Annotated in this window: 51 protein-coding genes and 3 pseudogenes (2 of these 54 running past the window's edge); 25 read left to right on the top strand and 29 right to left on the bottom strand. The window is 46.5% G+C overall.

Annotated features, from left to right (window positions below; genetic code table 11):
* The 18 genes in view from I2494_RS08625 to I2494_RS08540 are tightly spaced (at most 57 nt apart) and all read right to left on the bottom strand, a layout consistent with a single transcriptional unit that may run on beyond the window.
* Positions 1 to 676, bottom strand: the 5' portion of a protein-coding gene (locus tag I2494_RS08625; protein ID WP_218468296.1) for a hypothetical protein. 344 nt of this gene lie to the left of the window's left edge; 676 of the gene's 1,020 nt are visible here — the first part of the coding sequence; its start codon is at positions 674 to 676; the stop codon falls past the left edge of the window.
* 57 nt (positions 677 to 733) lie between these two features.
* The gene (locus tag I2494_RS08620; RefSeq protein ID WP_218468295.1) at positions 734 to 1,453 is read right to left on the bottom strand and encodes a 4'-phosphopantetheinyl transferase family protein; all 720 of its coding nucleotides are present in this window, start codon (positions 1,451 to 1,453) and stop codon (positions 734 to 736) included.
* Between the two features lie 7 nt (positions 1,454 to 1,460).
* Positions 1,461 to 2,687 carry a beta-ketoacyl-ACP synthase gene (locus I2494_RS08615; protein WP_218468294.1) on the bottom strand — a complete coding sequence of 409 codons (1,227 nt, stop codon included), beginning with the start codon at positions 2,685 to 2,687 and terminating at the stop codon, positions 1,461 to 1,463.
* Positions 2,684 to 3,415, bottom strand: a complete 732-nt coding sequence (locus I2494_RS08610; RefSeq protein WP_218468293.1) for a 3-ketoacyl-ACP reductase FabG2 — start codon at positions 3,413 to 3,415, stop codon at positions 2,684 to 2,686. The genes I2494_RS08615 and I2494_RS08610 overlap by 4 nt, the downstream gene beginning before the upstream one ends.
* The gene (locus I2494_RS08605) at positions 3,412 to 3,897 is read right to left on the bottom strand and encodes an ApeP family dehydratase (RefSeq protein ID WP_218468292.1); all 486 of its coding nucleotides are present in this window, start codon (positions 3,895 to 3,897) and stop codon (positions 3,412 to 3,414) included. The genes I2494_RS08610 and I2494_RS08605 overlap by 4 nt, the downstream gene beginning before the upstream one ends.
* Entirely contained in the window at positions 3,894 to 5,063 is a 1,170-nt protein-coding gene (locus I2494_RS08600) for a beta-ketoacyl-[acyl-carrier-protein] synthase family protein (RefSeq protein ID WP_218468291.1), read from the bottom strand. Before I2494_RS08600 ends, I2494_RS08605 begins: the two co-directional genes overlap by 4 nt.
* On the bottom strand, positions 5,060 to 5,638 hold the full coding sequence (locus I2494_RS08595; protein WP_218468290.1) for a DUF3261 domain-containing protein: 579 nt from the start codon (positions 5,636 to 5,638) through the stop codon (positions 5,060 to 5,062). The genes I2494_RS08600 and I2494_RS08595 overlap by 4 nt, the downstream gene beginning before the upstream one ends.
* Complete coding sequence (locus I2494_RS08590) at positions 5,635 to 7,959, bottom strand: MMPL family transporter (RefSeq protein WP_218468289.1); 2,325 nt, start codon at positions 7,957 to 7,959, stop codon at positions 5,635 to 5,637. The genes I2494_RS08595 and I2494_RS08590 overlap by 4 nt, the downstream gene beginning before the upstream one ends.
* On the bottom strand, positions 7,934 to 8,560 hold the full coding sequence (locus tag I2494_RS08585) for a LolA family protein (RefSeq protein WP_218468288.1): 627 nt from the start codon (positions 8,558 to 8,560) through the stop codon (positions 7,934 to 7,936). Before I2494_RS08585 ends, I2494_RS08590 begins: the two co-directional genes overlap by 26 nt.
* On the bottom strand, positions 8,557 to 8,985 hold the full coding sequence (locus tag I2494_RS08580; RefSeq protein ID WP_218468287.1) for an acyl-CoA thioesterase: 429 nt from the start codon (positions 8,983 to 8,985) through the stop codon (positions 8,557 to 8,559). The genes I2494_RS08585 and I2494_RS08580 overlap by 4 nt, the downstream gene beginning before the upstream one ends.
* A complete protein-coding gene (locus tag I2494_RS08575; RefSeq protein ID WP_218468286.1) occupies positions 8,975 to 10,705 on the bottom strand; it encodes a glycosyltransferase family 2 protein in 1,731 nt (576 codons plus the stop codon). Before I2494_RS08575 ends, I2494_RS08580 begins: the two co-directional genes overlap by 11 nt.
* On the bottom strand, positions 10,696 to 11,040 hold the full coding sequence (locus I2494_RS08570; RefSeq protein ID WP_218468285.1) for an ApeI family dehydratase: 345 nt from the start codon (positions 11,038 to 11,040) through the stop codon (positions 10,696 to 10,698). Before I2494_RS08570 ends, I2494_RS08575 begins: the two co-directional genes overlap by 10 nt.
* Positions 11,037 to 12,416 (bottom strand): AMP-binding protein, encoded by a 1,380-nt coding sequence (locus tag I2494_RS08565; RefSeq protein WP_218468284.1) that lies wholly within the window; start codon positions 12,414 to 12,416, stop codon positions 11,037 to 11,039. The genes I2494_RS08570 and I2494_RS08565 overlap by 4 nt, the downstream gene beginning before the upstream one ends.
* Positions 12,383 to 12,970, bottom strand: a complete 588-nt coding sequence (locus tag I2494_RS08560) for a COG4648 family protein (protein ID WP_218468283.1) — start codon at positions 12,968 to 12,970, stop codon at positions 12,383 to 12,385. The genes I2494_RS08565 and I2494_RS08560 overlap by 34 nt, the downstream gene beginning before the upstream one ends.
* Positions 12,971 to 12,988: 18 nt before the next feature.
* On the bottom strand, positions 12,989 to 13,237 hold the full coding sequence (locus tag I2494_RS08555; RefSeq protein WP_218468282.1) for an acyl carrier protein: 249 nt from the start codon (positions 13,235 to 13,237) through the stop codon (positions 12,989 to 12,991).
* Between the two features lie 16 nt (positions 13,238 to 13,253).
* Positions 13,254 to 13,514, bottom strand: a complete 261-nt coding sequence (locus tag I2494_RS08550; protein WP_130593504.1) for a phosphopantetheine-binding protein — start codon at positions 13,512 to 13,514, stop codon at positions 13,254 to 13,256.
* Positions 13,514 to 14,326: a lysophospholipid acyltransferase family protein gene (locus I2494_RS08545; protein ID WP_218468281.1), complete on the bottom strand. Its 813-nt coding sequence runs from the start codon at positions 14,324 to 14,326 to the stop codon at positions 13,514 to 13,516. The genes I2494_RS08550 and I2494_RS08545 overlap by 1 nt, the downstream gene beginning before the upstream one ends.
* A complete protein-coding gene (locus I2494_RS08540) occupies positions 14,314 to 15,039 on the bottom strand; it encodes a beta-ketoacyl synthase chain length factor (RefSeq protein ID WP_218468280.1) in 726 nt (241 codons plus the stop codon). The genes I2494_RS08545 and I2494_RS08540 overlap by 13 nt, the downstream gene beginning before the upstream one ends.
* Positions 15,040 to 15,374: 335 nt before the next feature.
* Here I2494_RS08540 and I2494_RS08535 point away from each other — a divergent pair, with 335 nt between their 5' ends.
* The 8 genes and pseudogenes from I2494_RS08535 to rfaY all read left to right on the top strand — a co-directional run bounded on the left by I2494_RS08535 (position 15,375) and on the right by rfaY (position 29,442).
* Positions 15,375 to 15,776, top strand: coding sequence for a hypothetical protein (locus I2494_RS08535; RefSeq protein ID WP_218468279.1), 402 nt, complete (start codon positions 15,375 to 15,377; stop codon positions 15,774 to 15,776).
* A 91-nt stretch (positions 15,777 to 15,867) separates the two neighbouring features.
* A pseudogene (locus I2494_RS08530) lies at positions 15,868 to 16,968 on the top strand (methyltransferase).
* A 341-nt stretch (positions 16,969 to 17,309) separates the two neighbouring features.
* Positions 17,310 to 19,160 (top strand): AAA family ATPase, encoded by a 1,851-nt coding sequence (locus I2494_RS08525; RefSeq protein WP_218468278.1) that lies wholly within the window; start codon positions 17,310 to 17,312, stop codon positions 19,158 to 19,160.
* On the top strand, positions 19,160 to 19,789 hold the full coding sequence (locus I2494_RS08520) for a 4Fe-4S single cluster domain-containing protein (protein WP_228350897.1): 630 nt from the start codon (positions 19,160 to 19,162) through the stop codon (positions 19,787 to 19,789). The genes I2494_RS08525 and I2494_RS08520 overlap by 1 nt, the downstream gene beginning before the upstream one ends.
* A 21-nt stretch (positions 19,790 to 19,810) precedes the next feature.
* Complete coding sequence (locus I2494_RS08515) at positions 19,811 to 26,140, top strand: protein kinase domain-containing protein (RefSeq protein WP_218468277.1); 6,330 nt, start codon at positions 19,811 to 19,813, stop codon at positions 26,138 to 26,140.
* Positions 26,137 to 27,504 (top strand): hypothetical protein, encoded by a 1,368-nt coding sequence (locus I2494_RS08510; RefSeq protein WP_218468276.1) that lies wholly within the window; start codon positions 26,137 to 26,139, stop codon positions 27,502 to 27,504. Before I2494_RS08515 ends, I2494_RS08510 begins: the two co-directional genes overlap by 4 nt.
* Before the next feature lie 348 nt (positions 27,505 to 27,852).
* Positions 27,853 to 28,419 carry a LemA family protein gene (locus I2494_RS08505; protein WP_218468275.1) on the top strand — a complete coding sequence of 189 codons (567 nt, stop codon included), beginning with the start codon at positions 27,853 to 27,855 and terminating at the stop codon, positions 28,417 to 28,419.
* A 294-nt stretch (positions 28,420 to 28,713) separates the two neighbouring features.
* The gene (gene rfaY, locus I2494_RS08500) at positions 28,714 to 29,442 is read left to right on the top strand and encodes a lipopolysaccharide core heptose(II) kinase RfaY (RefSeq protein WP_218468274.1); all 729 of its coding nucleotides are present in this window, start codon (positions 28,714 to 28,716) and stop codon (positions 29,440 to 29,442) included.
* Here the strand turns inward: rfaY and I2494_RS08495 are convergent, their stop codons facing one another.
* A complete protein-coding gene (locus I2494_RS08495) occupies positions 29,443 to 30,186 on the bottom strand; it encodes a hypothetical protein (protein ID WP_218468273.1) in 744 nt (247 codons plus the stop codon).
* 114 nt (positions 30,187 to 30,300) lie between these two features.
* Between I2494_RS08495 and I2494_RS08490 the strand changes: the two genes are divergently transcribed.
* From I2494_RS08490 to I2494_RS08475, 4 genes are all read left to right on the top strand, one after another.
* Positions 30,301 to 31,221 (top strand): Gfo/Idh/MocA family protein, encoded by a 921-nt coding sequence (locus tag I2494_RS08490; protein WP_218468272.1) that lies wholly within the window; start codon positions 30,301 to 30,303, stop codon positions 31,219 to 31,221.
* A 64-nt stretch (positions 31,222 to 31,285) separates the two neighbouring features.
* Complete coding sequence (locus I2494_RS08485) at positions 31,286 to 32,446, top strand: serine hydrolase domain-containing protein (RefSeq protein ID WP_228350896.1); 1,161 nt, start codon at positions 31,286 to 31,288, stop codon at positions 32,444 to 32,446.
* 105 nt (positions 32,447 to 32,551) lie between these two features.
* Entirely contained in the window at positions 32,552 to 33,586 is a 1,035-nt protein-coding gene (locus I2494_RS08480; protein WP_218468271.1) for a hypothetical protein, read from the top strand.
* On the top strand, positions 33,586 to 34,158 hold the full coding sequence (locus I2494_RS08475) for a LemA family protein (protein WP_218468270.1): 573 nt from the start codon (positions 33,586 to 33,588) through the stop codon (positions 34,156 to 34,158). Before I2494_RS08480 ends, I2494_RS08475 begins: the two co-directional genes overlap by 1 nt.
* A gap of 798 nt (positions 34,159 to 34,956) precedes the next feature.
* Here I2494_RS08475 and ggt read toward each other — a convergent pair.
* Positions 34,957 to 36,615 (bottom strand): annotated as a pseudogene (gene ggt, locus I2494_RS08470) (gamma-glutamyltransferase); the annotation flags it as partial.
* A 342-nt stretch (positions 36,616 to 36,957) separates the two neighbouring features.
* Between ggt and I2494_RS08465 the strand changes: the two are divergent.
* From I2494_RS08465 to I2494_RS08450, 4 genes and pseudogenes are all read left to right on the top strand, one after another.
* Positions 36,958 to 37,377: pseudogene (locus I2494_RS08465) on the top strand (M20/M25/M40 family metallo-hydrolase); the annotation flags it as partial.
* A 75-nt stretch (positions 37,378 to 37,452) separates the two neighbouring features.
* On the top strand, positions 37,453 to 38,796 hold the full coding sequence (locus I2494_RS08460) for an MFS transporter (protein ID WP_218468269.1): 1,344 nt from the start codon (positions 37,453 to 37,455) through the stop codon (positions 38,794 to 38,796).
* 232 nt (positions 38,797 to 39,028) lie between these two features.
* Positions 39,029 to 39,874, top strand: coding sequence for an EamA family transporter (locus I2494_RS08455; protein ID WP_218468268.1), 846 nt, complete (start codon positions 39,029 to 39,031; stop codon positions 39,872 to 39,874).
* A 321-nt stretch (positions 39,875 to 40,195) separates the two neighbouring features.
* Positions 40,196 to 42,328, top strand: a complete 2,133-nt coding sequence (locus I2494_RS08450) for an OPT family oligopeptide transporter (RefSeq protein ID WP_218468267.1) — start codon at positions 40,196 to 40,198, stop codon at positions 42,326 to 42,328.
* A gap of 80 nt (positions 42,329 to 42,408) precedes the next feature.
* On the opposite strand, the gene I2494_RS08445 is transcribed toward I2494_RS08450, so the two are convergent.
* Both I2494_RS08445 and I2494_RS08440 read right to left on the bottom strand, forming a co-directional pair.
* A complete protein-coding gene (locus I2494_RS08445) occupies positions 42,409 to 42,807 on the bottom strand; it encodes a DUF2628 domain-containing protein (RefSeq protein ID WP_218468266.1) in 399 nt (132 codons plus the stop codon).
* 139 nt (positions 42,808 to 42,946) lie between these two features.
* On the bottom strand, positions 42,947 to 43,546 hold the full coding sequence (locus tag I2494_RS08440; protein WP_218468265.1) for a YdcF family protein: 600 nt from the start codon (positions 43,544 to 43,546) through the stop codon (positions 42,947 to 42,949).
* A gap of 248 nt (positions 43,547 to 43,794) precedes the next feature.
* Between I2494_RS08440 and I2494_RS08435 the strand changes: the two genes are divergently transcribed.
* Together I2494_RS08435 and I2494_RS08430 are read left to right on the top strand one after the other, a co-directional pair.
* Positions 43,795 to 44,067, top strand: coding sequence for a hypothetical protein (locus tag I2494_RS08435; RefSeq protein WP_218468264.1), 273 nt, complete (start codon positions 43,795 to 43,797; stop codon positions 44,065 to 44,067).
* Positions 44,068 to 44,078: 11 nt separating this feature from the next.
* Positions 44,079 to 44,414 carry a type II toxin-antitoxin system RelE/ParE family toxin gene (locus I2494_RS08430; RefSeq protein WP_218468263.1) on the top strand — a complete coding sequence of 112 codons (336 nt, stop codon included), beginning with the start codon at positions 44,079 to 44,081 and terminating at the stop codon, positions 44,412 to 44,414.
* A 96-nt stretch (positions 44,415 to 44,510) separates the two neighbouring features.
* Here the strand turns inward: I2494_RS08430 and I2494_RS08425 are convergent, their stop codons facing one another.
* From I2494_RS08425 to rpmH, 6 genes are all read right to left on the bottom strand, one after another.
* Positions 44,511 to 44,732, bottom strand: coding sequence for a type II toxin-antitoxin system RelE/ParE family toxin (locus I2494_RS08425; RefSeq protein WP_267081261.1), 222 nt, complete (start codon positions 44,730 to 44,732; stop codon positions 44,511 to 44,513).
* A 139-nt stretch (positions 44,733 to 44,871) separates the two neighbouring features.
* Positions 44,872 to 46,236 carry a tRNA uridine-5-carboxymethylaminomethyl(34) synthesis GTPase MnmE gene (gene mnmE / locus I2494_RS08420; protein WP_218468262.1) on the bottom strand — a complete coding sequence of 455 codons (1,365 nt, stop codon included), beginning with the start codon at positions 46,234 to 46,236 and terminating at the stop codon, positions 44,872 to 44,874.
* A 98-nt stretch (positions 46,237 to 46,334) separates the two neighbouring features.
* Positions 46,335 to 47,999 (bottom strand): membrane protein insertase YidC, encoded by a 1,665-nt coding sequence (gene yidC / locus I2494_RS08415; RefSeq protein WP_218468261.1) that lies wholly within the window; start codon positions 47,997 to 47,999, stop codon positions 46,335 to 46,337.
* 2 nt (positions 48,000 to 48,001) lie between these two features.
* Positions 48,002 to 48,262: a membrane protein insertion efficiency factor YidD gene (gene yidD / locus I2494_RS08410; RefSeq protein WP_140920591.1), complete on the bottom strand. Its 261-nt coding sequence runs from the start codon at positions 48,260 to 48,262 to the stop codon at positions 48,002 to 48,004.
* Positions 48,226 to 48,591 (bottom strand): ribonuclease P protein component, encoded by a 366-nt coding sequence (rnpA, locus tag I2494_RS08405; protein ID WP_140920590.1) that lies wholly within the window; start codon positions 48,589 to 48,591, stop codon positions 48,226 to 48,228. Before rnpA ends, yidD begins: the two co-directional genes overlap by 37 nt.
* A gap of 17 nt (positions 48,592 to 48,608) precedes the next feature.
* Positions 48,609 to 48,749 (bottom strand): 50S ribosomal protein L34, encoded by a 141-nt coding sequence (gene rpmH, locus I2494_RS08400; RefSeq protein WP_115458131.1) that lies wholly within the window; start codon positions 48,747 to 48,749, stop codon positions 48,609 to 48,611.
* Between the two features lie 825 nt (positions 48,750 to 49,574).
* Here rpmH and dnaA point away from each other — a divergent pair.
* Genes dnaA through gyrB form a run of 4 tightly spaced genes read left to right on the top strand, consistent with a single transcriptional unit; the run spans position 49,575 to position 55,616 of the window.
* The gene (gene dnaA, locus I2494_RS08395) at positions 49,575 to 50,963 is read left to right on the top strand and encodes a chromosomal replication initiator protein DnaA (RefSeq protein ID WP_218468260.1); all 1,389 of its coding nucleotides are present in this window, start codon (positions 49,575 to 49,577) and stop codon (positions 50,961 to 50,963) included.
* A gap of 5 nt (positions 50,964 to 50,968) precedes the next feature.
* A complete protein-coding gene (gene dnaN, locus I2494_RS08390) occupies positions 50,969 to 52,069 on the top strand; it encodes a DNA polymerase III subunit beta (RefSeq protein ID WP_130589932.1) in 1,101 nt (366 codons plus the stop codon).
* Between the two features lie 21 nt (positions 52,070 to 52,090).
* Complete coding sequence (gene recF, locus I2494_RS08385; protein WP_130589933.1) at positions 52,091 to 53,176, top strand: DNA replication/repair protein RecF; 1,086 nt, start codon at positions 52,091 to 52,093, stop codon at positions 53,174 to 53,176.
* A gap of 19 nt (positions 53,177 to 53,195) precedes the next feature.
* Positions 53,196 to 55,616: a DNA topoisomerase (ATP-hydrolyzing) subunit B gene (gyrB, locus tag I2494_RS08380; protein WP_218468259.1), complete on the top strand. Its 2,421-nt coding sequence runs from the start codon at positions 53,196 to 53,198 to the stop codon at positions 55,614 to 55,616.
* Positions 55,617 to 55,716: 100 nt separating this feature from the next.
* On the opposite strand, the gene I2494_RS08375 is transcribed toward gyrB, so the two are convergent.
* A complete protein-coding gene (locus I2494_RS08375; protein ID WP_218468258.1) occupies positions 55,717 to 55,929 on the bottom strand; it encodes a hypothetical protein in 213 nt (70 codons plus the stop codon).
* Positions 55,930 to 56,099: 170 nt separating this feature from the next.
* Here I2494_RS08375 and I2494_RS08370 point away from each other — a divergent pair, with 170 nt between their 5' ends.
* The 3 genes from I2494_RS08370 to I2494_RS08360 form a co-directional block, all read left to right on the top strand.
* Positions 56,100 to 56,519: a helix-turn-helix domain-containing protein gene (locus I2494_RS08370; protein ID WP_218468257.1), complete on the top strand. Its 420-nt coding sequence runs from the start codon at positions 56,100 to 56,102 to the stop codon at positions 56,517 to 56,519.
* Between the two features lie 181 nt (positions 56,520 to 56,700).
* Complete coding sequence (locus tag I2494_RS08365) at positions 56,701 to 57,432, top strand: hypothetical protein (RefSeq protein ID WP_218468256.1); 732 nt, start codon at positions 56,701 to 56,703, stop codon at positions 57,430 to 57,432.
* Positions 57,386 to 57,671, top strand: the beginning of a protein-coding gene (locus I2494_RS08360; RefSeq protein ID WP_218468255.1) for a Mu transposase C-terminal domain-containing protein. It continues 1,646 nt past the right edge of the window; only the first 286 of its 1,932 coding nucleotides appear in the window; its start codon is at positions 57,386 to 57,388; its stop codon lies off the right edge, out of view. The genes I2494_RS08365 and I2494_RS08360 overlap by 47 nt, the downstream gene beginning before the upstream one ends.

The following is a 57,671-nucleotide window of genomic DNA, read 5'->3' as shown; positions in this document are numbered from 1 at the left end:
CAGCGACTGGTAATGGAGCAACAGCTTCAGAACTCTGCGGTACAGAGGTAGAGTTACCCATGTGACTGCATTTATTTACCCAGCTAATAAATACGAAAAATATAATAAATGGCAGCAGCTTACTTTTTATAAATCCGCTCTTTTTCTTTGGCTGGTTGATTGATCCTGGCGGCGCCTGTTGAACCACTACGGGTTTATCGGCTTCTTGCTGAATGGAGCGCAGAGCTGCTGAATGGTCAGCTTGTTCTTGCGCGATCCCTTGTTCTACCAGCCATAAGAAAAGGTGGTAGGAGGTATTAAATTTGAGATTATTACGACTTAAAAGTAGTGCTCGTGCATCAACAAACTGTTGATCATTAATAAAATTGATATTGTGAAGCTGAGTCAATAAATCGACATGTTGCTGCTGCTGGGGACTAATACGATTTTCAGCTTGAGTAACTGTGGCTGATGAATTTGTCGGTGGGGGCGTTATTTCTGCGGGCTTCTCTTCCGGTGGCGTACCAATAATTTTATTATTTAATAGCCAGGTAATGGCACTGGATTCACTGTCAAAGCTGTTAGTGGTTCCGGACAACAGGCAGGCGATGGCTTTTCGTCTTTCCTGCTCGGTAATCACGTTTTGATTGGTGAGATCTGTCAGTAGCGCGATTTGTTCATCGGTGGAGAGTGCCATAATTAAGCTGAATATTCCCTGTCTGTTTTCCTGATAGTTCGTTATAGCATTTTTAACTTACTTTGGTGTAGTGAATCCCACTAACTCTGGCAATTCCATGGGGCTGAGGATGCATTTTTCACTGTCTGCCAGCCAGCTTTTAATAGGCTGAGTGGCTAAATTAGTGCTGATAGCCCAGGCAATATCCTGATGGCGACAGGTAACGCAAAACAGCTCGGGTTGGAAGTCGGCAAATAAGGTTTTTTGTTGCGGCTTAATCTGAATTTGCTTCATCTGCCACACGCCTTTGGCTGAAAGTTTTAATACCGATTCCCTCAGTGTCCAGAGTTGCCAAAAACTGTCGGTTTGTTCTGACTCCGGTAAATTTTTTAGCCACTGGTATTCATCATCACTGAAGCTATATTGCGCTAACTCCATCAGCTTTCTTCTGGGGCGAATATGCTCTACATCCAACCCGATCCGGCCACTTTGTGCCACTGCCACCATAATATATTCACCGCTATGGCTAATATTAAAATCAGGCAATTGAGTATCGGTAAAAACAGGGCGTCCATTATCAGACGTAACGATATCAGGGAGTTCCTGGCAGCTAAACTGATGAAACATCAATTCAGCCAACAGCCAGCGGCCAGAAATATACTGTTGGCGACGTTTAGGATTAAACCGTTCCCCTTGCCGCTGTATAGATAGCGGAAGCCGCGATTGCAGTGTCGGTAACCATTCCTCATTCGGCAGGCGCAGCGTGGCGACGGTAATGTGGGCAGGGGGTAGACTCATAATATCATCACCAGCGTTTGATAATCAGTGAGGTATTAATGCCACCGAACGCAAAGTTATTAGATTGAATATATTGAGCATTAATATATCGACCATCATCAACGATATAGTCCAATTTGCCACACTCCGGATCGGGGGTTTCCAGATTAATGGTAGGTGAAAACCATCCCTCCTGCATCATCTCAATAGATAACCAGGCCTCAAGAGCTCCACAGGCGCCCAGTGTATGACCAAAATAGCTTTTCAGCGAAGATATTGGTGTGCGATTGCCAAAAATGGCTTCTGTTGCCAGGCTTTCTGCCACATCGCCGCGCTCGGTTGCGGTACCATGCGCAGAAATATAATCGATATCTTCAGGTGATAAATTAGCGGATTTTAGCGCCTGTTCGATGCAAATTTGCATCGTTTCTTTGCGTGGTTGCGTAATATGTGATGCATCGCAGTTAGTGGCAAAACCGACAATTTCAGCATAAATTTTTGCTCCACGCGCCAGAGCGTGTTCCATCTCTTCTAAAATCAGAGTACCGGCCCCTTCGCCAATGACCAGACCGTCACGCTGCGTATCAAAAGGGCGTGGAGACATTTTTGGGCTGTCATTCATCTGGCTGGTTGCAAACAGGGTATCAAAAACCGCCGCTTCCGAAGGACAGAGCTCTTCTGCACCACCGGCTACCATAACGGTTTGATAACCATGACGAATAGCTTCATAAGCGTAACCAATAGCCTGACTGCCAGAAGTACAGGCGCTGGAGGTTGGGATCACCCGACCACGCAAGCCGAAAAACAGGCCAGTATTCACTGCCGCAGTATGAGGCATCATTTGTACGTAGGTGGTAGCGGTAATGCTATAAACGTTTTTATCATTTAGCATGGTGCCAAATTCACCAACCTGCTTGGTACTGCCGGTTGAAGAGCCATAAGCAATACCGGTATCACCATTGTTTAACACCTCATGGCCTAATAAACCGGACTGCTCTAATGCCAGCTCTGTTGCCCGGGTGGCTAAAAGGGAAACCCTTCCCATTGAGCGGATCTTTTTACGCGTATAGTGTTCAGGGAGTGTGAAGTCATTAACCGGTGCACCGAGCAGCGTGTTAAGCCCTTCGAACTCTTGCCATTCCGGCATAAACTGCACGGCATTTTTTTTCTGTTTCAAATGATGGGAGATAGTCTGCCAGTCATTGCCTAATGCGGTTACGCCACCCATACCTGTGATGACAACTCTGCGCGTCATACCATACCTCCATTTATTGATATCACCTGACGCGTAACATAAGCCGCAATGTCAGACATTAAATAACTGGCCAGTCCGGCCACTTCATCACTGTTTCCCATACGTTTGAGTGGGATCATACGCATGGCTTCATCGAGAGCCGCCGGTTCCATATCAAGAATACCGGTATCAATCAGCCCGGGCGCAATACAATTAACGGTGATTTTTCGTTTTGCTAATTCCAGTGCCAGCGCTTTGGTAGCACCAATAATACCCGCTTTGGCCGCGCTGTAGTTTACCTGACCGCGGTTTCCCGTAATGCCTGAAACGGAAGACAGAGTAATAATGCGTCCACCCTGACGTAAACCTATCATCGGCATAACGCAGGGATGAATCACGTTATAGAAGCTATCCAGATTGGTATGAATGACGCCATCCCAGTCGGTTTCTGTTAATGCGGGAAACGCACCATCCCGAATGATACCGGCATTATTCACCACACCATAATAGGCACCGTGCTGTTCAATATCTTGTTCAATTAATTGACGGCATTGTTCACGGTTGCTGATATCAAAACAGATTAAGCGACCACAACCACCCGCAGAAGTGATTTGCTGTAGCGTTTGCTCTGCTCCCGCTTTATCACTCAGGTAGTGAACCACAATAGTGAATCCGTCCTGCGCCAGACGGCAGGCAATGGCTTGCCCAATTCCTTTACTTGCGCCGGTGACTAAAACAGAACGCATCATGCGGTTGGTTCCTCTGAAGTGGGTGGTTGTATAAGTTGTGCTAATTCCCGATCGTCAGGTTGGTAGACATTCAGTCTGGCCTGAGTTATCCGTTCGCCATTTATTTCCAGATAGCAGTCAAAGCTGGCAAGTTTGTCATCCTGTAATTGTCGGGTGACGTATACGCGTAATACGCTGTCGTGTGGATATTCATGAAGCGTTGATTTGAGCCCGCGAGCGCCAAGTAACATACCTAAACGTGGCGTTTCGTTCTTTCTCATGCCGTGGCATCCGCGCCAAACGCCTATGGCTTGCGCCATCATTTCAATAGCAAACCAGGCGGGCAGAGCTTTATGTTCGTTCAGAAACGGAGAAAGTATACCTTCGGTGCTGACGTTTACTTCACAAATAGCATGGTCATTATCGACGGTACAAACCTTTTCCAGAAACACCATCGGTGATTCATGAGGTAAGTAATATGCTGCAGGTTGAAACTCCATCATCCAACATCTCCCAAAAGTACACAGGCGTTATTTCCGCCAAAAGCAAATGAGTTTGAAATAATTGTTCTATTAGTTATTTTTTGTGGCGAGGTAATCAAATTAATATCAGCAAGCGTGCTGTCTTTTGCTGATGTTGAAAAGTTCTGAATGGGTAAATTGAGATCTCTGGTCAAAATTAACCAACTGAGGATCGCCTCAGTAATGCCTGCTGCACCAAGGGTATGTCCGGTAAGATGCTTGGTCGAGCTACAGGGGGTAGCATGACCAAAAAGCCGGTTAACCGCTTTACTTTCTGCGGCATCATTCAGCGGTGTTGCGGTACCATGTAAGTTAATATATCCAATTTGTTCCGGGATCATTCCTGCCTGCTCCAGAGCCATTCTCATGGCCTTTTCTGCCCCTTCACCTTCAGGGTGAGGTGCGGACATATGCCAGGCATCTGACGATTCACCCATGCCTAAAAGCGCTATCCGGGCGGGATTGCGGGTTAGCAGAACTAATCCGGCGCTTTCGCCAATATTAATACCGTTTCGCCCTTCCGCGAACGGCTGGCAGAGTTGGCTGGATATCGATTCCAGGCTGTTAAAGCCGTTAATTGCCATACGACACAGGCTATCAGCCCCACCAACCAGCGCAGCATCAGCCAGTCCGGCTTTTATTAATCGATAGCCGCTGATAATGGCACGCACGCTGGAGGAACAAGCGGTTGAAATCGTATAGGCAGGGCCATTTAACGACAGTAAGGCCGCCAGAAACTGAGCCGGATCTCCCAGCTCTTGCTGCTGGTAGTAATAGCTATCGGGAAGTTTTCCGTGAGCAAGCTGATGGGCAATGGCCATCTCGCCTTCATGTATGCCGGAGGTACTGGTTCCCATCACCACGGCGATACGATCTGAGCCAAACTGGTTAATAGCGGTATTCAGCTCCGGGCGTATTTGTTCAAGTGCGGCCATCAACAGGCGGTTGTTTCTGGAGTTATGCGGAGCCAGCTCTGCAGGAACTTCCGGTAATGGTGCACAAACTTCACCAACCCAGGTAGGGTTCTGGTTCAATAACCAGTCAGTAGAAAACTTAAGCCCGGATGTCCCCTGAGCCAGATTCTCGCTGATTTGTTCCAGCGAATGGCCTAATGCGTTCACCATTCCGGCGGCAGAAAAATAGATCATAATGAGGTATCCACATTTTGAATGCTGATCTGATAGCCAAAATGGTGCTGAGTGATCAGGATGGGTTCACGCCGATTATTCTCAGACAGATACTGAATTTCGCTGATGACATTGCCTTTGTTATCCGTAAGTATTCGCTGGTTTTGCTGGTCATTTAACTGCCATCCTTCTGGCAAATGCGCTTGCCAGTCAGCTATTGGCCAATAGCTCAACATAATATCGGCTAATACCTGCTCTGCCGGAGGAAGCTGAGGAAGACTAATAGACTGCTCGGTATGAATACCGGTTGCATCATAAGTCAGTTTAAATAGCCGAATACCTACCGGGGACAGCGCCGCCAGAGTGATCTTTTCCTGGTCAGCATCCAGTAATACCAGCATAGACTGGGATTTTCCCTCAACCGTAGCGGTCAACAGTTGCTGATAGTGCAGAGGAGAAGTCAGCGTTGGTGCAGGTAACGTGACTTTGGTGCCGCGCTTTAGCCAGGCTTGAGGATGGCTCTGATCCTGACTCAGTGAACAGCCGCTTAGCAGCAGTATCAGGCAAGTGGTAATAATCCCTGTTGTTATTTTCATGATATTTTCCCGGGGTTAATACGTTCTGGCAACGCCAGCGGTGAAAGAATAAATGCGGCAAAGATCCCGCCACTGAGTACCAGGCCAAAACCAGAAATAGCTTGAGTACCACTGACAGCCAGCAGACCAAAACTTAGTTCGGTGGTTAACGCGGCCAGCAAAATAGAGAGCATGGAGGTGGATGCTGTTCCTGCCGGATTACTGAAAAACAGCGTGTAATCAATGCCGATACCCAGCACCAGAATTAAGGCTAATAAAGAAAACAGATTTAGCGATTGTCCACTCAGGCTGAGCACTGCTAAAGCAATGCCTAATGATAATATGGTTGGAATAATACAGCGTAAACCCTGCCTGAGACCAAAACGCCACACAAACAACACGCCAATGATTAACACTGAAATACCAAGTAATGTGGTCAAATGCTGGCGATAAACAGAAAATAGCGTAGAGAACTCGGTATGTTTATCTACCCAGTGCGTACCACTATGGCTGCTGGCGATTTGTTTTAACGCCGCAGGATTAGTAACACCTTCTACTGGAACCAGAACAGCAGATTGACTATTATCCAGACTAAGCCATAGTAATCGCCAGCCTTCACTGGCTACACTATTAAGCCAATCCTGAGGTTTAATCGTTGTTTGTTCAAACAAGGGCTGTGTGGTGTTGATACCCGCCTGTTGTAGTCGATGGATGATTTCTGGTGCCTGTTGTTTGATTAAGGCAATATTCTTTTTCTGCTGCTGTTCGGATGGAAAAGGAAGCAATCGATATCCATTGAGCCAGCCGGACTGTTTTGCGGAGTCCAGTGCACTTTCTAATGATTCCAGTCGTTGTAAAGTCTGCTCCGGCGATTCGCCATAAACCATAAACCACTTCTGATCGCTGTGTTGTCCGGTGAGTGCGGCAATCTGGCGTTCTTGCTGTTGGAACTCAGGAGGAAGGGTTTGCAGTTTACGAATGTCGTCATCGGTTTTTAGATGAACCAAGCCAGCCACGCTAATCAATAAAGCAATCAAAGGGATGCCAATACGGAAGGCCTTACCGTTTTGCCAGTAGAAAAGCCAACGGTGGATAAAACCAAGGCGCAGGTTTTTACGCACCGGAAGACGGCGGGAAAGCCACGGATACCAGCAGATAACGGTTAAAAATGCTCCGGTTAGTCCGGCGGCGGCAAATATAGCCAACTGCTGTAAACCAGGGAACGGTGCGATAAATAGCAAAAGATAAGCAATCGAGCTGGAAATGACCGCCAGTAATAGCGCCGGGAAAAGCTTCTTCATACTGATGAGTGCCGATTCATCTTCACCATGCACCATACGTTCGGTTAAGTAATGCAGCGCATAATCAATAGAAATTCCCACTACGCTGGTACTCATCACCAGCGTCATTACATGCACTTCACCAAACAGAATAAATACCGCAACGCTTCCACTAATAGCACCAATAGTGAGTGATAACAGCGTAAGCCACAGTGGTTTTAGCGAACGGAAAACCAGCAGAATAAGAATAATGATGCCTAAGCCAGAAACGCTACCAATGGTGGAAATATCCTGTTGCGCTTGTTGGCTGGCATAGTCGCTATAAAACAGAGTCCCTCGTTGTAATACTTGGGTGCCTGGCCATTTTTGCTCAATCTGCTGTTTTAGCTGGTTCAGCTTTTCAACGGTCTGGCGAGCGCTTTGAATATCATAAGACGAAGTGCTTAATTCTCCGTGTAACAAATACCAGACTCTGCCCTGTGGATCTTTGCTGGTCAGCCAGCCGTTATTTAATTGCAGTGTTCGGTTATTTTGCTGCTGGGTCATTTGGGTTGAACGCATGGTCAGCAGCGGATCGTTATTCAGCTCTTTGGCGCTAATGCCGGAAAATGGCGAGTAAACCTGGCTCAGAATCCAGTCGGATTGGGATGATGCATCTCCAGCCAGACGTTGTCGGGTTGCGCTATCCAGCAGGGAATAACGATTATCAAAAAAGAATTTTCCCCATTGTTGCTGATGGTCAGGACTCATCTGGCCTGATGTACTGCTAAAGGCCGCCATTTGTTTTAACTGTTGTTGCCACCAAAGCGCCGGAGCCTGATCGTCGGGTTGTGGAGGGCTGATTAACCAGACTAACTGGCGGTCTAAACGCTGGTTAAATCCCTCTTCCAGTGCAGGAGGAATATTTTCAATATGTTCTTTAGGCAGCAGAGCCATAACGCTGCTGTTCAGGCGGCTGTTGGGTAAAACCACTAGCAACGCGATCAGCAATGCAATGACGCCAATTACCCAGGCGTATGCAATGCGGCGATGTATCTCAGGACGAAAAATGGCGTTTTTCATCTGGCGTTAGTGCTGTGGGGGTTGTGGTTTGGTCAAAAAATTGAATATGAGTGCTGTCGCCTTGCATATCATTAATTTGGATTTCATTCAGAAACTCGGCGCCATTCAGGGTAATTTGGCGAAATAACTTGTCGAGCGGTGTTGTGGTCGGCTGCAAGACTAACTGCCAGCGGCCTTTACCAAGATCGCTAAACTGCAAGTTGAAGTTTTGCTCCAGCGCGTTACGGTCCGCATGGAAAAGGGCGGTCAGGATAGAGTTAAAGCGAAACATTTGTGGATTGTTATCAGCAGTAATCACTTGAGATGGTTGACCAGCCATACGCTGTTCCATTCTGGTTTCGTTCATCATCAGAACCAGAGGAAAAGGTTTGGCTTGATTCCAGATTAAACCATGGGTTTGTGCAATCAGAACATTACCGCTGGATTTCAATGGTTGAGACATACCACTAATGGTGCGCTGTTGTTCAAATTGGGCGCGCAGAACGGGTTGATGGCTGAAACGCTGCTGTAAATCATCAAGGGTTACGGCTGACGCCATCTGACTTAACAGCAGAAAGGTGCCGGTAATCAATGAAACGAGTAACCAGAAAAAACGGCTCATGGCTGAACACCTAATTTATCAAACAGAACGGAAGGGCTGACGAAACACATTTCGCCATTCTGTTGATTAACTGCAACCTGAATGGTGTAGCCCTTGGTTAATTTTTTATCGCTGGCGGCATCAAGAATGAGGTAGTCAATGCGCAGGCGATTTTCATATTCTGTCAGGCGGGCATTGACCCGGATTTTCTGTTCAAAACAGGCGGGAGCAATGTATTTCACTCGGGTGTCAATAACCGGCCAGGCATAGCCGGAATCGCGCATTTGTCGATAGCCGTAATCAAACTGTTTTAGTAAGGCTTCCCGCGCTACTTCAAAATAGCGAAAGTAATTACCGTGCCAGACTACATGCATGGAGTCCACATCATGGAATGGTATTGTCAGTTCAATATCGACGGATAAGCGGGGATCGGAATTAAGATTCATGATTATCGCCTGGATCTTTTTCTGGTGCGTTTAACTGCCAGAATTGATAAAAGTTAAACCAGTCTAATGGTGATGTCAGACTGTAGTGTTCCAGCCGTTTCGCATAGCGTTCAACGGTTTCCTGAATCGCTTGCTGGCGGTTTTCTCTTGGCAGAACTAACGGGTTCGCAAATTTTTCAAAATGGATAGAGAATTGTCCTTCAGGTTTTAAACCAAACATTAAATATACCGGGCAGCGCAGCACAGAGGCTAAAATAAAAGGCCCCTGAGGAAAGGGAGCTGGCTTACCTAAAAAATCAGCCCAGACAATACGCTGTTCATTTTCCCGATGATATTGGCTGATGGGGGTTCGATCTCCTACGATAGCGACCCATTCTCCGGCATCCAGCTTTTGTTTTAGTAAAATAGCAACCTCTGGCCCCCAATGGCTAACCTGAATCAGATTGATATTGGACGCGGGATTAATCTCTTGCATCACCTGGTTAAAACGCTCTGCGTGCTGAGTGAACACCAGCGCATTAATTTTTAAATCAAAAGAGAGTTCTCCCAGGGCTCGGCAAACTTCTAAATCGCCCAAGTGTGAACCAAGGATCAGGGTGCCCTGTTGGGCAGCCATTTGGGTCATGCACTCATTTTTGTCCGGGAAATCGACCAGATCCAGCTTAATGTCACCTAACCAACAGGCCAGTTTGTCCAACATGGCTTCACCAAAACGCATAAAGTGGCGGTAGCTGTTGAGGTTAGGCGACAGAGGATGATTCTGTTGTGCTGCATATTTTTTTAGCTGGTGCAGATAATCTTCTGAAGCTTTGCGCTGTTGATTTCCTGTCAGCCAGTAAAAACCAATAACCGGATACAGCAGAAAATTAAATGCCCGCCGACCAAACAGGCGATAGGTTTTTACCATCAGACGAATACCCCACAAGCCTTTACGCTCGCTGGTGCGTGACCAGTGTGTTTCTGCTGTGAAATGTCGCATTATCAGTGACGGCATTCTGGGTAACATAGAAAGAAACAGCCGGGTGTGCATCCACGAAATTCGCAGGTTGTCGCGCCAGACATCAAAGTGAGACAGGCCATCCTCAGGATAAATGACTTTGGTTGGAATAAAACGGGATTGAGTGCCTTGCCAGTAAAGCCGCACCATGATTTCGGTATCAAAATCCATCCGCTGCCCAAGGGTGACTTTATCCGCCAACGTCAGAACAACATCCACCGGGTAGGCACGAAAGCCGCACATGCTATCGCGAATAGACAGCGAGAGTGTTTCAATCCACACCCAAACGTGAGTAATGTAGCGGGAGTAAAGTCGGGACTTAGGTACGCTGTCATCGTAAACAGGCTGGCCGGAAATCAGTTGGTCAGGATACTGTTGTGCTTCAGATAGCAATCGGGGAATGTCTTCCAGATGATGTTGTCCATCAGCATCGATTTGTATGCCGTGGCTGTATCCCTGACGCTGTGCTTCTCTTAACGCGCTGAGTACGGCACCGCCTTTTCCTTTGTTGTGTGAGTGTCGAACCAGCGTGACCCAATCATGTTGTTGGCTGAGCCTGTCCAACTCATCGGCGGTTTCTTTTTGGCTGCCATCGTCAACAACAATGCAGTGCAGCTGAAAAGGTTCAAGCTGCTGTAAGGTAGCCGCCATGGTTTTGCCATGGTTATAGCAAGGAATGATCAGGCAAGGGGTGAACGTTTTCCCTGATGGCGTTACTGACATAAATTAATCCTGCCGCTGCTGGCAACCGTTTCACCACAGCAATATTGGAAATTAAGCCGGGATTTTGTTTCATCCCAGCTAAGAGTCAGGGTAATGTTTTCACCGGGAAAGAGCGGGCGCTGAAACTTCACCACATCAATAGCGCTAAATACCGGAGAAAATGGGAAAACCTCAGCGCCGTAATGTATCGCCCAGTGAATTTGAGTCACACCAGGTAATATTGATTGTTCAGGGAAGTGTCCTTTGAACCAGAATAGTTCTGGCTGGAGTTTCAAATGGAGCGTAACACTTCCGTCATCAGCGATTTGACGGGCGTTTTCCTGTGGCAACTTCATAAAAACAGTTCCTGTAATTCACTGTAGGCGCGCTTGCCCTGAGTATTCAGTGGAATAGTTTTCACTATTCGCCAGCGTTTGGGTAGCGCAACCGGTTCAAGCCATTCTCTTAATTGTTGACGCAAATGGCGGGTCAGGACGATCTCACCCTGCTGATAATATTGTTCACCTGCTTCCGTTAGTACAATAATGGCTGCCAGAATCGTTCGGCTCCCCTGAGTCAGTGGAATAATGGCGACATCACTGATTTCATTTAGCGAAAGCAGGCGCTGTTCCACGCCGGTAAGGGAAAGACGCTTCTCTTCAATCTTAATGATTTTATCTTTACGCCCTAACAGGTGAAATCCATGGTCATCAATGCGGATGATATCGTAAATAGTGCTACCGGAATCATCTTCAAACAGCGGTGATGTAACTTGAATGGTATCGTCCTGAAGTTGGCCAATATCGATACCATCAAAAGCTTGCCATGGCTGCTCGGCATGTCGTTGAGTGCGATGGGCAATGATACCGGTTTCACTGGTGCCGTAAATCTCCACTGGTAAAACCCCCAGACACTGCTGTACGCGCAGAGCTTCTTCCTGATTTAGCGGCCCTCCGGCGGAGAATACCATGGAGCAGTTTAACGGCAACAGACTGCAATCCAGCCGTTTCAGGTAGGCAGGGCTGGCGACTAACGTAAGTGGTGTGGCCGTGAGCGGCTGTAGTTGCTCGTGATACTCTATTGCCTGCGCGTTAAAGGGTAATCCTAACGCAAGAGGCAAAAGAATACGGAAAGTTAAACCATAAAGGTGCTGATGGGAAACCGTTGCTGCTACCTGAGTATTGGTCAGTTGTTTTGCGCAGTAGCGTGCCAGAATTTCACTCTCTTCCTCCAGAAGCCTGACCGGTTTAGACACGGCTTTCGGCTGCCCGGTTGAGCCAGAGGTAAACAGAATGATTTCGGCTTGCGTTGGCCAGTCAGGAAGATTGGAATCGGGTGAGTTTTTTTCTGATGCTGCTGTTGATATCTGAATTGTTGGGCAAGCTATCTGTAGCGGCAGATCGGTCAGTAATGCATCAAAAGCGCCTTGTTGCTGCTGTTCCTGCAACTGGGCTTGACGCAAATGTCCTGGCACGACAGGGGTTTTATTACTGTAGATTAAAGCGATCAAGGCGGCAGAAAAGAGATAGCTATCATTAAAACAGATGGCCCAGCGTTTTTCTGGCAAGGATTGCAACTGTTGAATTAGTGAGGTAACCCGATGGCGAAAGTCAGATAACGTGAGCGGCAGATCGCCGCGCCAGGCTATCAGCGTATTATCGGGACGTTGAGTGCTTAAGGTGTCTCGCAGGCGTAATGTTATGCGTGACGCAGCATTTTTCTGATTATCCATTCTGCACTCATTAACAATCCCATTAAAACATAACTGATAGCGCCATTGTACAGGGTCCATAACTTGATATCGCCGTACAAACAGGTAAAGAGCGCTATGCTTCCGTTCAAGATGAAAAACAGACACCAAACCTGAGTCACTTTTCGCGTATAGCGTACACCCTCAGGAGGGAGGTCAGGTTCGGTTAACCTTGCCAGTCGTTCAACGATGGTCGGTGGACTGAACAGCGAATGACCAAACAAAGCCAGTAACAGAATGCTAACTACCACCGGGTAGTAAAGTAACCAATGATTTTGCTTCAACAGCCAGCTGGCAAGGGCTAATGCTATGCCCAGTAACGCAAATGCCTTCATTAGCCAGGAGAGCTGTCGAATTTTCCCTCGAGCTAAGATTAAACGGCTGGCAAAAAGGATTATCAAAGCGGGAGCCAATACTGATGACCCCCAATAAGTTAAACCAAAATAGACAGCAAACGGATAACCGATAACGGCCAGCGCGGTTATTCCCTGAATAATTATTGAGGGGGAAAACCGGGATGGCTTGTCGCTATTCATCAACAATGACGATAATTGTTACTGGGCTTTCAGCAACTGGTCAATGGCATTGACCACATCTTCAACGGTGCGAACTGATTTAAAAACTTCAGGGTTAATCTTTTTCCCCGTCATTTTTTGCAGATGCACCACCAAATCGACCGCGTCGATACTGTCCAACTCTAAGTCTTCATATAGTTTGGCATCGAGCTTGATATCATCAGCATCTAACTCAAAAAGCTTGACCATAATGGTTTGAATTTCATTAAGAATCTGTTGTTTATCCATTATTGTTTACCTTTAATTATTTGCCACGTTGTGAGGCAATCAGCGCTGAAAGAGAGGCGACGGAATAAAAATGTTTGCGGGTATCTTCACTCTCAGCCGAAAGGACAACGCCGTAGCGATTTTTAATGGCTAAACCTAGCTCTAATGCATCAATTGAATCCAAACCTAAACCATCACCAAACAGAGGTGCATCCGTATCAATATCTTCCGGAGTCATTCCCTCTAGATTCAGTGATTCAATAATAAGCAGTTTAATATCTTGATTTAATACATCCATTATTTTTTCTCATTCGTTTTTATCGGCTCAGGGATGAGCTTCTGACTTAAAATTCGCGTCAAACGGCGAGCGGCAATAGCTGGCGAAGCATCGCCCTCAGCAGCATAATCCTTTGCGCTAATTTTTTCTTTTACTACGATTTGAAACAAGGGTTTCATTTTCGGGATATTATACCACTTTCCCTGTTTCGTCAGCATGGGCTGGTCACAATGAATAGTGACCAGTCGAATATCGACATCGCATCGCACGGCTATATTTGCAGCACCTCGTTGTAAAAGCATCTCTTCACCGGGAGTGGTTCTTGTTCCTTCCGGAAATATTAAAATCATCCCGTGGTTATTTAGTATTTCCTGACATTGCGGTAATAAAATTTCCGACTCGGAATTAGCAATATATCCAGCCGCTTTAATCACCCCACGAACAAAAATATTACTTAATAATGATTGTTTAACAATGCAGTCACAGCGTGGCATACAAGAGGCTAAAAAAACGTAGTCCAACAGACTGGGATGGTTGGCAACAACAATGCAGCCTGTATCTTGCTTTAGTTTTTCGACGTCATAAAACTGGTAATCCAATACGCGAACAAAGCGCATCAGCCAGATAAAAAGCTTAAAGCTATAGCGGATGCTATGTTGTGTTAGCCGGGTACAACGCTGCCTGTCTTTAACTAACAGGCGCAATGCAGGGAACCAAAAGGTAGAGAGCAGCAACCCACCAATTCCAAACAGGGTAAAGCAAAATCCGGTAGCTGCAATACGCCAGATGCGATTTACCATGGAAGCGCGCTGAGCATTTACTATTGATGCCATTGCCAGTCAGACCTCATTCCCTGGAGTGTGAATTGAGGATCTTTTGCCAGCCAGTGCTGCATAAACGTTACGCTTTGTGGTAATGCGGGAACCGTTGTTTCGAGAGGTAGCCGGGAGACGTTTTTATCTATTTGCTGACAGCATAAGTTCCCACCTTCTGCGATCAAAAGCCCAATAGCATAAGCCGGTATCCGGTGTACTATCCGGGTCTGATAGGCATCAGGAACTGCGCCGTCAAAATCAACCAATAGCACTTTTTCAGCGCCATCAGCCAGCATCGCTTGTGCTTCCAGCATTCCTTGTTGAAAACCATCAATGCCAGCGGCAATAGACGTTATGGGCAAAGGTTGTTTTCCGGTAATGGTTAATAATCCGGAGGCGGTGTTATGAACGGACATAGCGAAATCAGTTGGTGAGATATCTTGCTGCTGGCAAAGCCCTTCAATAATTTTGCAGGTTCGCTCAAGTTCACCGTGTCGGCTGATAAAAATCGCAGCGTCTGGCTGTTGGTTTAGCAAGGTCAAACCGACTTCGACGCTGAGTCGGCTGGCGGTGCTCATGCGGCGGGCGGTCATCATTGGGATATGTTGAGTTTTGGGTAAGGTTCCACTCCAGTCTGTTTCCGGATGCGTTGACCAGTCTTGCCACTGTTCGATGCTGCATAATCCCGGAGCCAGTGCACACCAATCCAGAATGTTAAATGAATATGTCATTGATGATTAATGCTTTTTAAGCGGTCCCTTGTTATGCACTAACATGCTAATTGATATCTGAATCAGAAATTCTGAATAACATAATATATAAATGAAAATGTTTTTGCTGCTGCAATAGCTGTTTTTATCAGAATGAATTAAATTTCATATTGTTAATCAGGATATTTTCCTGTTTCTCTATATAGAATGTTTAGTTTATTTACCAATTGTACTTTTTTATTCATCTGTAGATAAATCGTTATGTCTTAGGTTATTATCTGGCCTGAAAAATAAACAACAATACCGAATGATGGCTATTACAGCAGATTTGAAGATATTAATGGAGAGTTGATCGAATGAAAATAAATCGTTTAAAAGGATTAATTGTTGGCGTTATTGCCCTTATCTTTATTGCTGGCTGTAGTGGAAATCGTGCGGCTCGTGATATTACTTCTGATATTAATGGTAGCTTTACATCACAACAAATTGAAAAAGCCATTATTGATTCAGGTAAAGCTCGCGGTTGGGCCATGAAGAAGATGCGTGATGGTTTAATCACCGGCAAGATTGTTACCCGTGGTTACTCTACAGAAATCAGAATTCCTTATACTTCATCACAATATTCTATCGAGTATGTTGGTAGCCAGAACTTGACGCCTGACACGGAAAAAGTGCCTAACAATTATAATCGCTGGGCAACCAAGTTAGATCAGGATATTAAAACTAAGTTACTGGAACAACAGAGCCTGTATAACTAAGTACTTTAGTTTTTTATTTAGTTTCTAAACAAAAGCATACGATCTATCTCGTATGCTTTTATGTTATCTATAAGAAATAAGGGAATATTTTTTGAGTACAGAGACTGAAGTACGCTATGGCTATGATAAGGATCCCTTCACAGCATTAGAAGCTATCACCGAAGCGCAGAAACTTGCGTTTGCCCCAATGCTATTTCAAGCTGCATTAAATCTTCGTGACAGTGGAATACTGACAGTGCTGGATAACGCCGGTAAACAGGGCGCAACACCTGAAGAAATAGCCCAATCGGTTAATCTTAATCACTATGCTATTCAGCTTTTATTAGATGTTGGTTTAAGTAGTCGTATTGTTTATCAACGTGGTGAGCATTTCCTGTTAGGTAAAGTCGGTCATTTTTTACTGCATGATCAAATGACTCGGGTCAATATGGATTTTAGCCAGGACGTTTGTTATCAGGGAATGTTCCATCTCAATGAAGCACTGGCAAATAACCAGCCCTCTGGCCTTAAAGTGTTTGGTGACTGGGCCACGATTTATCCTGCATTGAGTCAATTGCCGGATGCAGCGAAAAAAAGTTGGTTTGCTTTTGATCATTTCTATTCAGACGCTGCCTTCAATGCGGCGTTTAAGCATATTTTCCCTTTAAATCCACAGCATATTTATGACGTGGGTGGAAATACCGGAAAGTGGGCGATGTGCTGTGTTAAAAATGATTAACAGGTGAATGTCACTATTTTGGACCTTCCCCAGCAAATTGCTTTAGCAAAAAAGAACATTGAAAATGCAGGATACAGCGACCGTATTAGTGGTTATGGTGTTGATTTATTAACCGCAGAGCAATTACCCGGTGAAGCGGATATCTGGTGGATGAGTCAGTTCCTTGATTGTTTTAGTGAGGAACAGGTGGTGCATATCCTGAAGCTAATTGGTAAAAGCATGAAGCCGGATGCGCAGGTTTGCATTATGGAAGTGTTCTGGGATCGTCAGCCATTTGAGGCCGGGGCGCTGAGCCTGAATGCATCTTCTCTCTATTTCACCTGTATGGCTAACGGCAACAGCCGTTTTTATCACTCCCGGGTATTGTATGATTGCTTACGTAAAGCCGGATTTTACGTACAGCAAGATATCGATAATTTAGGTTTAGGACATACCTTGCTGATTTGTAAGCGTTTACCTGAATGTTTTTTGTAATAGATGCCGTTAAAAACACTTAACGGTATCTATTAATTCCTTTCCCTTTTCTGATTATCTCTTTATTCCATTTTTATTAATATACTAACTATTTGATAACTATTGTCTTAATAATAAGCAGAGCGTTATTTTATATTTATTTATTCTAAAGACGTGTTGACCCGTATTGGTTTTTATATCCAGTTTTAACTCAACCAAATTAATCTATTGGATAGCATTATTCTGTCTGCAATAATCATTGAACAAATATCATGCCAGGTTGGCTATCTGGATGGTTCGGATTTTTATTCTGAGGGAGTACAATTACCACTCCCGCAGAAAAAGAACAGAAAGGAATCTCAATGCAGCAGCATTACCGTTATCAAAAGCCCCGCTGGATGCGTGATTTACTCCGCTTTCTACCACTGAAAAGCCAGTTTGTGCTTTCTGGTAATGTTCGGGATCTTCAGGCCAGTGAGATTACCCCCGAAGTTGTGACCCCTCTCCCCTTTAATCATGCGTTGCATAATGCGCTGAGAGAGGCGGGATATCAGCATATTATTGTGTTTAATCCCCTCAATGGTTTCTCTCCAATGGTACCGCCGGGAGACGATCCTACCCCCACGCAGAAATTACTCAGTCAGCTTGGTCTGAATGTGGTTGAGGGGCGAGTTAGTGGTGGAATTGATCTGCTTAGTAGCACGCTGGAGAGGTTGATTGATCTACCGGGAGAGCCGGTTGCGCTAATTGTTGATTTTGCCTCCTGTCTGATTAACCATCGGGATAACCTTTCCCCTGTAGAACATAATCTGTTTACCCGTGCGCTGGTGCTCTCTCATCAGGCTCGTGCTCGCCCCTGTGGTGAACAGCGTCAGGCTTTCTTTAATACCGTACTGTGGGTGGTGGAAAAAGAGGGGGATTTACCTGACTGGTTCCTGATAAATAATCCGCGTATTCGCCCTATTCCGGTAGCTAAACCGGATCGCATTGCACGTCGGGCTTTAGCACCGGCGCTGTTACGCTCATTACCGGGGCCGTCTGAAGATGCCACGCTGCAGGAAAAAATTGCACAGGATTTTGTTGATGAAACCGAAGGATTACTGCTGCTGGATATGAATGCCATTGCTCAACTGGCCCGTATTGAAGGGGTTAGTCAGGAGCGCATCAGTGATGCGGTTCGCCGTTATAAAGTAGGCATTACGGAAGATCCATGGTTAAAAATCGAAAAAGATAAAATTCGTAACGCCGGCACTATTATTCAAAAACGGGTGAAGGGGCAAACCCATGCAGTGACCCATATGCTGGATATTATCAAGCGAGCCGTAACCGGTGTTGGCGGAGGAAAACAGGGCGGGCGACCACGGGGTGTGGTTTTTCTGGCTGGGCCTACCGGGGTGGGGAAAACTGAACTGGCGAAAACCGTTACTCAATTACTGTTTGGTGACGAAAGTGCCTATATTCGTTTTGATATGTCAGAGTTTAGTGCCGAACATGCAGACCAACGCTTGATTGGCGCGCCGCCGGGATACATTGGCTATAACGTCGGTGGTGAGTTAACCAATGCTATTCGGGAAAAGCCGTTTAGCGTGGTGCTGTTTGATGAGATTGAAAAAGCCCATCCGCGGCTGATGGATAAATTTTTACAGATTATTGATGATGGCGTGCTGACTTCCGGTCGTGGCGATCGGGTTTATTTTTCGGAGGCGCTGATTATTTTCACCTCCAATCTGGGTATTTATCGTCTGGATAACAGTGGTGAGCGCGTTGCGAACGTACGACCCGAAGAACCATTTGAAACGGTACAAAAAAATGTGAAAGCAGAAATTGAGCGTCACTTTAAACTGGTGCTCAACCGCCCGGAGCTGCTTAACCGTATCGGAGAAAATATTATTGTCTTCGATTTTATTCGCCCTGATGTGGCAGAGCAGATATTCAGTCAGATGGTAGAAAATACGCTGGAAGGATTAACTAAGCTTGACCTGACAGTAACCATGAGCGAAATAGCGCTACATGCGTTGCGTCAGCTCTGTCTGGCCGATTTATCTAATGGTGGCCGGGGTATTCGCAACCAGTTGGAAGCGCATCTGGTTAATCCTCTTTCCCGTGCGTTGTTTGATATAGATGCACAACCGGGTGACAGCTACCAGATAACCAATTTACTCACCGGCGAATCGACACAGTTAGCACTGATCAAACCAGGGTCATCATTCTGATGGCGGTTGGCCTGTCGCGTTTACATTTTCCGGTCACCACGCTGGGGCCGGGAAAGCGGATTGGTATCTGGTTTCAGGGGTGTTCAATTCGTTGTGCAGGCTGCCTTTCGCCGGAAACGTGGCGCTTTACCCGGGATAAAATAGCAACAGAGATGCTGGTAGAGCAGATTAGCCCCTGGTTTCCACTGGCGGATGGCATCACTATTTCCGGAGGAGAGCCCTTCGATCAGCCAGAGGCATTAAGTGCACTACTACTTGCTATTCGTCAGTGTTTTCATGGCGATATTCTGGTGTTTAGTGGCTATTCGTTTACGGCAATCAGCCCTTATCTTGATGTCATGAATGGGTTAATTGATGCGCTGGTTTCCGGCCCTTTTGAGCAGGATAGTCCACAGACTCTCAAACTCAGAGGCAGTGATAATCAGGTTTTACACCTGCTGACAGAGATAGGTAAAGCGAACTTTAGTCGCTTTGACCAGTCATTAAATGATAAAGAAAAAGTACTGGATATGACCATTAATGAGCAGGGTATGGTTAACCTGATAGGTATTCCCCGCCGTGATGATATGACTCGCTTGCAGCTGATTCTTCAACAGCAGGGGCACCATTTTGCTCCGATAACTAAATAACCCGGCCCGGAATTTATTGCCATGATGCGTTTTTGCCCAAATTGCCACACGGAACGTGCATTAACAGAAATTTTCTGTGAAGGGCACGTTGACAATCATTCCTGCGGTTGGGATCTCTCTTCTGAACCTATTCATGCAGAAGGCTGGCGGCCTATTGCCATTGTCAGCGTAGAGGATGTGGCTCAGGAAACGGTTGAAAGTACCATTGCGCCGTTAGCGACGACACATTGCCAAAACGGCCATCTGATGGAGGATGGCGATTTAATTTGTATGGTATGTGGCGCGGATGCCGCCATGTTGGATAGTGCCCAGGAGCACTCCAACACTTCACCTTCTGTTATTGCTGAGTTGGTTGATACTAATACCGTGACCCGTATTGGTAACTGGCAAATAGTTCGTCGTATAAATCGTAATGATAGTATTCGGGAGCGCTATCAGGCACAACATCAGCAAAGCGGTCAACTCGGCGTATTGACCCTATATACCTATGGTGCAGAACCCGATCCTGCCATCTATGAAGTCATCCGCAGGCTGCCCCGTGAGCATGTGCCCGAGATTATAGAAACAGGTCGCTGGAACGATCGAGCCTGGCAGGTAGCAGAAGAGCTGACGGGCGGTTCACTGGCAGACTCTGCTACCCAAGGTGATTTTTGGCGACCGGATGAAATTCCTCATATTGTGCGTGAACTGGGCAGTGCATTATCCAGTTTTTCTGAGCATGGTTTGCGCCACCGCGATCTTCGGCCCGGTAACCTGCTGATCCGCACTCGTCATCCATTGGATATTGTGATTATCGAATTTGGTTCTGCCTGCCTCTCTGAGTTCGATTTGGATATTGTTTCCCCACTGGAAATTAGCCGTTATAGCGCACCAGAAACATTAGCCGGCGGCGTAGCGGCAGCCTCTGACTGGTGGAGCCTGGGAATTATATTGCTGGAACAGGTGACTCAGGGGCGTTGCTTTGAAAATATCCATCCTCATGCGTTTTTAATTCAAATATTAGCTAATGGGGTAACGCTACCCGAAGATCTTGATGCTAATTTGCGCCTTTTGTTACGTGGACTATTAACCCGGGATCGTCATCAACGTTGGCAATGGCCGGAAGTGCAAGCCTGGCTGGATGGCAGACCGGTCGCGGTGGTGGATGAAAATCTTGCTGTTTCCGGCAACCCCAGTTTTGGTATTACGCTCAACCAGCAGCACTATACTCAGCCTGCTATTTTTGCGCTGGCTGCTGCCAGACAGCAATACTGGCAGGAAGCACTGGAGCTGATGCAGCATGGCGCCATTACTTCATGGGCGCAGCAGGCGGGTTTAGCGGATGGGTTATTGGCTGCGTTGCAACAGGTTGCTGAACTGACGGATGTGGATGATAACTACCGTCTGATGCTGGTGTTAAAACTGTTGAATCCGAATATGCCGCTGATTCTTCAGGGGGAGATTGTGACACCTTCCTGGCTGCTGGAGCATCCGCTGGAAGGTTATGAATTATTACTCAGCCCATTGCCCGATTTACTAGGTCAGATGGAATCGGGTCATTGGCTGTCGCAAATAAAAGTACGACAGATAAAAGTTCGGCAGCGGGGGAAAAGTCTGCGAATCGCTTTTGATGAAGAGGCGTTGCGCATCCATTTGCTGGCGACTTCACGAGCACGATTGCTGGCGATTTGGGAGGAGCAACGCAAGCTTTTTCCGGATACTACCCATAGTGGCCTGAGGACGCTGATCGATAGGCGTAATCTGAACGAAGATGAGCTGATTCTGTTGTTGAGTGCCGATATCGGGCAATTTACTTCGGCGGAAAGTTTACTGGTACAAGCCAGCACGCTGGCAGAGCGTTACAACATCCTGAGTTTCGATCGGGACGAGTCGCGGGAGTTGTTGGCGCTTCCCCGTGCTGATATTTATCAGCAGTTGGCCGATTGTCTGGATGGTTTTAACCGCAGCAATATTGCTGATATCGATAGCTGGGCCGAGCGCTTTTTACTGACGCGTCGCCTGCCTCTCGAACAAGTGTTGGTGATGCTGGCGATACCGCCAGAACACTGGATGGTACCGGAAAAACAGCGCTATATTCATCAGGTTCTGGACTTTTTCACTCGCAAAATAACCGCGTCCACCATGCGCGGTTCATTGGTACGTATGAGTATCAGCCCCCATGCAGGGCGAGTAGATCTTTACGAGCTGGGCGGAGAGAAAAAGAGTTCAGAAGCCTTGCTTAACCATCTGCTGACGCGTAATCGACAGGCAATTCCCGTCGATAGCCAAACGCTGCTGGATAATGAACTGGTCAGTGGACGCTTACGGACGCTGAATTCCCAGACACAACTCTATATGCGGGATACCGGCATTAACGGCATGTACCTCGGTTTCCCTTTCCTGTTGATTAATACTCAGCCTAAACAGATGAAACCGCGTATTGCGCCTCTGCTGCTGTGGCCGGTGAATATTAATATGGAGGCCGGTATTCGTGGGGTTGCCAGCCTGCGCTTCGATCACGATCGGGGAGCGGTGCGTTTAAATCCGGCACTGGAGAACTTTGTTGGTATTCCGGCAATAAAGCGCTGGCAAGAGGTGGCAGATCAACTGCTAAGTCAGGCTGCTTTAAGCACGGAAGAGGTAATGGAGAGCTTCTCCTCACTGGTAACGGCTCGGGAGAATCAACTGGTCAGGTTACCGCCGTTAGATGTCGAAGTGCCGGAAAACGCCAGCCAGTTGGTTTGCTCGGCAGTACTGTTTCATGCCTCTTTTATCGGTCAGGCGATCAGTGAAGATTTGCGTCAGCTAAGCACTCAATCTCCGGGGGGAACTGCGCTGGAAACCGCGCTGGGACTGAATCGTGAAGCCAGTGCAGTCGTGCAACCTACCCGTGCCGGTGAGTGTTATTTTACTGCCGCCAGCGATCCTTCTCAGGAGTCTGCCGTTCTGGCGGCGCGTAATGCGCCAGGGTTATTAATTGAAGGGCCTCCGGGCACCGGTAAGAGCCAGACCATCGTTAATATGGTGGCAGATGCCATCGGTCAAAAACGCAGTCTGTTGATTATCTGCCAGAAACCGGCAGCACTCGAAGTGGTGTTTAAACGCATCATGGCGGGTGGATTGGGCGATCGTATCGTGATGGTTAAAGATGCGCAAAAAGATCGCGATACCATTATTCGCAACGTGCGGGCTCAGCTTGAAACGCTGTATAAACCGGCTGAAACCAGTGAAGTTAATCCGTGGGTTATGTCCAGAGAGAAGAGCGGCCGCTATCTCGATCGGCTGGAGCAGGATCTGGATAGCTACTATCAGGCTTTGTATCAATCAGATGCACAGACGGGTATCAGCTACCGCTCACTATTAGGCGAGCTGATGAGGCTGGAAGCCTGCCCGGATCGTCTGGATGTTCCGGCGCTACAGCCAATAATGCAGCATTGCACTCTTGAACAAATTGAAGATATCAAACAGGCGATTATTCCTGGTATTGCGCTATGGCTGGAAGCGAATTACGAGCAGAGTCCGCTGGTACAACTGAGTCCCTTCCTGTCGAATCAGGCAACGTTGCTTGATTTCACCGGTCGCTTTGAACAATTTTGTCAGGCAGAACGGCAAAGGGATGTGATTCTGACTAACTCACATCGCGCTTTTGAGGTCATGGAAGCGCATGTGCATCGGGAAAGTTTAGCTAATTGCCGGACATCACTGGCAGGGTTAACCTCCACCGAGTGGGAGAATCTGGCCCGGTGGTTACCGCTGTTTTTCGCCTATAACGGCAGTATTGTGCAGGCTGAGCAAATATTGGCTCAATTGGAGCAGTTATCCGGTCGGTTACAGCAAATAGACTCCTCTGGCTGTGACCAACTGCTGTTTGAACCTCTGGCTCATTGTGACAGCCAACTGTTACTACAATTGATTGCCGCTGCGACAGCAGAAACGGAAAAGCGCGGGTTTCTTCAGGCATTGAATCCGTTTTACTACCTGCGTCGCGGTAAATTGAGAGCCTTTTTACTGCAACGAGGGCTGCAAAGCAGCCATGACACCGTGGTTCGTTTGTTGATTTCTGCTCGTTCAGAACAGCAATGGCGCGGGGTCAGAGCTGAGCTTAATCGCCTGCATCAGCGTTTGGGGCTGTCGCAAATCGGGCTGCTGGATAGCCTGGAGCTGGCTAATCAACTGGGATCTACTCTGAGGGATTTCCGGCGCAGTGCTTCACTGTACCAGCCGCTGTCTGTGTCTCCGGATATTAACCGATTAGTACCGGCAATGATTGAACGTCAGCAAGCGGGTTTCGATGAAGAGTGTGAGGAAATTACCGCCGCTATCAGTCGCTGTCAGGCGCGGGCTACGAGTTTAAGCGCACTGGAAAATCTGCGGGACTGGCTGGAGGTATCGGCAACTGACAGGTTTACTTTAGCGATTAATCAAAATCGTCCGTTGACTGACTCGCTTGAGGCAATAACTGCTGCGCTACCATCTCTGTCGGCTTATCAACAGTTCCGCCCTGTGGCGGCTCAACTGGATAATGTTTGTTTGACGGTGCTGGGGATTTTGCGCCAGCAGCAGGAGACACTGAGCGGTTTCAATCAGTCACAGTTGGAGTTGGTGGTGGCCAGGGCGCTGGATCGTGAAGTGCGTTTAGTCTGGAAACAGCAGATGGAGTGGCGTTCACCCATATTGTTGCAGGAACAAGCCACCATCAATGACAAGATCGAACAGCTGGCAAAGGCGGATAGCGAGATGAGAGCGCTCAACCGGCTGGAACTTACCGAAGTTATCAAAACTAACCAGATTAGCCCATTGCGGGCGTGGGAAGAGATCACCCGTCTGACGGGAAAACGAGCGCGTCGATTGCGGGAATTTATGGAGCAGGGAAGTTCGCTGGGTTTGATGCAACTACGGCCAGTGTGGTTAATGACGCCGGATGTTGCCAGCCAGGTGTTGCCGTTAAAAGCCGGATTGTTTGATAGCGTAATTTATGATGAAGCCTCGCAAATGCCGGTAGAGTATGCGTTGCCCACCCTGTTTCGCAGTCGGAATATGGTGGTCAGCGGCGATGAGAAACAGATGCCGCCATCCACCTTCTTCTCCGGCAGAGGCATTGTTGACGACGATGCCGATGACAATGAAGACGAGCTTGAGGTGGATAATGGCCAACAGGAAGCCGCCGCAGAGAGCTGGAACTATCGACAAATTAGTGACTGCCCGGATTTACTGCATCTGGCCCGCACCGTTTTACCGGTACAAACGCTGGAAATTCATTATCGATCCGCCTACCGTGAGCTGATTAACTTCTCTAACCATGCATTTTATGAGAATCGCTTAAATATACCGGTACAGCACTCCGGCAAAGTAATTGATGCGGTTAAACCGGTCTCTTTGATGATGGTGAATGGTCTGTATCAGAACCAGAGCAACCAGCAGGAAGCGGAGCAGGTTGTCACTACTCTGGCGGAAATCTGGCAACAGCCTTACGTACAGCGACCTTCTGTTGGTGTGGTGACCTTTAACCAGAAGCAGGCTCAGCTTATTCAGAATGTACTGGAAGCAAAAGCAGTGCAGGATGAAGCATTTCGTCTGGCTTACTATGAAGAGCAGCGGCGGCTGGAAGATGACGAGGATATGTCGTTCTTTGTGAAGAATGTGGAAAACGTACAGGGGGATGAGCGGGATGTCATTATCTTCTCCACCACCTTTGGGCGTAATCGACAGGGTACCTTCCGGCGTAATTTTGGCATTCTGGGTCAACAGGGAGGTGAACGGCGGTTAAACGTTGCTGTAACCCGAGCCAGAAAGCAGGTCATGATTATGTCCTCGATGCCAATTGAAGAGATTTCTGACTTACTCTCTACCCGTCGCCAGCCGGATATTCCTCGCGACTTTTTGCAAGGATATCTGGAGTATGCCCGTAACCTGTCGGTGGGGGAATTTGCCCAAGGTCAGGCGCTGCTGACGCGAATGAATCGAACAGAATTAGCCAGCAGAGCGCTGGTGGAAAAAAATGATGGTTTTATTGGGTCAGTGGTTGAATATATCCGTGCTCAGGGCTGGCTGATTGCTGAATCTCGTCAGGAAGGTGCATTCTATTTTGACTGTATTGTTGAAGATCCGCTAACGGGACGCTATCTGTTGGGAATTGAGTGTGATATGCCACGTCATGCACTGTTACAGCATGCCAGAGCCCGTGAACTGTGGCGTCCGTCAGTGTTGAAGCGGGTTACGCCATTCCGCCATCGCATCTCAATACAAAATTGGTACAACAATGGCCCACAGGAACAAACTCGTTTAAAACAGGCCATTTTGCAGGCAATCAATGCGGAGCAGCCTGAGGCCGTTATTGCCACCTCTCAGATTATAAGCGGGGAAAAACCATGAGTTCATCAGTACATATTATTCGAGCCAGAAGTGAAGATATTGCAGAATATCGCCGTTCAATGGCCTGTCTGAGCGCACTGATGAAACAATGGGAGACGGTTAACCGGCAATGCCATGACGCGGACGTATTGAAGATTGAACAAATACGTCAGCGATTTCAGGAAATGAAACAATATCAAAAAGATATTCGCCGCTATAGCGCAGAAGCATTTGCCCGTTTAACCGAACAGATCCCTGGCATGATTGAGTTTGTTAGTCAGGATATTGAGCAGATGCAGGAAGCGTTGATCGAACAGCATACTGTACAGCGTCAGCATCAGCGTGCGCAGCAGGAAAATGCAGCAATGCTGCTGAACCTTCTGCAACAGAGAATGCCCGGGCAGCAAACGCTATTGCAACAGCTTGCCAGTGTGACTAAGGGTGAACCAACCGAGAGTGCAGAAAAGGTATTAAGTCAGGCGGTATTGATGATTGGCCAACAGCCCGCCCGCCTGACAGAAGCGCAACAGGCGATAGCTCAACGTTTGAAAGAGCCGGCCTCTGAAGAACCTCAGGCGGTATCTCAGTCGGATGATCATCACACAGGTCAATTTTTACAGCGAATTGACCGGCATATTGCCGAACTGGCGGTGCTGAACCCTCAACAGGATATCACCCCCTTTATTCACCGCGCAGCAGAACTGGATCGACGGTTACAAGATCCGAACTGGAACATGCTAACGGATTCACTGATTCTGGATTTAGCGCAAGCTACCCGCCACGCCAAAGCCTTGGCAGAAAAAAGCCAACAGCTCAGTTTGTTGATTGCCGGACTGGAGAGCTATCACTCTTCTGAAGTGTCAGCGCTGATTGAGAGACTAAATTTAGTGCTCACTTCCCGAGAGTTACCGCTGTTAACAGAAGCTATTACCGCCGCTCAGGCTGCCACAGAACAACAGCAGCAGAATATTGCTGCGTTGGCCAGACGTGAGGCGGTGCTCGATGGGCTGGCAAAATTAGGGTATGAAGTACGTGAAAGCGATGCAGAAGCATGGCTGGATGATGGCAAAGTCGTGATCCGTAAACCCGCGACACCGGGCTACGGTCTGGAATTAGCGGGTGCTAGAGGAAGTGAGCGTTTTCAGGTTCGGGCTGTGGCGTTTTCAGAACAGCGGGATACGCAGCGTGATGCCGATATTGAGTCAATCTGGTGTGGTGAACATCAGCAGCTTCAACAAATATTGGCAGAAACCGGTGATACTTTAACGGTAGAGCGTGCTATGGCTGCGGGGGCTTCCCCACTTAAAGTAGCCAGACCGGCAGATGTACCCGCAGAACAGGCTGATTATCACTATCGTAGTGAGGGGAGTCGTAGTCTTGACTAAGGGGGATTGCTATACTGAGTAACCAGGATGGCTGACAAACTTTAATAAATCAGCGCCTGTGAATATTCCGACCGTAAAAACACAGTGCTTATATCTGTATCGAGAGCGGTCGGTAAACCATCAGTACTCAACTACGGAGTGCGTTGGGTCTGGCCGGGTTAGAGGCGGTTATGAAACACCTTGCGGTGTTTCACCCTTCGTTGGCTTACGCCAAGCCGACCCCCAACACCCGTCCCTCCCAACGATTGGTTATCTAAAGGTACTCAACTGAATAAATAATATTTTTTATCATATGGTTAGTAACTTGTATTTTAGCCATTAAATTAACAAGCCAGGGAGCAGATCGAGATGGGATTACTGATTACGATTGTGGTTGTCATTTTTGTTGTGCTGGCGCTGGGTGGTTGGGCAATAAGCATTTATAACCGCTTAGTGGCGTTGCGTAATAATATTGATGCGTCTTTTGCCAATATTGATGTGATCCTAAAACAACGTGCAGACCAGATTCCCGCCCTGATTCAGGTAGCCTCTAAAGCGATGTCCCATGAGCAAGAAATTTTTACCCGCTTAAGTGAAGCCAGAGCTGCTTATCTGAATGCCGGTTCGATAAAAGATAAGGTCGATGCCGCCAATCAGATGGAGACAGCGTTAAAGTCGGTGATTGCCATTTCTGAAAATTATCCAACCCTTATCTCCGGTGAGACTTTTATTGAGCTGCAAAAATCAGTCAGTGAAGTCGAGGATAAAATTGCCCATCGCCGCGAATTCTTTAATGATGCAGTGAATCTCTACAATATTGGTATTGCGCTATTTCCTGATGTGTTGTGTGCTAAAGCGATGGGCTACCAACGAATATCATTGCTAAAAATCAGTGCTGAAGAGACCGCTTATCACGGTATTAAATTTAACAGCTAATTATTTTTGTTATGGTTAATATTCTGTTATTTCGGGGGCAGACATCCCCGAATATTTCCCTGTTTTATTAAAATATAGTCCTACAATTATATTTATTGGTTGGTTTTTATTTTTGTTTTATTTCCATATTTAATTTAATACTCTAAATATAGTGTAATAATTGTTACTTGTTATTATTTTAATTCAATTTAAATAATTAAAATAATAAGTAAATTGATTTGTGCTCAAAGAGTTGTTAATGGCGTAGGATAATCGTATATTCGTTTTTCAGGATGTAAATTTTGGAGAAACGGCATGATCGTATCACGTCGCCTGCATGGTTATCATGTGCACTCCAGACACCCTGATGATAGATATTTAGCTGTCTTTGATGATTTTATGCATGGAAAGATATCTATTATTAAGGTGATGAGGAGTAATTACAAAACTAAGGTTTGGTTAATTGATACCGACTGGGGCAAGTTTGTACTTAAGATATTTGTTCCAAAACAAAAAAAATTAGAACGCGTTGTAAAATCTATTTTCAAACGTAATTACTACGTTCAGTTGATCCGCCAAATAAACAGAGTTCGTAAGCGTGGCTTAAAAGCGCCAAATGACTTCTATTTACTGGCAACGAAAAAAACCTTCAACTATGTTAGCGCCTATATCATGCTGGTTGAGTATATTGAGGGGACTGAACTGTGGAATATGCCAGAGATTACTGATGAGCTTAAGCAGGATGCAAAACAATTAATAGATGAGCTACATCAGCACGATATGATATCGGGTGATACCAATGGCGGTAATTTTGTCGTTACCGATGAAGGGTTAAGAATTATCGATTTATCAGGGAAAAGCTGTAATTTTATTCGTCGGGCAGAAGATCGTATCGACTTAGAGAAGCGGCTGGGTATTAAAAATACTCAAAAAGATCTGGGTTACTACATGGTTACCTGGCGTACGAATATTCGAGCCTATCTGAAAGAGTTCAGAATGCGGCTAAAATCACGGGTGAATGGCGTTTCACATTTATCTGATTAGTCAGCTATTGATATAGCTGACTACGTCTTCCATCAAATGTTGATGTTCACCCTCGTTCCACAATCTTACCCGCTGGCGAATTTCGTCACGCTGAGAGGACGTTAGCTGATAGCGGGTAATGTTTTCCAGTATCTGGTTCTTCTTTTCCGCATAATGTTGCAACAGCCTTTGCTGTTGTTGTTCATCATCACTGTCATCGCTTTGCTGCTGTAAAAATACTGCGCTTAGGGTTAAGAAAACGCATTGTAATATCGCCAGATATTCCATCTGTTGTGGGTTTTCCGCCATATTCGGGGTGAACATGGTGGCTAAATCTTCCGCTGCGTCCACACTGTCAAACTGCAAAGCATAGAAGTAGTGCATAAGCATGGGAGCAGTATGATGTCGGGTATGAGATATGCGTGCCAGTGAAAGGTGACTGAATGCTAGCTGATGGAGGCTGGTCTCAATATTTTCGCTTTGGCTATAACGCTCAACTAATTGTTCGAATAGTCCTGCAGCCTTATCCAAATCTTGCTCAACGGTATTACCTGACAAATAGAGCTGAGCCTGTACCAGATAAGCCGGCAGGTAATCTTTTGCAAGGAGTCTATCCAGCCAGTACCAGAGTTGCTGTGGTTGATATTGTTCGGTCAGATAGAAGTCAGTGAGCGCCAGCATATAAGCCGGATCGTCAGTCTGCTCTGCCAGATTAATCAGGTGTAGCTCTTTTTTTTCTGGAAAACCTGTTGATTTTTCTACCATTTTAAATAGTGGCATCTTTTTATAATAAAGGGAATGGCAGGAATTGATGAGGGAACCTTACCTGCTTCGTATAAACTAAATAATATCAGAAACTTTTTATTCGCCGGAGAGATAATGTCTCAATTACGCATTGGTATTGCCGGGCTGGGCGGTATTGCCCAAAAAGCCTATTTACCGATACTCAGTCGAACAGAAAATTGGACGCAGGTTGGGGCTTTTTCACCAAATCAGCAAAAGGCTAAAGTGATTTGCGACAGCTACCGTATTCCTTGTTTCTCCAATCTGTCTGAACTGGCTCGCCAATGTGATGCGGTTCTGGTTCATAGCAGTACAGCCAGTCACTTTCAGGTGGTTGGTGAACTGCTAAAACTGGGAGTGCATGTCTATGTGGATAAGCCACTGGCGGAAACGCTGGAGCAGTCAGAGCAATTGATTGAACTGGCTCTCCGGCAGCAAAAAACCTTGATGGTAGGGTTTAACCGACGCTTTGCGCCGCTGTATCAGCAGCTAAAACAGAATATGACCGATGCGGCCTCTTTACGTATGGATAAGCACCGAACCAACAGCGTAGGGCCAAATGATGTACGCTTTACCATGCTGGATGATTATCTACATGTGGTAGATACCGCCCTCTGGCTGGCTGGTCAGGACGCCAAACTGATGAGCGAACAGCTGTTGGCGAATCAGGAAAATCAGATGTTGTATGCCGAGCACCATTTCCGTTGTGGCAATACCATCGTTACCACCAGTATGCATCGGCAGGCGGGTAGCCAGCGGGAAAGTGTACAGGCAGTCACCTCCGGAGCGGTTTTTCAGGTTGATGATATGCGCCGTTGGCGGAGTGAAAGCGCTCAGGGGATCATTGAATTACCTGCGCCCGGCTGGCAAACCACGCTCGAACAGCGCGGTTTTGACGGTGCTATTCGCCATTTTATTGAGGTGGTGAGTAATCAGACACAGGCTGAAACCTCTGGTGAACAAGCGATTTATGCCCAGCGGATTGTGGAACAACTTCTGCAGAGCCGTAGTGAGTAACCTAAAATAGAAATATTGCGGAATGAATTATCCGGCTTAATGCCCCGCCAGCGAGGAGACGATTATGCAGCGTTCTTTAGACAGAGTTATTGAGGAAGCCATTCGGCCAGAAGCGGGCCTGACGCCAACTATCGTTGGGACAGTGGTATTAGTTTCACAATGTGGAAAACGGTTATACCAGCGAGCTGCCGGATATGCCGATCGGGAAAATCAGATCCCGATGATAATGGATACGCAATTTCGCTTGTCATCCGTCACTAAACCTTTTGTAACGGCGGCGGCAGGTGTGCTACTGGAACAGGGGCGAATCGGGTTGAATGACCCTGTTACCAAATGGCTACCTGATTTTACGCCATCTTTACCGGATGGTAGCCAGCCGGATATTACTATTGCCCAGTTACTCTCTCATTCTGCCGGCCTGAATTATGGTTTTTCTGAAGAGCCGGATGGCCCTTATCACCAGTTAGGGGTTTCAGATGGATTGGATATTTCCGGACTGACGCTGGAGGAGAATCTCCAACGTATAGCCAGTGCACCGTTACTGTATCCACCGGGAACATCCATGCAATATTCAGTAGCGACAGATGTTTTAGGGGCGGTGATTGCTCGGGTATGTGGTACCAATCTGGCTGATGTTATTCATCAACTGGTTACGCAACCATTAGGAATAACTGACAGCAGTTTTGTGGTTTCTGAACCAGAGCGGCTTGCGGTGCCTTATGTTAACAGCTCACCTGAGCCAAGAAAGATGGAAGCAGACGAATGGCTGGTTGATCCTGAAGCGGGTATTGCCGGAGGCATTCACTTCTCTCCCGGCAGAGCACTGGAAGCCGGTGAGTTTTTCTCTGGCGGTGCAGGTATGGTGGGTACCGCAGAAGATGTTGAACGGTTATTACAGGTGTTCCGAACCGGTGGACATCCTTTGTTTGGTAAGCAGACGCTAAATCAACTGTTAACCGACCGGGCCGGCGATTTAGAGTTCAATCCTGGATGGGGTTTTGCTTCCAGCTGGCAAGTATTAAGAGATCCATTGTTGGCTAACTCACCGCAATCGCCGGGCACTATCGGTTGGGGCGGGGTATACGGCCATAGCTGGTTTATCGATTTTGAACAGGATCTCAGCGTAGTGGTAATGACCAATACAGCTCCGGAAGGATTGTTTGGCGAATTTATTGAGGACATTCGCGACACGGTTTATATGGCGCTGTTAGCGAAGGCATCATGATATAAGTAACCGTTATCGGGCTTAATTGCTGATAATAATGGGTGGTGAAAATAGGTTATGATAGTCTGGATATTGGCCAATATGACAAGGATGTAACCATCTAATATGGTTGAACCTAAAAACCACAATCAAAAACTGAGTGCACTTTTAGCTTCTGTAAAAGAGAAGGTAAATAATGCGCAGGATCAACAGCAACTGATTGAAGCTATCGAGCTGGTTAAAGCTTTCGGTGAACCGCTAAAGTTTAATCATGGTGTACGCTATGCGGTGGCTATTGTTGCCGTACTGGCCGGTTTTATTATCGCGGGTGTTCAGTGGTATCAATACCGCCATTTGAGTAGCGCTACCACTATTTTGCTGGTGCTGTTGGCGATAACGGCGATCGTTATGATGGTTTGGAGCTGGCGTAAAAACAGTTCTATTAGCAAACTGGCAGATGAACTGTTTCAGCAGGATTTACTGTTTGATAATGGCCTGCAACAAGTAAGCGTCGAGCCAGAACAGGCGGCAAGTGAATTGATATCCCGGTTTCATGAGTTTAATCGGGGTAATTATTCTCAAGAGATCAAAGCCCTGTATCAGGGGCATTATCAGGGAAAAGAGCACGTCTTTGATTATCATTTTTACCATTTCCACTATGTGGATAAACGAACCACGGTAACTACGGACAGCAAAGGGCGGCCCAGAACCCGTACCACCTACGATCATTACGATCGCTATGGCATCTATTTATCCTTTAATTACGTTAAGAGCTTAGCACTGGTTGGAAAATCCGTTAGCGGGTTGTCAGGTTCCATCTATAAACCCGCGTCTAACCGGTTCAATAAACTCTATCGGGTAGTCGGTGATAGCGAAATGAACGCGGCTAAATTCCTTAAGCCAGCTCTGGTACTTGCCTGTGAGGATATTGCCGAAACGTTAAGTGAATTGAATTTTGAGTTTAATTCGCAGGCTGAATTGTGCATGTCCTTCAGAGACAGCGACGTGATTACATTGCAAAGAAGCAGTGACTTTAACTCTCCTGATGATTTTATTCAGTTAATCAGACAACATAATGAACTGCCAAAGCTGAAAACAGCATTAGCGCATATAGAAACTTTAATGGTCTATTCAGACAGTAACTTCAGGAAAACCACATAATGTTAGAACTATGGATCCCTTTAGGCCTCATCGTACTGGTGATTATTATAGGTATCGTGATTTATAACGGTATCGTTAGCCGCATGAACGCCGTCGCCCGTGCCTGGGCTGATGTGGTGGTTCAGGAACGACAAAAAAACAACATTATTCCCGATCTGGAGAAGATTGCCGCCCAGTATAGCCAGTATGAGTCATCCATTATGGCCAAGGTCACAGAGCTGCGCACTTCACTGAATCGCCTGAATACTGAAGATATGAATCTGGCAACGCTGTCAGAAACCCGAACCAAAACCAGCAGCCTGTTAAGTGGGCTGTATGCTGTGGCAGAAAACTACCCGGATTTGAAAGCCTCATCGCTGTATAACAATGTCATGGCTGAAATTTCAGAACAGCAGGAAAATATTGGTGCCGCTATCCGCATCTTTAACCAGAATGTGGAAGACTTCAATAATGGTATCGAAGTGGTGCCTAATTCTCTGATTAATAGCTTGTTTAATAAGAAGAGAAAGCTGAAGACGTTTAGTGATGCGCAGGCAGAGAGTGGGTTTGAGTATCGGCCGGATATACATTGATGGAAGTTGGTCGCTTTTGAATGTTTGGTCTAGTGTAAGTTTCGCCGCTTTAAGTGTTGTGTTTGTCTTGGCTGTGGAGTTTGCGTCGAGCAAAGGGGCGTTGGGGTGAACGCCCCTCTGCACTCCCCGCACCTGCGCAGCCGACTGTTGACCGCCGCGTGCGGCGGCAACCTCAGTCAGCCCAGCGGCTTAACGCACCGGCATAGAGCCGGAGTACTCGCCTCATCCATGAGGCTCGACCCTTTGGGTCAGCACTTCGTGCTGTTCAAAATTGCTCCTGCAATTTTGTCCGGCGTCGCTATGCCTCTCGCCGCATCCATGCGGCTCGTGCTGCCTCTGGTCTTCCTTCGGCAACATTCGGATGCTTTAACCTGAAGGGCTAAGGGCTAAGGGCTAAGGGCTAAGGGCTAAATATAAGAATAAATGCTTGAATGAATCATCTGGCTGGCAGTTAACATTGCTAATTGTCGGGAGAGGGTGCCGTGGGGGTCGACTTGGCGTAAGCCAACGAAGTGCCCGTAGGCAGCCTAGGCCCGACACACTCCAGACTTAAGTACAGATGGTCTTCCGACCGAGCACATTTGTGATATGAGCAATACCGTCTTTACGGCCGGAATATCCTCAGGTTCCAACTATCCAAAAGCCAATCGTCGGCAAGGCCGACGTACACATAGCTTAAGTACAAACGGTCTTCCGACCGGAATATCCACCGCAGCCAATAGTAAAAATGCCAATCGGCGGGCTTAGCCCGCCGAACACCAGAATCAAGAGCAGATGGTCTTCCGACCGAAATATTACTTAATACCCCGCCGCTAAATCATCTTTAGATCTCGGATCCGCAGCCCCAAACAGCCCTTCCGGTGTCACCACAATACTTTGAGTACTGCCCATCGTTGGCTTGACGCTGACTTTATGACCCTTTTTCTCTAGCAGCTTAATGGTATCGGTGCTGATGCCTTTCTCAACCCGAATCTCTTCCGGCAACCACTGATGGTGAATTCGTGGTGCGTTAGTGGCTTCAGCGATATTCATATTGAACTCAATAGTATTAAGAACAATCTGTAATACCGTAGTAATGATACGGCTGCCGCCAGGGCTACCGGTGACCAGAACCACTTTACCGTCCTGAGTGACAATAGTAGGTGACATAGAGGACAGCGGGCGTTTTCCAGCCTGAACTGCGTTAGCTTCACCGCCGATTAAGCCATATACGTTGGGAACCCCCGGTTTGGCGGAAAAGTCGTCCATTTGGTTGTTTAACAGAATGCCGCTTTTTCCTGCCACAATACCGCTACCAAAGTTAGTATTCAGGGTATAAGTTACCGCTACAGCATTACCCTGAGAGTCAACCACGGAGTAGTGGGTGGTTTGGTCGCTTTCATATGGCTCGAGTTTGCCCGGTTTGATGGTGCTGGACGGATTAGCTTTATCCAGATGAATTTGTGAAGCCAGTTGTTTAGCGTATTTCTTACTGGTCAGCGCGCTAACCGGTACTTTAACGAAGTCCGGATCTCCCAGATATTCTGAACGGTCAGCATAGGCATACTTCATGGCTTCTGACATAACGTGAATAGCATCAGCACTGTTTTGGCCCATGGATTTCAGATCGAAGTTTTCCAGAATATTCAGAATCTGAATAATATGGATACCGCCAGAAGATGGGGCTGGCATTGAGTAGATCTCATAGCCTTTGTAGGTGCCGGAGACTGGCGTGCGCTCAATGGCTTTATACGCCGCCAGATCTTGTTTGGTAATCAGACCACCATTCTTTGCCATCTCATCGGCTATTTCATCAGCAATCTTTCCCTGATAAAAGGCAGCAGGGCCGTCAGCGGCAATTAAACTCAGGCTGTTTGCCAGATCGGTCTGAACCAGCATTTCGCCCTTTTTCCACGGAGTACCGTCCGGCTTAATGAAAATGGCACGGCTATTCGGGTTATCAAGCAGAACTTCCCGCCCATAAACATCTAAATCATCTGCCAGCGCATCATTGACCACAAAGCCCTCTTTTGCCAGCTTAATCGCCGGTTTCAGCAGCTCTGCCACCGGCATTGAGCCATATTTCTCATTGGCTAAAGCAAAACCGGCAACGGTGCCAGGAACGCCTGATGCTAAATGGCTGGTGAGTGATTTTTTGCTGTCAGCATTGCCTTTCTCATCCAGAAACATATCCCGCGTCGCTTTTGATGGCGCCATTTCCCGGAAGTCGATAGCGGTTGTTTTGCCATCTTTGGTACGAATAAGCATAAAACCACCGCCGCCAATATTTCCGGCTTGTGGGTGGGTAACCGCCAGGGTATAGCCAATGGCAACAGCCGCATCAACCGCATTACCACCTTGTTTCAGTACCTCGACGCCTACCTGCGTTGCCGTGCTATTGACGGAAGAAACCATACCGTTTTTCGCATAAACCGGGTGGAAGATATCCTCTTCAACACCGTAGGAGACGACTTTCGCAGCTAATGTTCCCTGCCAAAACAGCAGAAAAGCTAAGATCAGATATCGCACACTGCCTTTTCTTAACATACTCAACATAACGTTTCCTCTGTGATGAAATAGCTTGATTTTGTAACAATAAATTTACATTAGAGGATTATTCAGGCTTTGACCAGCAAAGAAATGGCAAGAATGGGGACAGAAATTTGGGGAACATCACGTTTTAAAACAAAACTGGCATTTTGTAATAATAACCGATGGAACAAAAATGGATTCAGGGGCATTGCCCCTGAACTTTACTCTTAAGGGCGTTCTTCAAACTTTGGATTATCATCACACAGATCTTCCCACTCGGCTTTTGACGCGGTGATGAAGCTCAGCGTTCGTTCCCTGAGTCGTCCTACCCGTGAGCTACTGTTGAAACGTATTCCTGAACTGGTGAAAGCACAGGCGGAGAGCTTTGGTGCCACGGCGGATGTCAACCACCTTAACGGTACTCCTGTGCTGGTGAATCAGGAACAGATGACACAGTTTGCCTGGCAGGTGGCGAAACAGCAGTTTGGCGAAGAGCGAGCTATCTATGGGGCTAAACCGCTGATGGGGAGTGAGGATTTCGCCTTTATGTTGGATGCCAACCCGAATGGTTGTTACCTGATTGTAGGAAATGGGGAGAAAGGCGAGGGTTCCTGCATGGTACATAACCCGGGCTACGATTTTAACGATAAGTGTCTGGTGCCAGGCAGCACTTATTGGTGTGCGCTGACCGAAGCTTATTTGAAATAAATTATAAAAATAATATTGAAAACAATAAGTAAATTAAAAATTGCTTTTCATTATGGATGACTAAGGACAGGAAAAATGGCAGATACATTAACCTCAACCGCCTCAGAGGAGGTTGCGGCCGCCAAACCGGAAAAGAAGGTTAGCGGTCGACGCGTTATCTTCGCTTCGGCGTTTGGTAATGCTTTAGAGTTTTTTGATTTTGGGGTGTACAACTTCTTCGTGGTGTATATCGGGGTACTGTTTTTCCCTCCGACCAGCGATCCTAATATCGGACTGCTGCTGGCTTTTGCCACCTTCGGCGTTAGCTTTTTTATGCGTCCTTTAGGCGGCATTCTGATTGGTGCTTACGCTGACCGCTTTGGCCGTAAGCCAGCGATGGTACTGACGATTTCATTAATGAGTTTGGGTACCTTACTGATTGGTATTGCTCCCACTTATGCCAGTGCGGGTTATTGGGGAACTATCACACTGGTGCTGGCCCGTTTGATTCAGGGGGTTGCTGCCGGTGGCGAAGTCGGTGCTTCTATGTCAATGCTGGTGGAATCTGCTCCGGCAAATCGCCGTGGTTTCTACAGCAGCTGGGCATTGGCCACTCAGGGGCTGGCAACGACCTTTGGTGGATTAGTCGCATTAAGTCTGAGCGCTTATTTACCGGTAATAACTAACTCTCCTGATGTGATGTCCGAATGGGGATGGCGTGTGCCGTTCTTCATTGGTGTGGCTCTGGCTCCTATTGGCTGCTGGCTGCGTCTGAGTCTGGAAAACGATATGCCGCATCCAAAGGCGGCTAAAACTCAGGCTGCGGTAGTGCGTGAAAGTGCCGTGAAGTTACTGGGGCAGCATATCCGGGTGATCATTATTGGTATTTTGCTGACCATTGGCAGCACGGTGGCTACCTACATCTCTCTGTACTATTACGGTACCTATGCCGCTAAGTACCTGAAGATGGATCAGAACTATGCTTATGCCGCCATGCTGTTAGCTGGCATATTAACCTTTATTGGCGGTCTGTTAGTTGGGGTATTAAGTGACCATGTGGGGCGGAAAAAGCTGGTGGTGATTTCCCGAACGGTGATCCTGCTATTGGCCTATCCATCGTTCTGGCTGCTGGTGAATTACCCTGAGCCTGCGGTTTTACTCTCGGTGGTGTTTGTGATGGTGTGCTTCACTACGCTGGGCGCTGTGCCGGTGATGCTGGTTATCTCTGAATTACTACCAAAACGTATTCGTGCTTTGGGATTTGCACTGGTTTACAGCATTGGGGTGGCCATTTTTGGTGGCTTCGCTCAGTTCTTTGCCACTCAGTCGATTGTCTGGTTAGACAGTCTGACCGCGCCGGCATGGTATCTGGGGGGCGCAACGCTGCTGTCTATGCTGGCATTACCATTCTTTAAAGATCCGAAACGTCTGGAAGAGTGATTTACCGAACCGACCGGAATTGAAAAATGATATCCGGTCGGTTCAGTTTTTTTGGGATTTTTGTTTATTCCTTTACTCACGCTTTGTTCAAAGTGATATAGCCACAACACAGTAGAAACTTCAGCAAAAAGATGATAGTTATCATATTGAAAAATCAATATGATCGCTCGCCTGTATTTGTGTTTTATCGCACGGGCGATATAAATAAAAACTATCATCGGATATTTGCGCCATGACCACCTTTCTGTTTCTGTCGGTTCTGACTGCGGCATTGCTTCATGCCGGGTGGAACGCGATGGTCAAATTCGGCAGTGATCGTTTTCTTGGTGTGACTTTAGTTGCGGTGTTTTCTGGTGTCGTTGCGGTGATAGGGCTATTTTTCGTCGATTTTCCTGCTGCCGAATCCTTGCCGTGGTTAGCGTTATCCATGCTGTTTCATACCGGGTATTGTTTGTTTCTCAGCCGGGCCTATGCCAGTGGCGATTTAGGGCAGGTTTATCCGATTGCCAGAGGCAGTGCACCAATGCTGGCCGCTTTGCTGAGCTGGATTATCCTCAGTGAGGTGCCGCCATTTTTAGGGATGGTAGGTGCGATGTTGCTGGTTAGCGGGGTCTTGCTAATGGCTATTTCCGGCAGGCGAAGTGCATCAAAGATGAGCGGGCAAACATTACTTTATGCGTTAATCACCGCGATGTTTACTGCATGTTATACCCTGTCGGACGGTGCGGGCTCCCGCGCCAGTTTGAATCCGATAGCTTACACCCTGTGGTTGTTTGCTATTAATGGCATCATCATGGCGTTTATTTTTTATCTGAAATATAAATCTTCCAGCTGGGATAAAATCAAACAGCATTGGCGGCCCGGTACTATTGGCGGCATTATGTCCTTGCTGTCTTATGGCATCGTTATTTGGGCGATGAGTCAGGCACCTATTGCGCTGGTGGCGGCATTACGTGAAACCAGCGTTTTATTTGCTATGGTGATATCGGTTTATTTCCTGAAAGAGCCGCTGAATAAAATGCGTATTCTGGCGGGTCTGGTTATTGTTACCGGTGTGGTAATGACGCGATTAGGGTAACCACCTTTTACTTTTTGTTTCATGCTCGCCAAAAAACCAACGCTATGATGTTTTTTTAATTCCGATAGCGAATATTGATCTCTGATTTCAATGAAATTATCGCATGAGACGATAGTATTAATTGAATGTTACAAGATTTACATCAATATCCAGTAAGTTATGCTTTCGTTGCTAAAATAATTAGAAGTTACTTTGTCATTATTTCGATATAATCGGCCCATCAAAATATGTACGTTTTGATTTGTCCGATACATATACAGCGTGCCGGAAAGTATCAGGCCGCATAAGAAATAACGAAAGCAAACTAACAGCATGAATTATATGGAAAATACATCACAAATCCGCGAGCTTACGCTGCGCGGAATTATCATTGGTGCGTTGATTACCGTGGTATTCACTGCATCAAACGTCTACTTAGGGTTGAAGGTAGGTTTAACCTTTTCATCCGCGATCCCTGCTGCCGTTATCTCAATGGCAGTGCTGCGCTTCTTTTCGAAGTCGAATATTTTAGAAAATAACATGGTACAGACGCAGGCATCTGCTGCCGGTACGCTGTCATCCGTTATTTTTATCCTTCCTGGCTTGCTAATGATTGGCTACTGGAACAGCTTCCCGTTCTGGCAGACGTTATTGATCTGTTCTGCAGGCGGTATGTTAGGGGTCGTGTTCTCTATTCCACTGCGTCATGCGATGGTAGTGAAGAGCAATCTGCCTTATCCGGAAGGGGTTGCCGCCGCAGAGATTCTGAAAGCCGGCTGTAATGACTATGTGGATGAGAACGATAAGTTAGTCAGTACCAATGAGGGTGTTGGTGACGATAAAGACAATGGTTTTCGCGATATTCTGTTTGGTGGTTTTATTGCTGCCGCGGTTAGCTTTGCCACCAATGGTCTGCGTATTTTGGCGGACGGTGCCAGCTACTGGTTTACTCAGGGTCGTGCCATTTTCCAGATTCCATTAGGTTTCTCTTTAGCGTTACTGAGTGCGGGTTATCTGATTGGAATTGCCGCGGGTATCGCCATTCTGGTGGGTTCAATCATTGCCTGGGGTGTTGCTATTCCGATTATCAGTTCATTAACCGGTAGTGCGGAAGGGCTGGCAACGTTAAGTTCCTGGGGCGTCTCGGTGCCTATGGATATCGTCGATAGCGGCTCGATTAGCGCGCTGGCGATGACATTGTGGAAAACCAATGTGCGCTTTATTGGTGCCGGTACATTAGCGATCGCTGCTATCTGGACTCTGCTGACGCTGGTTAAGCCAATTATTGAAGGCATGAAAACTTCTCTGCGGGCGTTAAATAAAAATAACACAGGGGAAGTTATTCCAAGAACCGAGCTGGATCTGTCGCCGAAGATTGTTTTGTTAATCAGCGTAGTGATGTTTTTGGTACTGATTGGAACCTTCTACTCTTTCGTTGCTGATAGCGGTTTATCTGCTACAACGGCCTGGGGTCTGGTGTTTGCTTCCGTTATTTTTGCTTTCCTGATTGGTTTCCTGGTTGCTGCGGCCTGTGGTTATATGGCGGGTTTAGTAGGTTCATCTGCCAGCCCAATCTCTGGTATTGGTATTATTGCCATTACGGCTATCTCTCTGCTGCTGCTGTTTTTAGGTGGTCTGAATGGGATGCTGGAAACCGAGCAAGGTACTAACTTTGCGACTGCGTTGGCAATTTTTACCACCAGTGCAGTATTGGCTATTGCGACTATTTCTAACGATAACCTGCAGGATTTGAAAACCGGCTATCTGGTAAAAGCAACGCCATGGCGCCAGCAGGTTGCATTGTTAATTGGTTGTATCGTCGGTGCGGCGGTTATCTCTCCGGTGCTTGAGCTGCTGTATAACGCTTATGGCTTTACGGGTGCCACACCACGTCCGGATATGGATCCTAATCAGGTGCTGGCTGCGCCGCAGGCAACCTTAATGACTACCATTGCCAAGGGTATTTTCTCCCATAAACTGGAGTGGACCATGATCATCACCGGTTTGGTGGTGGGTGCGGTAGTGATTATGATTGATGTGATGCTGGCCAAGAAAGGCAGCAAGCTGCGTATTCCTGCGCTGGCTGTAGGTATGGGGATTTACCTGCCACCGGCTATCACAGCTCCGCTGATCATTGGTTCAGTTCTTTCCTGGCTGGTTGCGTCTCAGGTGAAAAAACGTGCTCAGGCGCAGAATGGTGATTTCAAAGAGATGTATAAGCCGGTTGAGCGCAAAGGTGCCCTGATCGCTTCTGGCCTGATTGTTGGTGAAAGCTTAGTGGGTGTTGCGCTGGCGGTACTGATTGTAATCAGTATCAGTAACGGCGGTAGCGATGCGCCTCTGTCTATCAGCTCATGGCTTGAGCCTGTTTTCGGTAGCTCCGGTGTGGTTGAACAACTGCTGGGTCTGGCGGTATTTGTGATTGTTTGTATCTTATTTGTCAGACGCGTGCTGAGTGCGCTGAAAGCTAAATAAGTTATCATTGAGAGTATTGGTAAGAAGCCCATCGATGCAAGTCGATGGGCTTTTTTTATGATAAGTAAACACTCACCACATCAAATACCTTCAAACGGGTTCCAGCTATCGCTACCTTTTACTTCTTTAAGATAGTAAGCATAATTAGCCGTTATTGACCACATCATGGCACAAGCTACGTTAATGCCAATGTTTGCACCTTGTGGCAGGTAGAAGCCGGTTACAGTTTCAATGACTGTGATAATAACTGCAATACCAATAGCAATACCGAACAAAACCAGATTCTTTTTCCAAAGCCCTAAAATAAAGAAGTAAATAAAGCCAAAAAAGAACGCAATGAAATTCATACGGAATAAAATTCTACTCGTTGGTTTTTTAGCTTGAATTGCTGCTTTATGCTCAGGAGTGTTTGGTGCGCCATACTGGTCAAAGAAAGCAAAGCGAGTTTGCCATCTTTCAGAGTATTTACTTTTATCCATTGCTTTTTCAAATCCCTATTATAGTTACTTACTACTTAATTGCAGGCCTGCATATATCCGGCAAATCGAACGGGAAATACTATGTTTGAGAGATAAGATGCACAAGTCAAAAATTATTTCCGCTGCAATAATTGTGTTACTAAATTATTTTGTCAGACTGCGGTTGTGGATGATCAAACAAGAATGAATTCAATAACGCTAATGGTTCACGAAAGAATGCTCGCCTTGTTTCCCGACTTTCTCTTCCCACGGCAGCCGGTAGCCCTGAAATATCTTCAATTCCTGAACGTTTAGCCAGCATAAATGAACGTAACATATGAAAATCGCTGGTAACGATAACCGTTTTACCAAGCTCAGTCAGTGAACGGGAATAGATAAACTGATGAGCAGTGCGGGTAGATTGGTTCTCTTCATAGATACGTTGGCTCTCAATACCGTTATTGATTAAGTAACTTTTCATTACGCTGGATTCTGTCGCGGTCTCTTTTCTTCCCTGACCACCACAAACAATGACTTTGGTATTAGGATTTTCTTTAAGATAGGGAATCGCCACGTCTAAACGCTCGCGCAGTGTCCGGCTGGGTTTTGCCGGGTTACCTATAACCTGTGCACCAAGAATAATCATCGAGTCAGCGCCCGGTTCTGGTTCAATCCCTTTATAGTGAGCAATCAGTACGTTACCGATAATAAAAAACGGTAACAGGAATGAGAGGCTGTATTTGAGTAGTTTCCCTGTCATTGATGCTATCCATAGTGAAGTACAAGAATCAGAATAGTAAACTCGTTGTGTGAAGCGTTGGTGAAATGAACCAGATCTTTGATGAATGTTATCTGGAGGTAAAATTAGTCATAAATTTTACCTCCCCTTACGTTTAGGCTATATAATGAAAGAATCAGGCACCAACTAAGATATCGACCATCTAACCTGTTTACTGTGCAATAAAACAGATTAGTGTATCTGGTGCCGGAACAGACGAGGTATGAAAAATGACTAGAACCATCTCACAAAAAGCAGCAAGAGAAATGTTGGGAACCCCAGAGAATTTTTCTGGTGGTGTACTGGTAACGAAAAATGGCGTAGCTGAATTATTTATTCAAACTGCTGTGGAACGTGAAGAAGAATTGGTTGCACGCTCTATGGAGCGGCAATCGAATGCACTGTTGAAACTGGCTATGTTGGCAAAACAGGATGTTGATAATCAGCGCGTAATGACTCCGGAAGAAGCACTTCGCCGGCGTAAAGAAGCGCGTAATAAATAGTTTGGAATGATATGACTTATCGTCTGTTTATTGCTGAAACGGCGTATCGATCGCTGGAAGTGATTGAGGATTATCAAACCGTTTTGCATGGTGTAGCTGAAGCTCAGAAGCTGGTAGATAACCTACTTAGCTTGTCTGCAAAAGAAATAGCAGAGTCACCATTACGTTATGGTTACCATCATATGGCGACTGATAAGGGATTATGCTTGAGGCAATGGTACGATAAAGAGCAGAAGCATCGGGTACTTTATGAAGTCACTGAAAACAATGAAGTCTATGTTCTGCTGTATGTCAGTGTTAAGCAGGATTTAGAGCAGTTGTTGTATCAGTTGCTGATTAGCTTTTAGTCAATATTAAAAAATAGAGCCTGTCCCTAATGCTGTGTAACTGCCACCGTATTAAAGGTAATCGCTCAGGGACGATAACCATCTATGTATGTTTAGTTAAAGCGAATATCCAGCTTCTTTCTGGTGGCGAAAGGCTAACACATAAACTCGCTTTTCCTCTTTATGATAACGGTATAATGCAACATAGCCAGAATCACCGAATTTAATCATTAACTCTCGCAGTATCGGTAGTTCAGGAAATGGTTTGCCAATTTCAGGATCGTTTTCCAGTAACTCAAAATGCTGCTCAAGAATTTGACCTGCTTTGATAGCAGCCAGAGTATTCTTGCCTCTTAGACATTCCAGCCATCGCGGCCTTTCACTTTCTTTAGATAGTAAGCGTAATTAGCCGTAACTGACCACATCAGAAGACAAACAAGATTGATGCCATCACTCAAAGCCTGAGACAGGCTGGATGTTACTTTCCAATACAAAAACTCGAGAAAATCCGTCCCAGTAAATCATCTGAGGTAAATTCACCGGTAATCTCGCTGAGTGCCTGTTGAGCCTGACGCAGTTCTTCCGCCAGTAGTTCTCCTGCGCGAGCACTTACTAACTGATCCATACCTTGATCAAGATGTTGTGCAGCGGTTTCCAGCGCCTGCAAGTGGCGACGGCGAGCCAGGAACCCCCCTTCAGTATTGCTGGTAAAGCCCATGCTCTCTTTCAAATGATTACGTAGCGCTTCCACACCTTCACCGGTGCGTGCTGACAGGCGGATAAGTGAGTGACTGTTCACTTCACTGATACCCAGCGTTTCGCCGGTTAAATCGGCTTTATTGCGTACTACGGTAATTGGCAGAGTCTTGGGTAAGCGAGCCATAAACTCTGGCCAGATATGCTCTGGTTCGGTTGCGTCGGTGGTGGTGCCATCAACCATAAATAACACCCGATCGGCCTGTTCGATTTCATTCCATGCCCGCTCAATTCCGATACGTTCAACTTCGTCACCGGCTTCACGCAGGCCGGCGGTATCGATAATATGCAACGGCATACCGTCAATGTGGATATGCTCACGCAGTACGTCGCGTGTGGTACCTGCAATATCAGTTACAATAGCGGCTTCACGGCCTGCCAGTGCGTTTAACAGGCTGGATTTACCGGCATTAGGGCGCCCGGCGATGACCACCTTCATACCTTCACGCAGCAGGCTTCCTTGACGGGCTTCAGTTCTGACGCCGTTTAACTCTTCCATGACTTGTTGGAGCTGAGCCTCAATCTTGCCATCGGAAAGAAAATCGATCTCTTCATCAGGAAAGTCGATAGCAGCTTCAACATAAATGCGTAAGTGAGTAAGTGCTTCCACTAATTGGTGAACACGGTTGGAGAAAACGCCCTGCAATGAATTGACTGCAGAACGGGCTGCTTGCTCTGAGCTGGCGTCGATCAAATCGGCAATGGCTTCTGCCTGTGCCAGATCCAGCTTATCGTTTAGAAAGGCGCGTTCAGAAAATTCGCCGGGACGGGCAATGCGCACATTCGGTAGGGTCAGAATTCGTTTTAGCAATAAATCGAGAATCACCGGGCCACCGTGGCCTTGTAGCTCCAGTACATCTTCACCGGTAAAAGAGTTTGGGCCGGGAAAGTAGAGTGCGAGCCCTTGATCGAGAATGCTGCCATCCGCATCCCTGAACGGTAAATAGTCCGCATAGCGCGGCTGTGGAATTTTGCCCAGCAGCTGCATTGCTACTTCTGCGGCCTGCTTTCCAGAAACCCGAAGTATGCCGACGCCGCCGCGTCCCGGAGGAGTGGCTTGGGCTACGATAGTATCGGTTGTATTCATGATTTGGCTCTCTGAAAAGTGTATTAAGTCATTATATAAAAAAGGCGGTCATGGAGACCGCCTTTTATCAAGCATATTGCTGAGGTCTTACCGTCGCATTAAGCGGTTTTCTTCTCTTTTTTGTCTTTCTTATCGCGACTATGCAGGCCTTTCTTCTCCAGACCACGATAGATCAGTTTCTGCTGGATAATCGTCACCAGGTTACTCACGATATAGTACAGAACCAGACCTGACGGGAACCACAGGAAGAAGACGGTGAAAATAACCGGCATGTAAGTCATGATCTTCTGCTGCATTGGGTCAGTCACCGGCGTTGGTGACATCTTCTGGATCAGGAACATGGTTCCGCCCATTAACAGCGGCAGAATGTAGTACGGATCCTGTGCAGATAAGTCATGAATCCACAGAGCGAACGGCGCATGACGCAGCTCAACAGAGCCCATTAACATGTAATACAATGCCAGGAAGATTGGCATCTGAATGATTAATGGTAAACAACCGCCCAGTGGGTTAACTTTTTCTTCTTTGTACAGCGCCATCATTTCCTGACTCATGCGCTGCTTGTCATCACCAATACGCTCACGCATTGCCTGCAGTTTCGGCTGTAACAGCTTCATCTTGGCCATGGAAGTATATTGTGCCTTCGTCAGCGGGTACATAATACCGCGCACGATAAAGGTGATAACAATGATGGAGAAGCCCCAGTTGCCGACAAAGCCCTGAATAAATTTCAGTAACTTAAACAGCGGCTGAGAGATAAACCATAACCAACCGTAATCAACGGTCAGATCTAAGTGTTCAGCAACGGCAGCCATCTGGTTTTGAATTTCAGGACCAACCCACAGTTGAGCACCCAGCTGTTCAGATGCGCCCGGCTGGATAATTACCGGTGCATTTCTGAAGCTAATAGATGACTGACCATCATCACCATGGGTGGTAAAGAATGTGCTTTGGCTGTCGCGATTTGGGATCCAGGCAGTAGCAAAATATTGCTGCAGCATGGCAACCCAACCACCTTTAGTATCGATTTTCAGGTTCTCATCGGCGATGTCATCAAAACTGTATTTCTTATATTTGTTGTCATCCGAAGAGTACGCTGCGCCACGATAAGTGTGCAGTGCAAAGTTGTTGCTACCATTGTCACGCGCTTTTGGCAGTTTAGCGGTTTGCTTCAACTGGCCAAACAGTACGACATCCATTGGTTGCTGGCTGGTATTGTTTACGATGTAGTTAACGTTAACCACATACTCACCGCGTTTAAACACGAAGGTTTTGGTGTATTTCACACCATTGCTGTCGGTATAAGTCATCGGAACAGCAAGTTCGTTTTGACCATCAGCCAGCTCAAACACATCTTGTGCAGTAGTATAAAGCGGACGAGGACCGTTAGCCGGGTTGTCCGGCCCATTTTTACCTACCAGACCGCTAAGTGCCTGATAAGCAAAGTCAGGTGCTTTTTCCAGCAGTCTGAACGGTTGCTTTGAACCTAAAGTATCAGGGTAAGCTGACAGGTCGGCTTCCTGAATATCGCCACCGCGGGTGTTGATAGTCATAGAAAGCACGTCAGTTTTCACCGTGATCAAACCGCCTTCACCTGCAGCCAGTTCTGACTGAGTGGAGCCGGCAGATCCAGCAGCGGTGGTAGCAGTGGTTTTCTGCGCCGTTGGTGCTGGTTGTGGTGCATTATCTGTTTCCCATGCCTGCCAAATCAAAAAAGTGACAAACAGCAGGGCGACAAGAAGAAGATTACGTTGAGAATCCATTATTAATGTTCTCTATTATGGTCAGTATTGTTAGGCGGAACTGGATCATCACCACCCGCATGTAAAGGATGGCATTTTAATACGCGTTTGATTGTCAACCAACTACCTTTCACTACGCCAAACCTGCTCAATGCCTCAATTCCGTATTGAGAACAGGTAGGACGAAACCGGCAATGTGGCCCAAGTAACGGGCTGATTACCAGTTGATAACCCCGAATCAACATAATCAAGATGCGGGAACCAGCCGACAATGACGACGCCATAACTTATCCAATGTTTCTGTCAGCGCGCAATTATCCAGATCGGCAATACCTTTTTTGGCTATTACAATAAAATCCATGGAGGGGAGATCATGCTGGCGTGTACGAAAACTTTCGCGGGTGAGGCGTTTAATTCGGTTACGTTCATGAGCTCGTTTCACGTATTTTTTTGCAACAGTGAGACCAAGGCGCGGGTGACCCAGCGTATTTGGTCGGCCAAGAATGGTGATTTGAGGACTACCGGCTCGTTGCGGTTGCTGAAAAACAAATGTGAAAGTACTGGGAGTTAACAAACGTAACTCCCTGGGGAATGCTAGCTTAAGCTTAACCACACAGATGGTTAACTCGATTAACCGGCAACAGTTAAACGAGCACGGCCTTTAGCACGACGACGAGCCAGAACCTGGCGGCCGTTTTTAGTTGCCATACGTGCGCGGAAACCGTGGCTACGGTTACGCTTTAATACGGACGGTTGAAAAGTGCGTTTCATGGCGATCTCTACCTAAATCTTAATTATTACTGTCAATGCGTTTGGCTACCCGACGTGAAAACGACCGACGCCTCAATCACAAAGTACAAAGAGGCGGGATTGTAATAATTGTACAGCCCCGAGTCAATTCAGAACGCTTATCTCTGCTTAAAAACTCGTAGTTACTACTACGATCTTCAGTTTTTCGGCTTTTCCCGACCCCTTAGCTCACCTTTTTATATTAAAAAGTTAACGCAGGATGTGAGAAAACGATAAAACCTAAAGAGCGAGAAGCGCCACAAGTAGGGCTGAGGATTATACGTACTCCCTGAAAAATCGCAAGGATCGTGAATAGATCCTTTTCATCTATATGGGATCGTGATGGCGATCGTCTGTACGATCCTCATTATCGGGCAAGGTTATCCACAGCAAGAACAAAAAACACACTTTCCAGCGATTCTTTTTCCAATGAGTTGCCGCGACAGGTTTATCTTTACTATTTTTTATCAGTAGTTTTTGATCTGAGTGATAACTTATCCTATTTATTCAGGTACACTCCTCAAAGCCTGTGGATAAAGTGACGATCTTCTGCATGGAAAGGAAGATCTCAGCGCGACTTTACGCTATCATATGTCGATACCGATGATTCGATCCTAACCACAGGATCGAGAGTCACGCTTAGTTTCTGTCGGACAATTTTATCAGTTGGCTGGTTCGCTCTAAGGCACAACTGTCTGTAAGTTCTAAATAAAATAAGAAGTACGTTGTAAGCGGTAGAGGAAGACGCATTTAAATCGTTTATGTCTCTACCTTTGTTATTGATCTTTTGTTCGAGTGGAGTTCGCCGTGTCACTTTCTCTTTGGCAGCAGTGCCTTGCCCGACTGCAAGATGAATTACCTGCCACCGAATTCAGTATGTGGATTCGTCCGTTACAGGCGGAACTGAGTGACGATACACTCGCCCTTTACGCACCTAATCGATTTGTTCTGGATTGGGTTCGCGATAAATATCTAAATAATATTAATGCATTATTGAATGACTTCTGTGGTACCGATGTGCCTCAGCTTCGTTTTGAAGTGGGTACTAAACCACTGGCTCAGATCGACCGTCCGGCGAAAGTGAATGCGAACGGGAATGGACAAACAAGTGCTGCTCGTCCTGCTGCGGTTCGCCCAAGCTGGGAAAGCACGTCGGCACAGCCAGAGCTTTCTTATCGCTCGGGTGTAAATCCTAAACATCAGTTTGATAATTTCGTTGAGGGTAAGTCTAACCAGTTGGCCAGAGCCGCAGCGCGTCAGGTTGCCGACAATCCTGGCGGAGCTTACAACCCGCTATTCTTATATGGCGGAACAGGACTGGGTAAAACTCACCTGTTACACGCGGTAGGCAACGGTATTATTGAGCGCAAGCCGAATGCCAAAGTTGTCTATATGCACTCTGAACGCTTTGTTCAGGATATGGTAAAAGCATTACAAAACAACGCGATTGAAGAATTTAAGCGTTATTATCGTTCTGTTGATGCACTACTGATTGATGATATTCAATTTTTTGCTAATAAAGAGCGTTCACAGGAAGAATTCTTTCATACCTTTAATGCGTTACTGGAAGGTAACCAACAAATTATTCTTACCTCTGACCGTTACCCGAAAGAGATTAATGGCGTAGAAGATCGTCTGAAATCTCGTTTTGGTTGGGGGTTGACGGTGGCCATTGAGCCGCCAGAGCTGGAAACTCGAGTCGCTATATTAATGAAGAAGGCAGATGAAAATGATATTCGACTGCCAGCCGAAGTCGCTTTCTTTATTGCCAAGCGTCTGCGTTCTAATGTCCGGGAACTGGAAGGGGCATTGAACCGAGTGATTGCCAATGCTAATTTCACCGGGCGCGCCATTACTATTGACTTTGTGCGTGAGGCTCTGCGGGATTTATTGGCGCTGCAAGAAAAGCTGGTTACTATAGATAATATCCAAAAAACGGTAGCGGAATATTACAAGATTAAGATCGCTGATTTGCTGTCTAAGCGGCGTTCCCGTTCCGTTGCCCGCCCGCGCCAGATGGCGATGGCATTGGCTAAAGAGTTGACCAACCACAGCTTACCGGAAATCGGTGATGCGTTTGGCGGCCGGGATCACACCACCGTGCTGCACGCCTGTCGTAAAATAGAGCAGTTGCGAGAGGAAAGCCACGACATCAAAGAAGATTTCTCTAACTTAATCAGAACATTATCATCATAACGCTTATGAAATTTATCATTGACCGTGAACATTTAATTAAGCCGCTGCAGCAAGTCAGCAGCCCGCTGGGTGGCCGCCCAACGCTGCCTATTCTTGGTAACCTTCTGATTCAAGTTACAGACGGTTATCTGTTACTGACCGGTACCGATCTTGAAATGGAGATGGTCGCTCGCATCACGTTGACTCAGCCTCATGAGCCGGGTGCGATTACTGTTCCAGCGCGTAAATTCCTTGATATCTGTCGTGGGTTGCCCGACGGTGCTGAAATTAGCATCACTCAGGAAAACGATCGCATTCTGGTGCGTTCAGGCCGTAGCCGCTTCTCCCTCTCTACATTACCAGCGTCAGACTATCCGAATCTGGATGACTGGAAGAGTGAAGTGGAGTTTACGCTGCCTCAGGCAACCCTGAAGCGCTTAATTGAAGCTACCCAATTTTCCATGGCACATCAGGATGTTCGTTACTATCTGAACGGCATGATGTTTGAAACCGAAGGCGAAGAGCTGCGTACTGTCGCCACTGATGGGCATCGTTTGGCAGTATGTTCAATGTCCGTGGGGCAGAAACTACCTCCTCACGATGTCATTGTGCCGCGTAAAGGGGTACTGGAGCTGGTTCGACTGTTGGATAGCAGTAATGGCGATCTACGTTTACAAATAGGCAGCAATAATATTCGCGCTCACGTAGGTGATTTTATTTTCACTTCCAAGCTGGTCGATGGCCGTTTTCCTGACTATCGTCGCGTGTTGCCAAAAAATCCGGATAAAACACTGGAAGCTAACTGTGATGAGCTTAAGCAGGCATTCTCCCGTGCGGCGATCCTCTCTAATGAGAAGTTCCGTGGCGTGCGTTTGCATCTGAATCAAAATCAACTGAAAATCACGGCTAACAACCCGGAGCAGGAAGAAGCAGAAGAGATTCTGGATGTGGTATATGGCGGTACCGATCTGGAAATCGGTTTTAACGTCAGCTATGTGCTGGATGTGTTGAACGCGCTTAAGTGTGAAGATGTGCGTTTATTGCTAACCGACTCAGTATCCAGCGTACAAATAGAGGACTGTGCTAACACCAGTGCCGCCTATGTTGTTATGCCAATGCGTCTGTAAACGGGGCTACTGTACCACTGAATGGCTTTAACCCGTTTATTGATTAATGACTTCCGCAATATCGAATCGGCGGATCTCGCACCGTCCGCCGGCTTCAATTTCTTTGTCGGCCCTAACGGCAGCGGCAAGACCAGCGTACTGGAAGCAGTATATACGCTCGGTCATGGCCGCGCCTTTCGCAGTCTGCAAACTGGACGAGTTGTTCGTCATGAGCAGCAAGAATTCGTATTACATGGTAGAATAGCCGGTAATGAACGGGAGTTATCGGTTGGGTTACGTAAAAGCCGCCTTGGTGATACCAAAGTCCGCATTGATGGCAGTGATGACCATAAAGTCTCTGAACTGGCCCAACTATTACCCATTCAGTTAATTACGCCGGAAGGCTTCACTTTACTGAACGGTGGCCCTAAATTTCGGCGAGCATTTTTAGACTGGGGCTGTTTCCATAGTGAGCCACACTTTTTTCATGGCTGGAGCAATCTCAGACGATTGCTGAAACAGCGAAACGCTGCGCTGCGTCAAACCCATCGCTATTCACAAATTCGTCCGTGGGATCAGGAACTCATCCCGCTGGCGATGCGCATTAGCGAATGGCGTGCAGCGTATGCAGAGGCTATTGCACAGGATATAACCGCGACCTGTGCTGAGTTTTTACCGGAGTTCAACCTGTCATTCTCCTTCCAGCGCGGTTGGGATAAAGAGAGTGATTATGGTGAACTTCTTGAGCGGCAGTTTGAGCGTGATCGGGCGTTGACCTATACGTCAGCAGGCCCACATAAAGCAGATTTTCGTATTCGTGCCGATGGAACGCCGGTGGAAGATTTGTTGTCACGCGGCCAGCTCAAATTATTGATGTGTGCACTGCGTTTAGCTCAGGGGGAGTTTTTAACCCGCCAGAGTGGGCGCCGTTGCCTCTATCTTATCGATGATTTTGCTTCCGAGCTCGATGTTCATCGCCGCAAACTGTTAGCAGATCGTTTAAAAGCTACCGGCGCTCAGGTTTTTGTCAGCGCCGTCAGCGCTGAACAGATCGCTGATATGATGGACAAAAAGGGCAAGATGTTCTCTGTAGAACATGGCAAAATAGAGCATCAACCACAGGATTAATAGTGAGCGAGAAACGCTAATGTCGAATACATATGATTCCTCAAGTATCAAGGTTTTAAAAGGTCTGGATGCGGTACGTAAACGTCCGGGCATGTATATCGGTGATACCGACGATGGTACCGGTCTGCACCACATGGTATTTGAGGTTGTCGATAACGCAATCGACGAAGCGCTGGCTGGCTACTGTAAAGACATCGTTGTAACCATTCACAGTGATAACTCCGTTTCCGTACAGGATGATGGTCGTGGTATCCCTACCGGTATTCACGAAGAGGAAGGCGTTTCTGCTGCGGAAGTTATTATGACCGTATTGCACGCCGGCGGTAAGTTTGATGATAACTCGTATAAAGTATCCGGCGGTTTGCACGGCGTGGGTGTTTCAGTAGTAAATGCCCTGTCTGACAAACTGGAACTGGTTATCGATCGCGATGGCAAAACGCATAAGCAAATTTATCGCAGTGGCGTGCCTGAAGCACCACTGAAGGTAGTCGGTGATGCCGACAGAAGCGGTACCCGAATCCGTTTCTGGCCAAGCCCGGATACCTTTACCACCAACCTTGAGTTTCAGTATGAGATTCTGGCTAAACGCCTGCGTGAGCTGTCGTTCCTGAACTCCGGTGTATCCATCAAATTAAATGATGAGCGTGATGATAAGCATGACCACTTCCATTATGAAGGTGGTATTAAGGCGTTCGTAGAATATCTGAACCGTAATAAAACGCCGATTCATCCTTCGGTGTTCTATTTCACGCATCAAAATGAAAAAGACGGTATCAATGTAGAAGTTTCTCTGCAGTGGAACGATGGCTTCCAGGAGAATATTTACTGTTTTACTAACAATATTCCACAGCGTGATGGTGGTACTCACCTGGCCGGTTTCCGTGCCGCAATGACCCGTACGCTGAACAACTATATGGAAAAAGAGGGTTACAGCAAAAAAGCCAAGGTTAGCGCCACCGGCGACGATGCCCGTGAAGGCCTGATTGCTGTAGTCTCGGTTAAAGTACCGGATCCTAAATTCTCTTCACAGACTAAAGATAAGCTGGTTTCTTCAGAGGTTAAATCTGCTGTTGAATCCATTATGGCGGAAAAACTATCTGAGTACCTGCTGGAAAACCCTGGCGATGCCAAAATTGTAGTAGGCAAAATCATCGATGCGGCTCGTGCGCGTGAAGCGGCACGTAAAGCGCGTGAAATGACTCGTCGTAAAGGGGCATTAGATTTAGGTGGTCTGCCGGGTAAACTGGCAGACTGTCAGGAACGTGACCCGGCACTGTCTGAACTCTACTTAGTGGAAGGGGACTCAGCGGGCGGCTCTGCGAAGCAGGGGCGTAACCGTAAAAATCAGGCGATTCTGCCGTTGAAAGGGAAAATCCTCAACGTAGAGAAAGCGCGCTTCGATAAGATGCTCTCTTCTCAGGAAGTGGCGACGCTGATTACCGCATTAGGTTGTGGTATTGGTCGTGACGAATATAACCCGGATAAGTTGCGTTATCACAGCATCATCATCATGACCGATGCTGACGTGGATGGTTCGCACATCCGTACGCTGTTGCTGACCTTCTTCTACCGCCAAATGCCTGAAGTGATTGAGCGTGGCTATATCTATATCGCTCAGCCACCGCTGTATAAAGTGAAGAAAGGCAAGCAAGAGCAGTACATCAAAGATGATGAAGCGATGGACCAATACCAGATTACCACTGCGTTAGACGGTGCTTCACTGTTTGTGAATCCACAGGCACCTGCACTGGCGGGTGAACCTCTGGAGCGTTTGGTGGCAGAGTTTTACAGCGTTCAGAAGATGCTTAAGCGTATGGAACGTCGTACTCCGCTGGCTCTGCTTAATCAGTTAGTCTATCAGTCAACGCTGACTGAGGAAATTCTGGCTGATAGCGCTAAAACTCAGGAATGGGTTGAATCACTGGTTAATACTCTTAATGAGAAAGAGCAGCATGGCAGTACTTATATTGCTCTGGTGCAGGAAAACAGCGAGCGCGCTATTTTCGAACCGCAGATTCGCGTGCGTACTCATGGCGTAGACACTGATTACAACCTGAACATTGATTTTGTATTAGGTAGTGAATACCGCAAGATGTGTCATCTGGGCGAACAGTTGCGTGGTCTGATTGAAGATGAGGCCTTTATTGAACGTGGCGAACGCCGTCAGCCAGTATCGACTTTCGAACAGGCTCTTGACTGGTTAGTTAAAGAGTCACGCCGTGGGTTATCTATCCAGCGCTATAAAGGTCTGGGAGAGATGAACCCGGAACAGCTATGGGAAACTACCATGGATCCTGAAGGACGTCGTATGCTACAGGTAACGATTAAAGATGCGATTGCCGCCGACCAGCTGTTTACTACCCTGATGGGGGATGAAGTTGAACCTCGTCGTGCCTTTATCGAACAGAATGCGCTGAAGGTTGCTAACCTGGACGTGTAGTTATTCAAATTGTCGGATCTAGTCTAAAGTGAGATGAAATCTAGCAAAGGTGAGATGGCGTCTAATTAGAAATGAGATAGAAGGAGCCAATTGGCTCCTTCTATTTTTTTGGCTTTAAGTTCAGCGGCGATTTTCTTTTCATTTCTGTAAAAATTTTTTGAGCAGCTTCATGAGAAACTGATGGTCTACTATCCTCAATACTTTTGATAACACTCTCTTCTAACCATTTTCTATGCTTATTAATAGAGTCTTTGGTAATTTCAGGTTCCTGTATAGAAATATCTAAATTTTTTTCATTACAGTTATTTTTCATATTAACCTCGATGCTGAAAATATATTTTTAATTAAAACAAAACCTAATCGAAAATTTAATTTCGTATGCAATACATTATACGAAAAATAAAAATTAGAATATTAAAATTGATGACTACAACCCATAAAAATTAATATTTTAGTCATCATTAAAAAATGATAATTTATTATATGCAATCAATTTTAATTCCATTTAGTATCACGAAAAATGCAAAAATGACACCATTTGGACAGTATTTAGAACAAATTAGAAGAGATAGAAGGCTGAGCCAAAAACAGCTTGCATATGCACTTGATATTAATCCCAGCTATGTAAGTGCGTTAGAAACCGGCAAGAAAAGCCCACCCACAGAAGTGATTCTACAGAAACTAATATCGAGCCTATCACTTGATAAGCAAGAACAAGATACGTTATGGGATGTTGTTGAGTTATCACAAACAACAAGGAAAGTACCTAATAGTGTTACATGCGATGAGTTAGTGTTTATTCGTCAATTATGGCAACACCTGGGAACATTAAGCCCAGAACAATTGATAATCATGAATAACACATTAAAGCTCGGTAAATACATTCATAACAGCAACAAATAAATAGGAAAGTTAAGTATGTAAAAACAAAACGGGACACAGTGATTAGCTGGCCCCGAAATGTGATAAATAATACTTTGAATCGCAATTAAAGTATCACTCTTCACATTTCATCCGTCAAGCCAGCCATATCAATACCTACTCAGAAAGTAATAAGTATTACCTATTTTGGTAAGGGATTTTTATGACTTTAAAAAAGGTTGTCGGAGATAAAATCCTGACACAAAGGGCACACTCATGCCTAAATTTAGCCCCCAAAGAAATACATCATCGGGTTCGAGAGCCGATTACCCGCTCTCGAGGAAAAGTGAGGGGCCAGTTCCCATCTCATAAAATGGGCAGAATGATAGCGTGGGAATCACAGCTTGAACGTCGAGCTTGTTACCTGTTTGAGTTCTCATCGGCGATTCAGAAATACCATGAGCAACCTGCTAGATTTGATATTCCTTATGAAGGAAAGATACGACGCTATACACCAGATTTTGAACTTTTATTTTATTCAGGCGAGATCTGGTATGTCGAAATAAAACCATTCACCATCCTTTTTCAGCCCGAAAACTTCAGGTTTTACTCCGCAGTATCAGGAACATTAAACAATGGCGGCTATCCATTCATTGTTATTACCAATAATGAGCTGCTGAATCCAGTTAAAGAACGCAATCTAACGCTGCTTCGTACCTACCAACGCGTAAACCTAACACCACAACTCATTCTCAGAGCCCAACAAGGGCGCTTTATCACGTTAGAACAACTTATAGAGGATATAGATTCCCTAGCTCATGCGTATGGACTCATTGCTCAGGGTTATCTCTATATCGATTTAGAACAGCCAATTACCAACAATTCACTTATTCATAAGGATAACCATAATGAAGACATCTTATTTACATACCGGACTGCGCCTGACTTTAGATAATGAGCAATACCGTATTATACGAATAATCGAGAATGGGATAGTCACTTTAGAACGAAGTAATGATCTGGCATTAATACAACGAACAAAAACTGAGCTTTTAAGCCTTTTAACTGCAGGAAAATTATCCTTTATTGATGGGAGCTCTCACCCCAACAATAAACAGAAAGAAGCAATCTCAGGGGGATTACTTAGGTTCTCGGAGAAAGAACAATCATTAATTCTTAAACGATACCACTATA

Origin of the sequence: Limnobaculum allomyrinae (genome assembly GCF_016649425.1) — a bacterium.
In the GTDB taxonomy this organism is placed as follows: Bacteria; Pseudomonadota; Gammaproteobacteria; order Enterobacterales; family Enterobacteriaceae; genus Limnobaculum; species Limnobaculum allomyrinae.
Note: the sequence above shows the minus strand (reverse complement) of the source record. Positions and strands in the feature narration are given on the sequence as shown.

Excerpts from the sequence above, each read along its gene's own strand:
- I2494_RS08620 (WP_218468295.1), bottom strand. The coding sequence starts at position 1,453 with ATGAGTCTACCCCCTGCCCACATTACCGTCGCCACGCTGCGCCTGCCG.
- I2494_RS08615 (WP_218468294.1), bottom strand. The coding sequence starts at position 2,687 with ATGACGCGCAGAGTTGTCATCACAGGTATGGGTGGCGTAACCGCATTA.
- I2494_RS08610 (WP_218468293.1), bottom strand. The coding sequence starts at position 3,415 with ATGATGCGTTCTGTTTTAGTCACCGGCGCAAGTAAAGGAATTGGGCAA.
- I2494_RS08605 (WP_218468292.1), bottom strand. The coding sequence starts at position 3,897 with ATGATGGAGTTTCAACCTGCAGCATATTACTTACCTCATGAATCACCG.
- I2494_RS08600 (WP_218468291.1), bottom strand. The coding sequence starts at position 5,063 with ATGATCTATTTTTCTGCCGCCGGAATGGTGAACGCATTAGGCCATTCG.
- I2494_RS08595 (WP_218468290.1), bottom strand. The coding sequence starts at position 5,638 with ATGAAAATAACAACAGGGATTATTACCACTTGCCTGATACTGCTGCTA.
- I2494_RS08590 (WP_218468289.1), bottom strand. The coding sequence starts at position 7,959 with ATGAAAAACGCCATTTTTCGTCCTGAGATACATCGCCGCATTGCATAC.
- I2494_RS08585 (WP_218468288.1), bottom strand. The coding sequence starts at position 8,560 with ATGAGCCGTTTTTTCTGGTTACTCGTTTCATTGATTACCGGCACCTTT.
- I2494_RS08580 (WP_218468287.1), bottom strand. The coding sequence starts at position 8,985 with ATGAATCTTAATTCCGATCCCCGCTTATCCGTCGATATTGAACTGACA.
- I2494_RS08575 (WP_218468286.1), bottom strand. The coding sequence starts at position 10,705 with ATGTCAGTAACGCCATCAGGGAAAACGTTCACCCCTTGCCTGATCATT.
- I2494_RS08570 (WP_218468285.1), bottom strand. The coding sequence starts at position 11,040 with ATGAAGTTGCCACAGGAAAACGCCCGTCAAATCGCTGATGACGGAAGT.
- I2494_RS08565 (WP_218468284.1), bottom strand. The coding sequence starts at position 12,416 with ATGGATAATCAGAAAAATGCTGCGTCACGCATAACATTACGCCTGCGA.
- I2494_RS08560 (WP_218468283.1), bottom strand. The coding sequence starts at position 12,970 with ATGAATAGCGACAAGCCATCCCGGTTTTCCCCCTCAATAATTATTCAG.
- I2494_RS08555 (WP_218468282.1), bottom strand. The coding sequence starts at position 13,237 with ATGGATAAACAACAGATTCTTAATGAAATTCAAACCATTATGGTCAAG.
- I2494_RS08550 (WP_130593504.1), bottom strand. The coding sequence starts at position 13,514 with ATGGATGTATTAAATCAAGATATTAAACTGCTTATTATTGAATCACTG.
- I2494_RS08545 (WP_218468281.1), bottom strand. The coding sequence starts at position 14,326 with ATGGCATCAATAGTAAATGCTCAGCGCGCTTCCATGGTAAATCGCATC.
- I2494_RS08540 (WP_218468280.1), bottom strand. The coding sequence starts at position 15,039 with ATGACATATTCATTTAACATTCTGGATTGGTGTGCACTGGCTCCGGGA.
- I2494_RS08535 (WP_218468279.1), top strand. The coding sequence starts at position 15,375 with ATGAAAATAAATCGTTTAAAAGGATTAATTGTTGGCGTTATTGCCCTT.
- I2494_RS08525 (WP_218468278.1), top strand. The coding sequence starts at position 17,310 with ATGCAGCAGCATTACCGTTATCAAAAGCCCCGCTGGATGCGTGATTTA.
- I2494_RS08520 (WP_228350897.1), top strand. The coding sequence starts at position 19,160 with ATGGCGGTTGGCCTGTCGCGTTTACATTTTCCGGTCACCACGCTGGGG.
- I2494_RS08515 (WP_218468277.1), top strand. The coding sequence starts at position 19,811 with ATGATGCGTTTTTGCCCAAATTGCCACACGGAACGTGCATTAACAGAA.
- I2494_RS08510 (WP_218468276.1), top strand. The coding sequence starts at position 26,137 with ATGAGTTCATCAGTACATATTATTCGAGCCAGAAGTGAAGATATTGCA.
- I2494_RS08505 (WP_218468275.1), top strand. The coding sequence starts at position 27,853 with ATGGGATTACTGATTACGATTGTGGTTGTCATTTTTGTTGTGCTGGCG.
- rfaY (WP_218468274.1), top strand. The coding sequence starts at position 28,714 with ATGATCGTATCACGTCGCCTGCATGGTTATCATGTGCACTCCAGACAC.
- I2494_RS08495 (WP_218468273.1), bottom strand. The coding sequence starts at position 30,186 with ATGGTAGAAAAATCAACAGGTTTTCCAGAAAAAAAAGAGCTACACCTG.
- I2494_RS08490 (WP_218468272.1), top strand. The coding sequence starts at position 30,301 with ATGTCTCAATTACGCATTGGTATTGCCGGGCTGGGCGGTATTGCCCAA.
- I2494_RS08485 (WP_228350896.1), top strand. The coding sequence starts at position 31,286 with ATGCAGCGTTCTTTAGACAGAGTTATTGAGGAAGCCATTCGGCCAGAA.
- I2494_RS08480 (WP_218468271.1), top strand. The coding sequence starts at position 32,552 with ATGGTTGAACCTAAAAACCACAATCAAAAACTGAGTGCACTTTTAGCT.
- I2494_RS08475 (WP_218468270.1), top strand. The coding sequence starts at position 33,586 with ATGTTAGAACTATGGATCCCTTTAGGCCTCATCGTACTGGTGATTATT.
- I2494_RS08460 (WP_218468269.1), top strand. The coding sequence starts at position 37,453 with ATGGCAGATACATTAACCTCAACCGCCTCAGAGGAGGTTGCGGCCGCC.
- I2494_RS08455 (WP_218468268.1), top strand. The coding sequence starts at position 39,029 with ATGACCACCTTTCTGTTTCTGTCGGTTCTGACTGCGGCATTGCTTCAT.
- I2494_RS08450 (WP_218468267.1), top strand. The coding sequence starts at position 40,196 with ATGGAAAATACATCACAAATCCGCGAGCTTACGCTGCGCGGAATTATC.
- I2494_RS08445 (WP_218468266.1), bottom strand. The coding sequence starts at position 42,807 with ATGGATAAAAGTAAATACTCTGAAAGATGGCAAACTCGCTTTGCTTTC.
- I2494_RS08440 (WP_218468265.1), bottom strand. The coding sequence starts at position 43,546 with ATGACAGGGAAACTACTCAAATACAGCCTCTCATTCCTGTTACCGTTT.
- I2494_RS08435 (WP_218468264.1), top strand. The coding sequence starts at position 43,795 with ATGACTAGAACCATCTCACAAAAAGCAGCAAGAGAAATGTTGGGAACC.
- I2494_RS08430 (WP_218468263.1), top strand. The coding sequence starts at position 44,079 with ATGACTTATCGTCTGTTTATTGCTGAAACGGCGTATCGATCGCTGGAA.
- mnmE (WP_218468262.1), bottom strand. The coding sequence starts at position 46,236 with ATGAATACAACCGATACTATCGTAGCCCAAGCCACTCCTCCGGGACGC.
- yidC (WP_218468261.1), bottom strand. The coding sequence starts at position 47,999 with ATGGATTCTCAACGTAATCTTCTTCTTGTCGCCCTGCTGTTTGTCACT.
- yidD (WP_140920591.1), bottom strand. The coding sequence starts at position 48,262 with ATGGCGTCGTCATTGTCGGCTGGTTCCCGCATCTTGATTATGTTGATT.
- rpmH (WP_115458131.1), bottom strand. The coding sequence starts at position 48,749 with ATGAAACGCACTTTTCAACCGTCCGTATTAAAGCGTAACCGTAGCCAC.
- dnaN (WP_130589932.1), top strand. The coding sequence starts at position 50,969 with ATGAAATTTATCATTGACCGTGAACATTTAATTAAGCCGCTGCAGCAA.
- recF (WP_130589933.1), top strand. The coding sequence starts at position 52,091 with ATGGCTTTAACCCGTTTATTGATTAATGACTTCCGCAATATCGAATCG.
- gyrB (WP_218468259.1), top strand. The coding sequence starts at position 53,196 with ATGTCGAATACATATGATTCCTCAAGTATCAAGGTTTTAAAAGGTCTG.
- I2494_RS08375 (WP_218468258.1), bottom strand. The coding sequence starts at position 55,929 with ATGAAAAATAACTGTAATGAAAAAAATTTAGATATTTCTATACAGGAA.
- I2494_RS08370 (WP_218468257.1), top strand. The coding sequence starts at position 56,100 with ATGCAATCAATTTTAATTCCATTTAGTATCACGAAAAATGCAAAAATG.
- I2494_RS08365 (WP_218468256.1), top strand. The coding sequence starts at position 56,701 with ATGACTTTAAAAAAGGTTGTCGGAGATAAAATCCTGACACAAAGGGCA.